Here is a 57671-nt window from a genome sequence, read left to right on the forward strand (position 1 = left end):
TTGTTGGTGTCAAAGGCCGTTTTCACGGCGTGGGCGTCGAAGCGCTCGCCGTTGCTGAAGCTGACGTCCTGGCGCAGGTGGAAGGTGTAGGTGAGGGCGTCATCGCTGACTTCCCAGCTTTTTGCCAGCCACGGGATGATGCGGCCGCTGTCCGGGTCCTGGTCGGTGAGGGACTCGGCGACATTGCGCAGCAGCACACGGTGTTCGAGCCAGTAGACCTGGAAGGGGTCGACGCTGACCAGGGTGGTGTTGTCGCCCCAGAAAGCGATGTTGAGGGTTTTGCTGGTGTCCTCGGTGGCGGGGGAGCAGCCGGCGAGGGCCAGCACCAGGGCGCAGGTGCTAAGCAAGTGGCGGGCACGGGGGAGTGGCGGCATGGGGCGTTCCTTCTGATGTAATTGGGTTGCCGGGGCTGGCCTCTTCGCGGGCAAGCCCGCTCCTACAGGTACTGCGGTGTACCTGATGGATGTGGGAGCGGGCTTGCCCGCGAAGAGGCCAGCCCAAGCAGCAGCGGTCTGCCAGTCAGTCCTGGTAGTCACGCCCCTCACGGTCCAATTGGCGGATCAGCGCATCCCAATGCCGCTGAATCCCTTCGCCAAGCCCGTCGGAAAACCGTTTGGACTGCTCGTGCACCTTGGCAATCGCCGCCGGTGCCGCATGCAGCAACTGGTCATTGCCGCCGGCCTGCGCCGCCACCTGGATGTTGCACGCCCGCTCCAGCCCATGCAGCTCGCGGAACGCATGCTCGACGCTGACCCCGCCGGTCAGCAGGCCGTGGTTGCGCAGGATCAGGATGTTGCTGTCACCCAGGTTGGCAACCAGGCGCTGTTGCTCGTCCAGGTCCAGGGCGACGCCTTCGTAGTCGTGGTAAACCACCCGGCTGTAGTAGGCCAGCGCGTGCTGGGAGATCGGTAGCAGGCCATCCCGCTGGGCCGACACGGCGGCGCCGTCGCGGGTGTGGGTGTGCAGCACCGCTTTGAGGTCGTGCCGCGCGCGGTGGATGGCGCTGTGGATGACGTAACCGGCCTGGTTGATGCCTAGCCCAAGTGGGTCGTCGATGATCGTGCCGTCGACATCCACCTTGACCAGGTTGGAGGCGGTGATTTCATCGAACAGCAAGCCAAAGGCGTTGATCAGGAAGTGCTCGTCTGGCCCGGGCACCCGCGCCGAAAAGTGCGTGTAGATGTGGTCGGTCCAGCGGAACAATGCCGCCAGGCGATAGGCGGCCGCCAGTTTGACCCGCACCTCCCATTCCTCGGCACTGACCCGCTGGCGAACGGTGTTTGTTTGTGGGGATACGACAGACAATGAACTCATGGTGTGCTCCAGAAGAGAAGGTCAGTAGCCACGCTGGATATCGACCAGGTTGCGCAGCGGCGCCTGCTCGCGATAGCGGGCGAAGTTGTCGAGGAAGGCGTCGAGCAGCGCGGGGTAGCCGTCCTCGGAAATCGCCGACGTGTGCGGCGACAGGAATACGCGGGGGTGGTGGTACAGCGGGTGGCCCGCCGGCAACGGTTCCGGGTCGGTGACATCGAGGCTGGCGCGGCCGATCAGCCCGCTGTCCAGTGCTTCGAGCAAGGCCTGCTGGTCCAGTAGGGCGCCGCGGGCGATGTTGATCAGGTGCAGGCCGGGCTTGGCCTGGGCCAGCACCTGGCGGTCGATCAGGCCACGTGTGGCTGGGGTCAGCGGTGCGGCGATGACCAGGTGATCGCTGCCTGCGAACAGGTGCTGCAGGCGCTCGACGCGCTCGACACCGGGCACTTCGGCAATCGGCTGCCCAGGGCGGTTCAGTGCCAGCACGCGCATGCCGAGCGCGGTGGCCTTGCGCGCCAGGCTCTGGCCAATGCTGCCGAAGCCGAAGATGCCCAACGTGCGGCCGCGCAACGGCGCCAAGGGCGTCAGGCGCCAGTCGGCGTCCTTCACCCACAGCCCCGGCAGTTGCTTGGCGGCGGCAAACACCAGGGCCAGGGCAAACTCTGCGACCTGCTCGGCGTTGGCGCCCTTGCCGCTGGTCACCGGCGGCCCTTGGAATACCCAGTCGGGGTAGAAGTCGATGCCCGACGACACCACCTGCACCCAGCGCAGCGACCAGGGCCAGCCTGGCGGCGGGGTATCTACGCGGTTACCGCGAATATTGATCGGGCGCACGATGAACACATCGGCAGGCACATCCACGTGCAACTGGCCGGGGGCGAGGTCGATGACTTCGTGGTCGGGCAGGTGTTCGCGCAGGTAGTGGTTGGCCTGAGGGTCAAGCTGGCTGGCAATGATCGAGTGGCTCATGCTGCCACCTCCGCCAGTGCGCTGCGCCCGACCTGGGCCAGCACCACATCGTCCTGGGGCGTGTGGATGCGGCTGCACAGCACGTCACGGTAGTGCCGCTCCAGCGGGTTGCGGCGGGACAGGCCAGGGTTGCCGGCAGCCTCGATGGCCAGCTCGACCGCCTGGATGGCGTTGCGGCTGACCAGGTGTTTGATCTGCCCGGCATGGCGCGGATCAATGTGCCCGGCGACCGCCGAGTCCAGCAGGCTGCGGTTGGCGAACAGCAGGGTATCGATGCGCCCGACCACGTCCTGGAAGCGCGGCAGGCTCGCCAGCGATGCACCCAGGTTGGAGGGTGCGCGGTTGTTGAGAAACTGCACCAGCCAATCACGCGCAGCCTGGGCGACGCCGTCGTAAAGGGCCGGCAGCAGCACCGACATCCACAGCAGGCCGGTGCCATCGAGTTCGGGCCGCGGCGCGCTGGCAGGGCTGACACTGACGGCGTGGTCCAGCGGGATCAGCACGTCGTCAAAGCGCACCTCGTGGCTGCAGGTGGCGCGCATGCCCAGGTGGTCCCAGTCTTCGACGATGCTGATGCCGGGCGTGTCTTTGTGCACCAGAAAACCACCGACCAGCGGGTCTTTATCGTCGCTGCGCGCCCACACCAGGTACCAGGTCAGGCCGTAGCTGCCGGTGGAGTAGATTTTGCGCCCAGACAGCCGCCAGCCTGCAGCGGTGCGCCGCGCCACGGTGGCCGGCAGGCCGCCACGGGCCGGCGTGCCCAGTTCGGGTTCGACACGAAAGGCGTTGATCAGCGCACCGTTGGCCACCGCGTCACGGGCAACCTGCAAGCGCAACTGCTCGGGCCAGCGGGCTTCGTCCTGCAGGCGAAAGTGCTGCAGGTACTGCATGACCAGGATCAGCGCCGTGGAGGGGTCGCCCTTGCCAACGGCAGCAACCACCTGGCGCGCAGTGGCCAGGTCGGCCCCGCCGCCACCCAAGGCGCGGGGCACGGTCAGGCTGAGCAGGCCATGGCGGTGAAGCAGGCTGAAGTTGTCGGCGGGGAACTGACCGCTGCGGTCATAGCGCTCGGCGTTGGCGGCAAGGGCCTGGGTCAGCTCGGCAAGAGCAGCGGTGGATGGGGGGTGACTCATGGAGTATTCATCCCTGGAACACGGTGGGTTTCTAAGACCGTATTCGTCTGGATGAGCGCTGTAAAAGTCTTTTTAGTTCTATGCTAATTATTTGTTTGTAGAATTTAAAAAAACTCTACTATGCAAATATTTTATTATGTGTGGTCTCCTGCTGTGGGCGCGGCCTGCAGCCTGTTCCCGGCAATCTCACCAAACAGCTCCACCGGCTCCTGCAGGTTGCCCAGGTACCGTGGATGGAACAGCCACAAGTCCACCTGCGGTTTGAAATCCGTCACGTTGACCACATCCAGTGCATCCCGATGGCGGCTGCTCTGCAGCAGCGGCTCGGGCACCAAACCCAGCCCTTGCCCGTTGGCGACCAGGCCCAGTTGCAGGTCGGTGCCAAAGGTTTCCAGGTTGATCGACAGGCTTAGCCCTTGTTCGCTCAAGGCCCGCTGCAGCCCTGCACGAAAACCGCAGCCGTCGGGGTTGAGCACCCAGCCGCGGGTGTAACAATCCTTTAGCTTGTAACTGCGCTTGCTGGCGCTGCCCTTGGCGGCCACCACGCGCAGTGGCATACGCGCGATGGAGCGGCTGGTGATGCCCTCAGGGAAGATTTTGCCAGGCGGGAACAGCGCGGCAGCGGCGTCGAGTTCGCCGTTTTCCATGCGTGCGATCAGGCTGCTGCCCCAACCACTGGTGACTTGGGTGCGCAACACCGGGTAGGTGTCGCGAATCTGCGCCAGGGCGTCCAGCAGCACGACGTCCCCCAGGGTTTGCGGCACGCCCAGGCGCAACGTGCCTGACGGGGCGCCGTCATTGGCGACCAATTCACGCAGTGAGTCGATCTCCCGCAGGATCGCCTTGCACTGCTCATACACGCGCAGGCCCATTGGCGTTGGCTTCAGCGGTTTGGTGTTGCGGTCGAGCAGGGTGGCGCCGAGGTCTTCCTCGAAGTTCTGCACGCGACGGGTGATGGCCGGCTGGGTCAGTTGCAGGGCCTCGGCGGCGAGGTTGGTCGACTGGCAACGGATGACCGCCACGAAGGCGTCCATGTCATCGATTTTCATATTCGGCGCTCACATATTGGGGCTGTGGGACATACCTTGGAAGAATAATCCTCATTGTGCGGATTGTCACAGCGCCCGATGCATCAGTGCCTTGCCGTCAGGCGCTTTCGCGGGCTACCAGTTCACAGGCGAGCAGGTTCAACCGTTGCACTTCACCCTCATGCGCGATGGCGCCCAGGTGTTGCAGGACGCGCAAGGCCGCCACCTCGCCAATCTCCCGCGAGGGCGGCCGCAACGTGGTCAGGCTGGGCAGCAGCATGTCGGCGAAGGGGTAGTCGCCAAAGCCGACGATCGCCACGTCATCCGGTAGCCGCAGCCCCGCACGTTGGCCAGCCAACACGGCGCCGGCAGCCAGGTTGTCATTGGCAAAGATGATCGCCTCGGGGTGTGGCGTGCGGCGGATCAGCGCCTCCATTGCCTGTTTGCCTGCCTCGAACGGCGCGCAATCGGCGGAGGGCACGAATACCCAGGGTTCAAGACCGGCCTCGGCCAAGGCCTCGATGTACCCGTCACGCCGCTCCAACGCGCTCAGGTCGCCGGCCGCGCTGTTCTGTACGAAGGCGATGCGTCGATGCCCTTTTTCCAGCAAGTAGCGGCACGCCTGCACGCCGACTTGGTGATGCAGAAAACCGACCTGCAACGGCGCCCGCTCGGGGCGGTAATCCCAGATCTCGACCACGGGCACGTCAGCTTCGGCCAGCATCTTTTCAGTCGCCGGGCTGTGGAAATGGCTGGTGACCACCAGCGCCGCCGGCGACCAGCCGAGGAACGCACGCACCGCACTCTCTTCCTGTTCTTCGCTGAAGTAGCTGGACGCCAGCAGCAACTGATAGCCATGGCGGCTTAGGGTGTCGCTGAAGGCCTGGATGGTCTGGGCAAAGATCGGCCCCGAGATGTTCGGGATCACCATGCCGACAATACGCCCGCGCGCCGAGGCGAGGCCCCCGGCGACCAGGTTGGGAACGTAGCCCAGCGCCTGCACAGCGGCCTCTATGCGCTCGCGCAGAGGCGGTGAAACCTGTTCAGGCTGGTTGAAGTAACGCGACACGCTGATCGCCGATACGTCTGCCGCGCGCGCCACGTCGGCCAGGGTGGCGCGGCCTGCACCACGGCGCTTTCGGGGGGAATCCTTGGCTTGGCTCACAGGGTCGCCTCATCGGGAAATGGCGCGATGGTAGCGCTAACGCAATGGCGCCTGGCAAATAGCTTTAATGCATATCAATCTGACTTTTAAGTATTTGACGTGCTAAGCAGCGGCCTCTGATACTTGTTCATGTTAGCGCTAACAAGCGCTGCTGTTGGCAAGCGCCTGCCACTCGCACGAGCGAGACCAGACAACCACAGCACCCTCCGTGTCGGCCCGTGAACGTGGGCCTGGTCTGGTCCCATAAGGCAGTGAGCAGCATGCAGACAACTCCGTTTCCTACAACACAACGCCGGCCGCTGGCAGCGGCCATTTTGGTGGCCGCGTTCGGCCAGGGCGCCCAGGCTGCCGAACCTGCCGAGAGCGCGCCGCAAGCGACGGCCCTCGGCGCGGTGACGGTCACGGCCACACGCCGTGAAGCCAGCCTGCAAGAAGTCCCGGTGGCGGTTTCAGTGATCGATGGCGAACAGCTCGAGCGTGACAACCGCAACAACGTGGCCAGCATCGTCCAGCAGGTGCCGACACTCAACTACCGGGCAGGCGCCTCGAACAAGGACACCTCGCTGTTCATCCGGGGGGTAGGCACCATTTCGACCTCCCCAGGCGTCGAGCCCACCGTGGCTACCGTGGTCGATGGCGTGGTGTTCGGGCGGCCGGGCCAATCTACCCTCGACCTGCTCGACCTGGAGCGCATCGAAGTGCTGCGTGGCCCGCAGGGCACGCTGTTCGGCAAGAACGCGTCGGCCGGCGTGCTGAACGTGGTCAGCAAGGCCATCCCCGAGCAAACCCGCGGCTACGTGGATTACTCGCACTTTGGCGGTGGCGATGAAAACCGCCTGCGCTTCGGCATTGGCGGGCGTCTCAGCGAACAGGTCAAGGGCTCGCTGAGCACCTTGTGGGGCGATTACGACGGCAATGTCGAAAACGTTGCCAATGGCCACGACGTCAATGGTTACCAGCGCAAAGGTGCCCGCGGCAAGCTGGAATTCGAACCCAACGAAGACCTGCGCCTGACCTTGATCGCTGACTACATGAAAGGTGAAGACACACTCCCCAGCGGTGTGATCACAAGCGCCAGCACAGCATTTGCCAACCAACTGCGCCCGGTCACGCCTAGCGCGCACAACCGCGATATCAACAGTGACTTCAAGACCCACGTCGAAGACGAGAACCAAGGCTTGTCGGCCCAGCTTGATTGGCAGCTGGGTGACTACACCCTGACCTCGATCAGCGCCTGGCGTGGCTGGGACAACACCCAGTACCAGGACGGCGACCGCCGTGCGTTGCTCCCCGTGACCGCGTCCCATGACAAGGGCACGGTGGACTACGACCAATACAGCCAGGAGTTTCGCCTGACCTCGCCCAAAGGGCAGTTCAACGAGTACGTGCTCGGCGCCTTCTACATGCACGGCACGTCCAACGAAACCTACCAGCGCCTGTCGGTCAACGGCGGCGTGGCCAACACGGGGCGGGCAGATTACTCAACGACCAACGACAGCGTTGCGCTGTTCGGTGAGAACACCTTCAACTTCACCGACGACTTGCGCGCCATCTTCGGCCTGCGCTGGACCCACGACGACCTGGAGTACGACCACCGCCGGGTCTCCAGCTCGGCCACCGCGGTCACCGGCATCCAGCCTTCGACCGCCAGTTCCGGCTCGGTGGACGAGGACGGTTGGAGCGGGCGCACCGGCCTGCAATACGACTTCAACGACAACCTCACCGGCTACGTCACCTATTCGCGTGGCTACAAAGGCCCGGCCTACAACGTGTTCTTCAACATGCAGCCGCGCGACACCGGCGCCCTCAAGCCGGAAACCTCCGACGCTTATGAAGTCGGCCTGAAGAGCACGGCGCTGGACAACCGGCTGACCGCCAACCTGGCGGTGTTCCACACCGACTACGACGACTACCAGGCCAACTTCTTCGACACGGTGGCCAATCAGGTGGTAACGCGCTTGGTCAACGCCGGCAAGGTCAAGACCCAGGGCGTGGAACTGGATGCCAGTTTCCAGGCGACGTCGCAGCTGAAGTTGAGTGCTGCCGTGGCCTACACCAAGGCCCGTGTCGACCACTTCAACTGCCCGGCAGGGGCCGCGGCCAACTGCAACATCGACGGTGGCCACCTGCCGTTTACCCCGGACTGGAAGACCTACGTGCGTGCCGACTACGTGATCCCGCTGGACAACGGCCTGGATGTCGAGCTTTCCAGCGACTACAGCTGGCAGGATTCGGTGCAGTTCAGCCTGGACCAGAACCCGGACACCGTGCAGGGCGCCTACGGCATCTGGAACGCCAGCATTGCCCTGGCCGACTACAACGACGGCTGGCGTGTGGCACTGCTGGGCAAAAACCTGGGTGACAAGTCGTATGCGCAGATGCTGGCCAGCGGTGGCGATTACATCTACCGCTCCGTACCACGCGACGACGGGCGCTACTTCGGCGTGCAGTTGCGCAAGGATTTTTGAGTCACTCGAATCCTGCGCATGACCTGTGTAGGAGCAGCCTTGTGCTGCGAAGAGGCCGGTACGGCATGTACAGAGGCTGTGGCGTTACAGGCCTCTTCGCAGCACAAGGCTGCTCCTACAAAAGCGCAGCGACAACCCCATCAAGGAGATCGACATGAGCCGTCAACTGAGCCTGGGCGCCTTCCTCATGGCCACCGGGCACCACGTGGCCGCCTGGCGCCACCCGGACGTACCGGCCGACCCCATGGACTTCAGCAGCTACCGCCGCGCCGCGCAGATCGCCGAAGCGGCCTGTTTCGACGCGTTGTTCGTTGCCGACAGCGTCGCCGCGCCCACCGACGCCCTGGCCAGCCACAGCGCACGCTCTACCTATTTCGAACCGCTTACCCTGTTGTCGGCGTTAAGTGCCGTTACCGAGCGCATCGGCCTGATCGCCACCGCCACCACCAGCTACAACGAGCCGTACCATGTAGCACGCAAGTTCGCCTCGCTCGATCACCTGTCCGGCGGCCGCGCTGGCTGGAACCTGGTCACCTCGGATGCGGCGGCCGAAGCGGGCAACTTCGGCCGCCAGGTGCATATCCCCCATGCCGAGCGTTACGCCAGAGCCCGGGAATTTCAGCAGGTGGTAGAGGGCCTGTGGGACAGCTGGGCTGACGACGCCTTCGTGCACGACAAGGCCGGTGGTCTGTTCCACCGTCCTGATGGAGTGCGTGCCCTGGATCACGAAGGCGAGCACTTTCGCGTCAAAGGCCCGCTGAACGTCGCCCGCTCGCCCCAGGGGCGGCCGGTGCTGGTTCAGGCGGGCTCCTCGGAAACCGGCCGCGAGCTGGCCGCGCACAGTGCCGAGGTGGTGTTTACCGCGCAACCGAGCCTGGCCCGCGCCCAGGCGTTCTACGCCGACCTCAAGGGCCGGCTGGCCGCTTACGGGCGGGGCGAGGATTCGCTGAAGATCATGCCTGGCGTGTTTGTGGTGGTTGGGCATAGCCAGGCTGAAGCCGAAGAGAAGTACCAGCAGTTTCAGGAACTGGTCGACCCGCGCGTCGGGGTTGGTTTGCTCGGGCGCATGCTCGGCAATTTCGACCTTTCCGGTTACCCGCTCGACGGCCCGCTGCCCGAACTGCCGCCCACCGAAGATGGCCAGCGCAGCCGCCAGCAACTGCTCACCGAACTTGCCGGCAACGAGCAATTGACACTCGCCCAGCTTGGCCGGCGCATCGCCGGCGGGCGAGGGCACTACAGCCTGGTCGGCACCCCGGCCCACATCGCCGATGAACTGCAGGCCTGGTTCGAGGGCCGTGCCGCCGATGGCTTCAATGTGCTGGTGCCGCACCTGCCCCTGGGGCTGGAGGATTTCGCCAACCTGGTCGTGCCCGAGCTGCAGCGCCGCGGGCTGTTCCGCCGCCAGTACCAAGGCCGCACCCTGCGTGAACACCTGGGGCTGCAGCGCCCTGCCAATCCCTTCTTTACCGAACGAGGTCAACCATGAGCTACGCCGCCCACCCCGAGCGCTACGCGCGCATGCCTTATCGCCGTGTCGGCCGCAGCGGCCTGGTGTTGCCGGCCCTGTCCCTGGGCCTGTGGCACAACTTTGGTGATGCGACGCCTATCGATACCCAACGCGCGTTGCTGCGCACCGCATTCGATGCGGGCATCAACCACTTCGACCTGGCCAACAACTACGGCCCGCCCTACGGCAGCGCCGAGACCAACTTCGGCCGGCTGCTGCGTGAAGACCTGCGCAGCTACCGCGACGAACTGATCATCTCGAGCAAGGCGGGCTGGGACATGTGGCCAGGGCCGTACGGGCAGGGCGGCAGTTCGCGCAAGTACCTGATCAGCAGCCTCGACCAGAGCCTGCAGCGCCTGGGCCTGGACTACGTCGACATCTTCTATTCGCACCGTTTCGATGCCGACACGCCGTTGGAAGAAACCGCCATTGCTCTGGCCGACATCGTGCGTCAGGGCAAGGCGCTGTATGTCGGCATTTCATCCTATTCGGCGGGCAAAACGGCCGAGATCGCGGCGCTGCTGACCGAACTGAAGGTGCCGCTGCTGATCCACCAGCCTTCGTACAACCTGTTCAACCGTTGGATCGAGCGTGACCTGCTGGCCACCACTGATGCGCTCGGGGCCGGGGTGATCGTGTTCACGGCGCTGGCCCAAGGCCTGCTCAGCGACAAGTACCTGAACGGCATTCCCGCCGATGCCCGCGTCAACCGCGCCGGCGGTGGCTCGTTGCTGCCCCAGCACCTGTCGCCAGACAACATTGCCCGCGCCCGCGCCCTCAATGAAATCGCCCGGGGTCGAGGCCAGAGCTTGGCGCAACTGGCCCTGGCGTGGACCTTGCGCGACCCGCGCGTGAGTTCGGCACTGATTGGTGCAAGCCGGCCCGAGCAAATCATCGAGAACGTGGCCGCACTCGATAACCTGGCGTTCAGCCCCGAGGAGTTGGCGGCCATCGACCAATACGCCGTGGAAGGCGGAATCAACCTCTGGGAAAAACCCTCGACCGACTGGAAGGAATGACCCATGCGTGTGCTACGCCTTGCCGTCCTGTTACTGCTGAGCTTGGCCGGTGCTGCCCAGGCGGCAGACCCTGCGACGTTGCGCATTGGCTATCAGAAGGGCTCGATCAGCCTGGTCCTGGCCAAGCAGCATCGCCTTCTGGAGCAGCGCTTCACCCACACCCAGGTTGAGTGGATCGAGTTTCCGGCCGGCCCGCAAATGCTAGAAGCCTTGAACATTGGCAGCCTCGACATCGGTTCGACCGGTGATATTCCGCCGATCTTCGCCCAAGCAGCCGGTGCCGACCTGCTGTACATCGGTGCTGAACCGCCCAAGCCGCAGGCTGAGGTGATTCTGGTACCGAAAGACAGCCCGGTGGCCAGCGTTGGCGACCTCAAGGGCAAACGGATTGCCCTGCAGAAAGGCTCGAGTGCGCACAACCTGTTGCTGCGCAGCCTGGCCAAGGCCGGGTTGAGCATCCGCGATGTGCAGCCGGTGTACCTGGCACCTGCCGATGCGCGTGCGGCGTTCGAGCGCGGCAGCGTGGACGCCTGGGCGATCTGGGACCCGTTCTATTCGGCCATCGACCTGGAGGGCAAGGCGCGGCTGTTGGCCGATGGCCAAGGGCTGGGCTTGATCGGGCCTTTCATGCTGGGGGCGCGTGAGTACGTCGAGGCCAACGGGGCGTTTGTCGGTCAGCTACTCGATGTGATCAGCCAGGCCGAGGCGCTCACGCGCAGTGATGAAGCGGGGAGCATCCAGTTGCTTGCACAGTTCATGGGCTTGCCGGAGGCGGTGGTGCGGCGCAGCTTCAGCCATCGGCCGGCGTCGCCGGTGATACCGGTGAGCGATGAGATCGTGGCAGCGCAGCAGCGCACGGCGGAGCTGTTTTTCCAGAACAAGGTGCTGCCCAAGCGGGTGGATATTGCCGGGGCGGTGTGGCGACGGAACTGAGCCAAACACAACGTTCGGCTTTCATTGCCCTGGTAGGAGCAGCCTTGTGCTGCGAAGAGGCCGGTGTTGCCACACTATTTCTATGAGCCTTACCGGCCTCTTCGCAGCACAAGGCTGCTCCTACAGGGGGAATTCGGCGGTATTTGGGGTCAACCTTGGGCAAACGCCAACAACTTCTCGCCATCCAGCCGATATTTAACCCACTCAGCCTGCGCTTCGGCCCCCAGCGACTGGTAGAACCCGATCGCGGGTTCGTTCCAGTCCAGCACACTCCATTCCAGGCGCCCACAGCCGTTCTCCACGGCCTCGCGGGCAATGTGCCGCAGCAATGTGCGCCCGGCACCATCGCCGCGCTGCTCGGGCGTGACGTACAAGTCTTCCAGATAAATCCCGTTACGCCCCAGCCACGTCGAATAACTGTAGAAATACACGGCAAAACCGATCGCCTGGCCATCCCGCTCGCAGATCAGGCTGTGCACTGTACTGCCCTCGTCGAACAGGCTGCGCTCGATATCGGCAACCGAGGCGATCACCTCGTGGCGCGCACGTTCGTAGTCGGCAAGCTCGGTGATGAAGGCAAGAATCTGCGCGGCGTCGGTACGCACCGCGGGGCGGATAGTGAGGCTCATGGGGCGGGCTTCCTTGAACGGGATGAGATCAGTACAGTATTTGTATCTATTTAATTTAGCAAAACTGTACCGGTCGCAAGGCAGGGCGACTCCGTTAGTGTGACAGCACCAATAATGATTGTGGAATGCCTGCCATGCTTGCCTCTGCCGACCTGCTTACAGCGTTCGTGCTGTTTGCCTTCGTATCCTCCATCACCCCGGGGCCGAACAACACCATGCTGCTGGCCTCGGGTGTGAACTTCGGCGTGCGTCGCTCGATCCCGCACGCCATGGGCATCAGCCTTGGCTTCATGGTCATGGTGCTGGCCGTCGGTTTGGGCCTGGGCGAGGTGTTCAAGGCCTGGCCGCCGTTGTACACCGTGCTGCGTTACACCGGCGCGGCCTACTTGCTGTACCTGGCATGGAAAATCGCGACCTCGGGGCCAATCGGCACGGATTCGGCCAAGGCCCGCAAGCCGCTGGGGTTCTGGGGCGCCGCCGCGTTCCAGTGGGTCAACCCCAAGGCCTGGGTGATGGCGGTGGGGGCCATCACTACCTATACACCGGCCCAGGGCTACGTGATGAACGTGGTCGTCATCGCCGCGCTGTTTGCCCTGGTCAACCTGCCCAGCGTCGGGGTCTGGGTCATGTTTGGCAGCGCTTTGCGCAACCTGTTGCAGAACCCGCGCTGGCTGATGCTGTTCAATGTCCTGATGGCCTTGCTGCTGGTGATTTCACTCTACCCGCTGCTGTTTGTAGAATCGGCGTTTTCATAGACCGATGAGTACAGCAAGCCGATGCAGTTGATCCCCTGGTCACACCTATGCCCCGAAGGCTTCACCTTGCGCGGGTGGCGCACACCCGCCAGTGGCAAGCCTTTGCTGCATTTTCTGCACGGCAACGGCTTCTGCTGCCTGGCGTACCAGCCGTTGCTGATACGCCTGGGCGAGCATTTCGACCTGTGGCTGTGCGATGTGCAAGGCCACGGCGACAGCGACCATGGCGGCGTGTTTCGCGGGTGGAACCGCACCGCTGAATTGGCGGTGGAGGCGTTCGAAAGCGGGCGTGGCGAGTATGGCGAGGTGCCGCGCTTTGCCCTCGGGCACAGCTTTGGTGGCGTGCTCACGGGGCTGATCCTGGCCAGCGCACCCACGCTGTTCGAGCGCGCCGTATTGCTTGACCCGGTGCTGTTCAGCCGCCGTATGATCGGTGTGATGGGCGCGGCTGCGCTGGTCGGCCTGCATCAGCGCCATGCCTTGGCGCGCAAGGCGGCCAACCGCCGCAGCCATTGGCCTGATCGTGAGGCGGCACTGGCCTCGCTGCAGGGGCGCGGCATTTTCAAAGGCTGGACCGATGCAGCAATGCTGGCCTATGTGGAGCATGCCATTGGCGATTGTGGCGAGGCGGTAGTGCTCAAGTGCCGGCCCAGTCGCGAGGTGGAAATTTTCAGTTCGTTCCCCAAGCGCATGTGGGCAAACCTGGCCGCGATCCACACACCGACGCGGGTGCTGTATGGCGAACAGACCTATCCCTTCGTGCCGCATTCGGTCAAACGCCTGGCGGCGCTGAACCCCAACGTGAGCGCGCGGCAGGTCGCCGGTGGGCACTGCTTCATGCAGGAGGACCCGGCCATGGCCGCCGAGCAGGTGTTGGCCTTCCTGCACCCGTGACGTTGTCGTTCCATAGGTGAGACGATGCATGCCATTTAAGCTGCCTACCGGCTTATTGGCATCATTGGTAAGGTGATCCCAGCCAAGAGAGGAGACTTCTCATGAAAAAGATTCTGGGTATTCACCGCAGCCCCCACGCCCACTGGGTAGGCGATGGCTTCCCGGTGCGCAGCCTGTTCACCTACGACGACCTGGCCCGCCAGATCAGCCCGTTCTTGCTGCTGGACTACGCCGGCCCGCACGACTTCACCCCTACACGTGACCGACGCGGGGTCGGACAGCACCCGCACCGTGGTTTCGAAACGGTGACCATCGTCTATCAAGGCGAGCTCGAACACCGCGATTCCACGGGGGCCGGTGGCTTGATCGGCCCCGGCGACGTGCAATGGATGACGGCGGCCAATGGCATTGTCCATGAAGAATTCCATTCGCCGGCATTCGCCCGCACGGGTGGCACACTCGAAATGGTCCAGCTTTGGGTCAACCTGCCCGCACGTGACAAGCGCGCCGCGGCGGGTTACCAGACGTTGCTTGCCACGGATATCCCGGTGGTAGCGCTGGATGACCAGCGTGGCAGCCTGCGGGTGATCGCGGGTGAATTCCAAGGCCACCAAGGCCCTGCGCGGACCTTCACCGCGATGGATGTCTGGGATTTGCGCCTGAATGCTCAAGCGACCTTGCAACTGCCCGTAGCCGCAGGGCGCAACGCCGCCTTGGTGGTGCTGCGCGGGACTGTGCGGGTCAACGGTGAACGGGAAGCCGGGCCAGCCAGCCTGGTACTGCTTGAGCGTGGTGGTGAGGACATTGTGCTCGAGGCGCTGGAAGGCGCCAGTGTGCTGCTGCTCAGCGGTGAGCCGATCGATGAGCCGATCGTTGGCTATGGCCCATTCGTGATGAACAGCCAGGCAGAAATCGCTGAGTCGTTCGACGACTTCCATGCCGGCCGGTTCGGGCAGATGCAGGCCGAGGGCAGCTGAGACCGCTCGTCGTCAACTCTGTGCAGCCGATCGAACAGTCCTGGCTGGCCTGCGATCTTCCACTAAGGTGCTAGATGATCCCGCGCACCATCATTGCTCCGGCGCATGGACGGCCGCCTGAGCATGCGCAATATCAATTGGCACCATGCCTGGCAAAGGCGTACCTAAACAACAGGCCATCCAGTACAGAGAGGGTCGTACAATGTCGTTGATAGGCGTTTCAATGCTAGAGATGCGGCAGATGATCGAGCAAGCCTGCCTGCCTGATCGCTGCGAGGTCAGTTGCGCGGATGGCGCCCACCTGACCATCCGCCTGGGCCAGGGGCAGCGCCTCGAAGCGGGCGTTACACTGACAGGCGTTGCGCTGCAGGACCTCAACAGTTGCCGCGACGTGGTGAACCTGGTTTCGCAGCTGCATGCGCTGCGTGACAAGCCGACCACGCCAATAAGGGCGATTGCCTGAGCCTGCACCTTGTGTCCCGGTCAGCCGAGGCTGGCCGGGCGCACATATTCCGGCATCAGGCCGTTGAACCAGAACAGGATCATCGACACCAGGATGGTTACCAGCACCAACAGCCCAACCCCCCACACACAGGCGGCGAACAGCATGGCCTGCTCCTTGCGTAACCGCAGAAACGTCTGCAGCCCGCCAAACAGCAGCACGCTGGCATAAGCCGAAGCAGCCAATAGCGCAGTCAGGGCCAGCCAGCGAATCGGCAGCAACCCAACCACCCCCGCGAAAAACCACGGCGTGGCGCAGTAAGCGGCAAAGCCGATGCATTGCTGCAGGCTGGGTTGCGCATCGAAGCCGCGTGACATCCAGCGAATCATCACGCCCATGATCATGACCCCGACCACTGTGGCTGCGTACAGCAGGCCTGCCAACTGCGCCGCGCTGCCAATGCTCAGGCGCACGCGTTCTTCGGCGGCCAGGCTCCAGCCGAACGTGGTGGTGCCGACAAACAGGCAAATGGCAGGGATCAGCGCCAGGGCTAGCAGCCGAGGCAGGTATTGCTGCGGATGGTCCTCTTCGGCGCGGCGTATCTCCATCCAGGCATCGGACGGGCGGGTGAAGAGCTTGAGCAGTGGACTGTTCATGACGGTCTCCAGAAGGCGTGGGCTCTTTTCTATGGAGACGCGCCGTTGCGGGCAGGTTCAGCGCATTTGATCGCCGTTGATCACCTTATTGCAGCTCCAGCAAGAGGTTCAGCCCGCCATCGCCACATTTGCCCTGGTCACGCACCACCCCGCGGTAGGTGCGGCCATCCCAGACGAACGCCACGCTGTGGGCGCGATCGACCTTGTCGGGCAGCGGCGGGCAGATGTGCAAGCGCAGGGCAGGGCGGCCCTGCAGGTTGAGGGCGGCGAGTTGGCATTGGCATTCCACGCTCTGGGCGACCGGGCCGAACAACGTATCGCGTACGTAATCCAGCTGCACAAAGGTATTGGGTGCGCGGCCGGGCATTTTCATGGGCATGGGCTCCTTGTGAACGCTGACGCGGCTCCTCTTTAGAAGCCTTTCAGGCCCGGATGTTCAAGTTTTTACCTGATCAGCCCGCTTTGCGCAGGGTCAGGTTGATCCGCCGCTCGCCCATGCGCGGATGCACGCCGGGTTTGATGGGCAGCACACCATGAAAGCGCAAGCGATCCTCACCGCCCCACACCAGCACATCGCCATGGCTCAACGGCACACGCTGGGTCTTGTCCGAGCGCTGCAGCCCGCCCAGCAGGAACACTGCCGGCAAGCCCAGTGAAATCGACACGATCGGCTGGCTGAAGTCCTGCTCGTTACGGTCCTGGTGCAAGCTCAAACGGGTGCCTGGCAAGTAGTGGTTGACTAGGCAAGCGTCGGGCACGAAGTCGTCGAAACCGGCGACGGCCGCAGCGCGGTTTGCCAAGCCGAGCAGCACTGGCGGTAGCGCAGGCCAGGGTTGGCCACTCTGCGGGTCGGTCAGGGTGTAGCGGTAGCCGTGCTCGTCACTGACCCAGCCCAGTGCCCCGCAATTGGTCAGTGCGACAGCCATGTGCAGGCCACCAGGCGTGTGCATGTGCCGGAACGGCGCGGCGCGCAGCACCGGGCGCAAAGCGTCTAGCAAGGCCTCGAGCTCGGCCAGGGCGAAGCCGGGCAGCAGCACGGTGTGGCTGGCCAGGCGTTGCGGTTGGGGGCCGAACAGGTCGAGGTCGGACTGGATCATGGAAGCAGCACCAGGCTTACGGTGTTCCATTCTACCCCGGCTCATGCGCTCCCCGTGTAGGAGCAGCCTTGTGCTGCGAAGAGGCCGGTGATAGCAGCGCAAATTTACTGTGTTTTCACCGGCCTCTTCGCAGCACAAGGCTGCTCCTACAAAGGGCGGTGAGGTAGCAGGGAAACAATAAAAAAGGAACCGCGGCACCAGGGAGAGTGAGCACCGCGGTTCAAGGGGGGAGCAGGTTATTTTTGGGTCACAGTGGCCATGTTCGCGCTGCCCAGCTGGCTGATGGTGGCGGTTTGCGCCATGCCGCTCTGGTCGACGAACGCCTTGTTGCCCTGGCCACCCTGGGTCACGTAGGCGACGTTGATGCTGTCGGTCTGCTTGATGGTGGCCTCGTTGCCACTGCCGTAGAGCTGGTTGGTGTAGCTCTGGTTGCTATAGCCGGACTGGTCCAGGTTGATGACGTTGCCGGTGCCCTCGCTGCTGCCGAAGGCATAGTTGTCGGTACCGCGCTGGTCGGCGACCAGGATGTTGTCGGTGCCGTTCTGCTCGAAGAACAGTTCGTTGTTGCTGTCGGCCTGCTTGGTCTGCATCGCGTTGTTGTTGCCGGTCTGGTTCAGCGTGGCCAGGTGGTTGTCGCCGTTCTGCGTCAGGTTGACGCCGTTGCCGTTACCGTACTGGTTGATCACGGCCGTCTGGTTGACGCCGAACTGGCCGCCCATCTTGTCGCCTTTCCAGTTGCTGGCGGTGATCTTGTTGCCGTTGCCTTGGGTGGTCACGGTCAAGTTCAGGTTTTCGCCGTTCTGGTAGGTGTAGTGCAGGTTGTTGTTACCGGTCTGCGAAATGGTGGTGGTCGAGTTGTTGCTCTCGAACTGGTCCGACCAACTGGCGTTGGCCTTGCCTTTTTGCGTGAGGGTGGCCTTGTTAGCGTCGCCGAAGCTTTGGTCGATGTAGCCTTCGTTGAGCTGGCCGGTCTGGGTGACGTTGGCCTGGCTGCCGACTTGCGTGTCTTGCCAGACCTCCACCGAGTTGCCGGTACCGGTCTGGCTGAGGCCGATGGTGCCACCCTCGCCGTCGCGCTGGTCGCCGTAAGCCCAGTTTTCCTTGCCGTCCTGGTAGATCTGGATGTTGCCGTCGTTATGCGTCAGGTGCTCGGCGGCGGCGTAGTTGTCGGCGCCTGCCTGGATGATCATGCTCTGGTTATTGCTGCCGCCGAAGGTCTGCTCGACGAAGGCTTCGTTGCGCTGGCCGGACTGCTGGGTGGTGGCCTGGCTGCCCAGCTGGCTGTCCTGCCATACGGTCGAGCGGTTTTCAGTGCCTTGCTGGGTCTGCAGCGACTGGTTGTTCTCGCCCAGCGACTGGCTGGCGAAGGCATCGTTATAGCTGCCGCCGGCCTGCTGGGTAATCTGGCTGCCATTTTCGAACAACTGCTCGGCGTAGCCTGCGTTGTACGAGCCGGTGGCGCTTTGTTGGATATCGCTGGTGCTGTTGGCCTGCACCGCCAGGTGATTGTGGCCCTTGCCGGTCTGCGACTGGGTGGCCGAGGCGAACGGCGCGAGGGTCTGGGTCACTTCGGCAATGTTTTCCTTGCCGTCTTGAGTTTGGGTCGAGGTGCTGTCGGCAGCCACGACCTGGCCTGCAAGGGCGAGGACGATAGCGGCACTGAGGGGAGCGAGCTTGAACATGGTGGTGCCTCCAGGTCTATCGGTATTGGGTGATCTGAACATGCTGGCCATTGCCGGCTTGGGTCACGGAGCTGTTGAGGCCCGTGCCGGACTGCACGATGTTGGCGCTGTTGTTGTTGCCGATCTGGTCGATGGCAGCGCTGTTGCTGCTGCCGCTCTGGCGGATCGACGCGCTGTTGCCATATCCCTGCTGGCTGATGCTGGCCATCAGGTCACTACCTTCTTGCAGGATGTACGCCTCTTGCGCGCCCCCGGCCTGGACGATGCGGCCCAGCAGGGCCTGGCCGTTCTGGTCGAGGGCGGCGCGGTTGCCCGTGCCTTGCTGCTCGATCACCGCTGCCTGGCCGGCGCCGACCGGTAACAGGCGGATGATCACCGGGTCGCCGAGGTCATTGCCGGCCGCAAGATCGGCGTTGTCCATCAGGTCCTCGGCCCAGCTGGCCTGGCCCGCCAGGGCCAGGCAGAGCAACAGTGGATACAGGCATTTCATGGCGTTCTCCCGCCTTCTACTGCACGACGACGTTGACGGTGCGTGTGGTCCCTGGGCTGGTGGTGATGGTCGCCGTCGGCGCGGCGGTCGGGATCACCGTGGTGCTGTTGCTGACCGCCAGGCGCCAGCGCCCGGTGACCGGTACGGTAGTGGTGCCCAGGGTTTGCACGCCGGTGGTAGTGGTGACACGTACGGTCACAACGTTGCCGGTGGTCACCGACGAGGTGCCGCTGATGTCCCAGTTGTACCGGTTGTTGGAGCGTGCCGTGACCGTGGCTGCGGTGACCGCAAAGGTCTCGGCGGCTGGGCGTGGCGACACGTTGACCGTGACGGTGCCGGCGTTGGACAGCGCCCCCAGCGAGTCACGCACCTGGTAGGTGAAGGTGGTGGTAAAGGCCGCCGTCACCGTGGCCGGTGGGGTGTAGGTCACCGTCGTGCCATCGGTGCTGACGGTGCCTCGGCCGGCAGCGGGTTGTGTGACGGCGGCAACGGTCAACGGCAGGTTGCCTTCCGGGTCGGTGTCGTTGGCCAGCACGTTGATGGTCAGCGGCACGCCCAGGGTGGCGACCGTTTCCGGGTTGGCCGTCGGCGCTTGGTTGGGGGCAACGTTGATGGTCACCGTGGCCGGTTCCGACTTCAGGCCTTTGGCATCCACCGCCCGGTAGTTGAAGGTGGCCACCAGCGGTTGCGTGGCACCGGCGGGTGGGGTGTAGGTGACCGAGGTGGTGCCGTTGAGCACGACGCCGCCAAGGCCGGTACCGGGTTGGGTCAGGTCGCTGATGGCCAGCGGTACGTTGCCGTCCGGGTCGCTGTCGTTCAGCAGCAGGTTGAGGGTCAGCGGGATGCCGACACTGGTGCTGCCGACATCCGCCTGGGCCAGCGGCGGTTGGTTGGCGGCCTCGACCGGCGCATTGCCGACCACGATCACCGGTTCCACATCGCTGCCGCCATGGGCCGACTTGACGGTGACAGTGGCCGGCGGCTGTGCCAGGTCATTCACGGTCAGGCTTTGCAACGTGCCCGATTTGGACATCCGGCCATAGCCTTGGGCGAGCATGTCGGGGATGGCCACTTCGTCGCTGGAGCGGGCCTCGATGAACAGGCGCTTGTTGGCCCAGTCGTAGCGTGCGGTGCTGACCTTGACCACGTCAGTCAGCTTGCTCGACAGTGCGGTCGGCTGGGTGCCGGCAGTGCTGTTGCTGGCAGTCACCACCACCACGGCGGGCGGCACGGCCTGGCCGAACTGCTGGCTGAAGAACAGCCCGTTGTTGTCTGTCAGCAGGTTGAACTGGCAAGGCGAAGGCGGCGTGCCGATCAGTGCCAGGCCATTGCGCATGCACAGACTAGCGTCATGCGGGGCCCTGGCGAACACCTCCACACGGGTGCCGGAGCCGTTGCGCGAGTAGGTGGCGCGCTCCAGGGTCACTGGCGTTTGCGCACGCTGGTCGAGCACCTTGCCAGACACCGTGAACAGCGACGTTTCGATGCGCCCGGGCGGGCCGTCGATACGGATGAAGTTGGTGTTGAACGGGCTGCCGACCACGGTCTCGGGCCTGTTCGGGTCACCAATGAAGGTGTCGGTGGCGCCGGTGTCTGGGTTGACCTCCAGGTACGGCCCGCCAGCGCCTCTTAGCCATGGGCCCAGCGCGCCGTTGAGCGCACCGGTGAAGTTACCAGGGGCACCGATGCCGATGTCACGGGTGATGTTGATCGCGCGCCGGCCAGGGGTGGTGACGTTGACCGTCTCGACACCGTAGGGGTGGGTAATGGTGTAGACACCGGCCCGGGGCACCGAGACGCGGATGCGGATGCGGGCAAAGCTCTGCTGGTCGCCATCCACCGGGTTTTCAGCGGCAAAGGCGGCCTCAAGGCCGGCGACATAAGCGTCCAGTTCATAACCGCTGTTGCCCACTGCCGGGATGGTGGCTTCGGCCAGGAACCAGAACATCTCGGGTGGCCAGTTGTCGGGGAACACCAGGGGCAAGGCGTCGTCGTAGATGCCCGGCTCCGGCAACAAGGTACACATGTAGGACGGTGCACCCGGCGCGCCGGCAACCCGCGAACTGGTGGCGCGTGACTGGCACAGCTCAAGCGACAGGTCGTTGCCGTCCTTGTACCACATCGGGTAGCCGCCGGTGGCGAAGGTGTAGGGCCCGGGGTCGACATCGGACAGCGCGGCGAAGGCAGCGCTGGTGACAGTGAGGGAGAAACCGGCGGCGAACAGCGCACGGCGTGGCCAAGTGTTCATGCTGCCTCCTTGAGGGCTGAGCCTTTGTCTGTTCATGGCACCAGCACCACGTCTTCGCTGTCGCTACCGCCATTGGCGCTGGTGACTTGCACTTTGGCCGGTGGGATGGGCGAAAGGGATGTGCTCAATGTCTTCACCGCGCCGTTACCACTGAGGTTGCCCAGCAACGTGCCGTTGCCAGTGTGGGCGGTGAGGGCGGGCGGGCTGGTTTCGTCACTGGTGCTGGCGACCAGCGTCAGTTGCCCGGTGGACAGGTGGTATTCAGCCTGGGTGATGGTCACCAAGTCGGTCAGTGGCAGGTTGGCCGTGGTCAGGCTGCTGGTCGGGATGGCCACGCTGTTGTCGGCGGTCAGTACCAGCGTGGTGGGCACATTCGGGTTGAGTACCGACTGGGCGTACCAGGCACCGGTGCCGTTGGCTTCGGTCAGGTTCAGGTTTGGTGTCTGGCTGGTCAGGGTGACGGCGGCCGGTGGCGGCGGGGCCATGACGAAGACATCTTGCTGGGCGTGCAGGTCGCCATTCTCGGTGCGCCGCGAGTAGGTGGTGCGCTGCGGCATCAGCGGCGTGGGCAGGGCAACATCGGAAAGCTTGCCCGAGATCGAGAACAGCTCGGTCCGCAGGTCGATGCCCCCCGGGCCTTCGATGCGCACAAAGTTGGTGTTGAACGGGCTGCCGGTCACACGCTCATCCAGGTTCGGGTCGCCGATGAAGCGCTCGCTGCCTTCGGTGTAGGGGCCATTGACGCTGCGCAGGAACGGCCCGACATCGCCTTTGAGTGCGCCGCTGAAGTCGCCAGCGCCAGCGATGCCAATGTCGCGGGTCATGTTGATCGCCCGGCGCCCACCGGCCGGTACGTCAAAGACTTCGACCCCGTAAGGATGGGTGACCACGTAGGTGCCTGCAGTCGGCACATCGACGCGAATACGCACCCGGGCGAAGCTGACCTGGTCGCCTTCGACGGGCTCTTCGGCGGCAAATGCTGCCTCGATGGCCGTGCCGTAGCTCAGGTCGATGCCCCGTGCAGCGTCGACGATGGCGGCGTCGGCGGTGAACCAGAAGGCTTCGTCAGGGAAGTTGGTGGGGAAGGCGATGGGTTGGGTGTCGTCGAACACGCCGGGGGTGGGTAGCAGTGTGCACATGTACGCCGGCGCGCCGGGAGCACCGGCGACCCTTGAACTCACCGCTTTGGTCAAGCACAGGTCGAGGGTGCGACCATGACTGTCCTGGTACCAGCCTGCAAAGTTGCCATTGGCAAGGTTGTAGGGGCCGGGGTCGACAGCGTTCAATGCAGCCTGTGCCGGGATCTGGAGCATGCCGGCGAAAATCGCCACTGCCAGCGGGTGGGGTATCGGTCGGAGCATGAGTCAATTCCTCCTGCAAACGGGCCCATGGACTTGGGGCGTCTGGGAGGAGATCGGCAATAGGCGTGCCAAACCGAAATAAATGACTCGCAGGCCTTGTACAACGGGGGATACGGCCGTTTCGTGGGTTTCTTTTACGGTGCTTGCCAATGGGCCCGGTACCCCCAGCATTGGGGAATTGGGTCGGTGGTTGCGACCCACTCGCTTGCCTGTGCGGCCCGCTTCTATGTCGGTGTTTTTGGTGATTTGGAAGTGCGTGGTTTCCGTGGTTTTTTCTCGGGGCGCTTGCCGGGTTTTAGCTGCCAACGGTCGGCATTGGCGAGTAGGCGTTCCTGGATGTCGGGCGGGTAGTCACTCAATGTGGTGGGTGGAGGCACTGGTTTGCCGGGCAAACCTGCCTCGCGAATCACCTTCGGCCAGCGCGGTCGCCAGCACAGCAGCAGGCTGACCCAGTGCGCGGTGCCGATGATGACGAAAGCGGGCCAGACCATGAGCAGGGCGAGTTTGAACAGCCAGCTGCTTTTGCGGAAGAAACGGCCGAGGCCTTCGAATTGGGCGCTGAATGCCTGGATGGGCGAGGGTAATTGGGTACTCAAACGGGGGCGGGGGACAGCGTGTGGGCCTTCTTCCATGTAGCGGCGGATGAACTCCCATTCGTCACGGAGCTCGCTGCCGCCTTGGCCTTGCTTGCCGAGTAGGGCCATTTCCATGTGGGGCAGGCCGGTACGGCTGGGGTGCCAGACCAGGCCTAGTCTCATGCCTACGCTGAGTGAGTCGTCCTCAGGGTAGATGCCTGTACTTCCGGTTGTTTTCCAAGGGAACGTTACGATGCCGCCGCAATAACTTGGCCGATGGAGGTGGACTTGCTGGGTTTTTCGATTGAAGCGAATAAGCAAATGGCGACTGGTCAAAATTTCCAGTCTGGTTAGACGAACGCCATACTTCGAGTATAAGTAAATTATGGTCACAGAAGCGGATGACATTATAAGGGTGGTGAGTATCGTAATTGGGGAGCGGGTTTCATGGTCGGTTATGTCTAACCATATGAAACCAATGGTGATGATTATTGAGATAAGGGCGGCCGGAGCAATCCCGCCGAGAGTTGCGAGCGTAATGAGGCCGCGCTTTTCTTCAGATCCTCCACAGCGCATTTCTAGAAATATTTCGTTAAAAGCAAAAACTGGGCCTCTTGCTTGAGGCCTTTCGCTGACGGTTTGGAAGTGTAACTCTTCCTCTAAGTCACTCTGATAGAAGTCTTTATTGGCGTGGATCTCTGCCGGAGTCATCTCTAGTTCGAGCGATTTGCGTGCCGATTCTGATTGGGTTGCCATCCGCCAGAATCCCCATTCGATCAAATACATTATGAGGCCTCGCTGAATGCAGAGTATAAAGCTTTCAGTTCTTCTTGTTCGTCATATCGATTTGCGCTTTTTCCCATGCGAAAACTACTGCGCTTGCACCACTTTTCCAAACTGTCATCTTCAAATATATAGATCAATATCGTTAGGACTAAGCCTATCCAAAAGGTGCCTAGAACTAAACGGGCGAGTATTAGGCGGGCAGCTTGCGTTCCGAGGTGGTTGGCAAGCGTTCCTGCGGATCTGGCTAGCATCCTTGAGACCTTAGTTTTGGCGTTAAGGGATAAATGGTCAAAGAGTGGTTTTGCTATTGCAATTGCCGTTCCCAATTCCGCCAGTGAAAGTGTGACAGTCGCCGCTGCTCGTACAAAGTAAGTAGCAGCCAAGAGTCTGGACTTTTTTCTGATCTGTCCCCTAGGTCCATCCAGACTGCTCTTAAAATGCTCAACCGCATCTACAAAATCCCACCACGCCAGCATCCCCCCGCCGATACTGGCCAAACTACCCCCCCAAAGCTTCAACCTCCCCAAGCTCGCCGCCGCCCCTCTCCCAGTCACACTATTCGCGCCATACCGCGTCACCACCTGGTCCACATAACTGGCGCCAATCTCGAAGCCCGCCGCAGCCGTAGTCATGGCCGCTGCAAAGAGTTCGGTCTTCACCCGTCCATCACTGTCTGGCAGTTCGCGTGCCTTGAAGGCCATCAGCATGCCTTCGAGCAAACACACCAAGCCTGCAGCACGCACCTTGTAGAAGTCGCTGTTGTTGGCCTGCATCAGGCCTTCGGCCCAGGCCTGGTCCAGATAGCGTGCAACCTGGGCACCACTGCGCTGTGGGTTCAAGGGCTGCCCGCTGCGAGCCGCTTCGCCCAGGCGTATGTCGACGGCCGTTTCATGTACCGAGGCGAACAATGTCAGGCGCAGGCCATGGTGCAGCGCGCGGTCCACACTGCTGGGTGCCCCGGTACGCAGCACTTGGCGCCCCAGCGCGACGTACCAGGCATACAAGCCGATGCTGGCGGTACTGTTTCTGCTTTGTAGCTCCTCGTACAGCGTGTTGATGCGCCCGAAGGCATTCGCCGCGATGTGCGCCTGCCGGGCGAGCGACTCACGCAACGTGAAAGAGGTCTCTGAGGCCGGCTCGGCCTTGGCCGCTTCCAGAAGCGCGGCAAGCGCTTCGCGGATGTCATCCTGGTTGTAGCTGATGCCGCGCATTGCCAGATTGCTCCGATGCGCCACATCGCTGCGCCACCAGTGGTCCAGTACCGTCGCGCCCCACTCGCTGAGCTCCATGCCGATTACGCACTGGCCGGTTTGCTCGGCAAAGGCCAAGCCATTGATCAGGTCGGCATTGTCGTAACGGTCCAGGGCCTGCAGCAGGCGTTCGCTGAGGAGCCATCGGGTATGGTCCTTGGCGCGGTCTTCTGCAGCTTGCTGGGCTTGTTGCATCGCTTGCTCGAAGCCTGCGAGCTGATCGTGCATGGCTTGGCGGTCGACCAGTTGGCCGTACTTCTGGTCGAACTTGTTGCTGAATTCGCCAGCATCCTGGCGGGCCTGAACCTTGGCCCGGACTTCGCGTTCGTACTGCGCCAGATGAGGTTTCATCCGTGCGTCATGTGCATCGGCCTGCTGGCGAGCGTGGTCGGTAAACCCATAGAAGTCCACAGGCGTCACCGGCTGCTTGCGCACGGCCTCGGCCATGACCTCACGCTTGACGATGCGCTCGGCCATCATCTGCGGGTAGAGCTTCTCGATTTCCAGAAACGACTGCGCAACAAGCAGTTTGCGCTCATTGTCCACGCCGGGTTCCACAACGCGCTGTAGCCAGTGGGTCTTCACCTCGTCGACGGCTGCATTGCGCCAGGCATTGAGCTCTTGGGTAATGCCGAGGGCATCCTCGATCACGATAGCGGCGCCGCGCGGCTTGGTTTGATTCATGGGCGGTGCCAGGGCTTGCCGTGAAGCGTGCGGGGACACGATCTGAGCGTTGTTGAACGGCTGCAGGTCGAGCAGGGCCTGCAGGTCTGCGTCGTCCTGGGCCTTGAAGTCGGCTACCCAGTTCAGTTGGTCGTGCTTGAGCACGTGGGGCTGTGGCGGCGCGTCAGAGGGTTGAATGAACCCTGCGATATCGATCGCGGGCAGGCTGCTGCGGTACTCGTCTTCGAGCAGGCGGTAGTTGTCGAGCATGCGCGGCGTGAGCGGGGAGGGGCTGAACAACGGGCGCAGTTCCTGGATGTCGTCCAAGTCGTAGAGCGTGATGGTCCAGCCGAAGGCGCGGATGATGTCCTCCAGGTTGCCTGCGCTAGGGGCAGGCTCCCATGGGGCGTCGGCGCTGATGTACAACAGTGAGCCATTCGGCGCCACGCGGTACTGGCTGTGCCATTCGTGCGCCGGTGCGCTGTGGCGTTTGATCAGCAGGTAAAGAAAGCCTTCGCGCAGCGGGCGGATGGCGTAGCTGGAGTGGGTCAGCGCAGCCACCTCCTGAAAGGGGCTGAGGTAGCCCGGCAACTTGGGCAAGCGGGCGCGTTGTGCCGGGTTTCCGCCAACGGCGGCATAGCGCAAGGGCAGCAGTTCGAAGCGGCGGGTGCAGTCGGCGACGGGGCTGTTGCGTAGCGCGGGGCGGTAGCCGGTTGTGATACGTCTGCACAGGTCGAGCGTGTCGGTGAGCGAATCCATGGGCGTGTGTTTTAGTCCTTTATGCGCAGGCGTCGCTGCACGTTGTCTATAAGGGCGGTGTGCTGTTCGCGGGTGGCGATGATTGCCTCCTGCCAGGCTGGTGAGGTGTTGAGCTGATCACCGTCGCGAGCCATCATCAGTACATAGGTGATGAGGTCCTCCTCACGGGCCAGGCCTTGCTCGCGTGCCTGGTCGAGGTAATGCTGGATCAGGCCGACGCGCGTGCCGTGGCAGTCACCCGTCAAGGCTGGGCAGTGCTGAGTGTCCTTCAGTACCTCGGCAAGCTGGTAGCTCAGCGGGTCGCCGGCCAATGCTGCCCAGCAATCTTCGTCCAGCGTGATCGGCGTGACGTGCGCAGCGTGAGGTTGATCGCCGCCCGCTATTTGCAACCACAGCGTTTTGTGTGGATGTGCAACAGGTGCCCACCAGTGATAGATGGGCGCCAACCATTCGCTCACCCCAGGCAAGTGACGGTGGCTATCGAGCGCTTGCAGTGCAGCAGCGGTGTGGTAACGCAGAAGGTACGAATGGCCATCTGCGCCTGTGACGATGTTGGCCTGGCTCAAATGCAGCGCGAGTTCGGCAGGTGGCAATGCGCTGATTATCCAGCCACATACCGCGCCCTCTGCACCTTGTTCGAGCTGCCATTTAAAGTCGTACTGGGCTGAAACATCGGAGCCGGGACGCGAGCCGAACAGCCAGGGGCCCACTGCCCGCAAATTGCTGAATTGGGCTTGCTGTAACAGTGGCCAGCAGCGCTGCGAGTAATACGCGAGCAGGTCTTCCCGAGCCTTGGGTGAAAGATCGGCCATTTCCACAACCGCGCTCAGGCGGTACCGGTCGGATACTCGCAGGGCCTTGACCAGTGCTCTAACGAATGGGCTGGGCATCAGTGTGCTCCCGCCATACGGATCATGGTGTGGCCGTTTGTGATCGCTTTCAGCAAACAACTGAGGCAAATGGGCTCGCCGGGCTCAGGAATGCCAGCGGTCGAGGTTGTGCGTTGGCTGCCCTTTGCCTGCTGGTGGATCGGCCCTTTAAAGGCCACTGCCACACCGTCCAGCGTCACACCGGCCCCATCGATTCGCAGCAGCCCGCCTGGGCTCCGGATCGTCAGGCTCTCGCTGACCTGTATGTCATAAACCTTGGTGGTGTGCCGGATGGCTTCGCCGGTCTGCAACAGGTGATGACCGCCCACCACCTGTTCGAGGTGGCCACCAATGTCTACCGTGTGGTTGGCTTTGGTAATGTCCTGGCGCTGGTTGCCAACCGTCTCGATGCGGTCCTGGCCGGTGACGATTGTGTGCGTCCGGCCAATCTTCAAGCTGTTGTCATTGCCGATGTCGTGAATCCGGTCTTGGCCGATGCTGACGGACTCGTCCCGGCCGACGTCTTCCCGGCGGTCCTGGCCAACCGAAACCGTTTCGTCACGTTCGACCCGTTCGGCGCGATCGTTGCCGACCTGCGTCGTTTCGTTATGCTTTACAACGTTGTTCTGGTCCCTTTCTGCATGGATGAACACCTCCTGGCGACCCAGTTCGTCCTCGAAACGCAGTTCGTTGAAGCCATCGCCCTTGTGGGTCTGGCTCTTGATGGTCATGCGCGTCTTGTGCTCGGGCAGGTCGTACGGGGGCAGCTGATTGCCGCAGTAGGTGCGGCCGGTGATCATCGGCTGGTCCGGGTCGGCGTTGACGTACTGGATGATCACGTCCTGGCCAATACGCGGGATGGCCATCGAGCCCCAGCTGCCACCGGCCCAGCCTTGCGACACCCGCACCCAGCAGGAGCTGAATTCATTGTTTTCGCTCTCCCTGTCCCAAGGGAAGCTGACCTTGACCCGGCCCCATTGGTCGCAATAAATCTCCTCGCCAATTGGACCGACGACGGTGGCCATGTGCGGGCCGTCGATGCGTGGCTTGGCCAACGGCGCCGGGCGCCATTCGGCTTTGCCTAGCACCAGCACGGCGTCTTGCGTGTAGCGCGTGCCTTGCCTGGCGCTGGCGGCTTCTTCCTGCAGGCTGGTGAACTGGGTACCTTCGTGGTGCACGTTGACCACACGCCAGTGATCGTTCAAGTCTGGCCGTGGGTGCCCGATCAGGGTGAAGCTCAGCCCCGGCTGCAGGCGCATGTCATCGCCTTGCACTTCGGCAATGCGGGCATCATGGCGCAGCGCGGTGATCCGGGTGGCGGTGAAGGGCACGCCGACCGCATCACGCTTGTAGCGGCCGGGGTAGTCGAAGCGCTCGTACGCGGTGGATTGGTGCGTCAGGCCACTCGCGTCTGCGCGGTGTTCCTGGCGGTATTCGGGGTTGGTGAACGTATAGTCGCGTTGCACCTGTCGTGCAGTGCGCACCTGCTCGCTATAGCGTAGGCGGCGTAGACAAGGCTTTGCCTGAGCGCCCCCACTATTGGCGTGGTACAGCACTAAGTTGGGGTCGATGTCATCGTCATCACCGGTCTTGTTGCCACCCTGGCTGATCTGACCCAGCGAAAGCAACCGATCAGTAATGACCAGCATGTGGTGTTTGGGTGTGTGCTCGAAGCGGTAGATAAAGCCTTCTTCGGCCGCCAGGCGGGCGATGAAGTCCAGGTCGGTTTCACCGGCCTGCACGCAGAACTCCCGTACCGCATGGTCACCGCAGCTGTGCAGCTCAAAATGAAGGATGCCTTGGCGCTTGAGCATGAGCTCAAGAATCTGCGGGGCGGTTTTGTTCTGGAAGATGCGCCAGTTCGAGCGCAGCCCGGCACGCGCCAGCGTGGGTTCGACCAAGGCGCGGTAACGCGTACGGTGAATGCTTGTCTCACCTTGGCTGAAGGTGCTGACCAGGCCGTGTACGTAGCGCAGTGGCTGGTCTCCCCGCCAGAGGGTGAACAGCACCGGTTTGTCGAGCAGCTGGCCAAAATCGACATCGTCTTGGAAACTGACCAGCTCCAGGTTTAACTGGAAGGGTGTGCTGATCGCTTCGTCGAGCTCGAACGAAACCACTTCAAACTCAACCTGGCCAACCAGCGGCTGGAAGGTGAAGCGCAAATCGGATTGGCTAGGCATGTGGATTCCCCCAAAAGTGCCTGAGTACGGTCATGACGAGCACTTGCTCGCTACTGCTGCAAGATGACGTTGAGCGACTCGAGAACTTCGGCGGGGATGACGGAGAGTACCTGCGGGCTCCAGGGTATTGCCGACAGCTTGCGCAGTGGGGGGGCTTTCAGGTGGTGGACGGCTATGCGACGGCTGCTCCCCACGCGCGTCTTCAAGCAGGATTGGCTGGTTGGTGGGCACTGTTTTACCAGTGCCATCGGGCTCACTGAACATTCCTGGTCCTCGTGTTTGGGCAGGCAGCGTATGCACTGGGCATGGGCCGACCGTGTGGCCAGACGCAAGCATTTAGCTGATGCCTGAACACTAACGAGGAATCAATTCATGGGTGAGTACTGAGCGTCCTATAAACGTGTAGGAAAGTTCGATTTCTATTCTGTTAAGAAACAATTGGTTGCAGGTAAACAAGGCGAACGGTGTGTTCAAGCATCTCGATTCGGCTCTTGCTCGGCGCAAAGCTGGCCTTGCAAGGGTAGTGAGCTGATCGAATGAACTGGGGAACAATGCCTTGCAGGGCTGTGATTTGGCGCCTGCAAGGCCAGGCGGCCGTAGAACAGCAAGGCAGTGGCCCAGGTGGTGAACCAGACGAACAGCCCTGCCCAGAAGGTGTGGGACATGTAGTGCCAGCCTTGCAGCACGCGGGTGGTGCCGTAGACGAACCCCAGCAACAGGATCGCCACCAGCAGCTTGCGCGCATGCATCCAGCGGTGGCGTAGCGCCACGAAGTACAGGGCCAGCAAGGTGAATCCACTGGACGCATGACCGCCTGGCCAGCATCGGCCATCGCCGGCCTTGTCCAGCCAGGTGAAGTGCTCGAACCACTCGACCCGCGCCTGCTGGCCGCCGTACAGCGTCGTTTCCACCGGGCAGTACACGCTGGTATGGCTTTTCAGGTAATGGATGACGGTGGTGCACAGCGCGAAGGCGACCACTACGAACAACAAGTCGCGACGGTGGTGGGTGGTGAAGCGCAATACCGGCGCGATTCGGGCGGTTTCCAGCCACCGCGTAAGGCCCCATTGCGGGTGATTGGCCAGGCGCGGCCAGGCGAACGACAGCAGCGAGCCGATTACGGCCAGTTCACCGGTCCAGTTCGGTAATACCCGTGGCCACTTGTGGGTGACCTTTTCGAACCATTGATTGTGCAACAGCGGAAATTGACCGGTGGCCGGGTCGATCAGCAGGTTGCTGATCCAGCGGTCGAGTTCGGTCAGGTCGAAGGCGACGAAGACGATGCCCGCCAGCAGCAGCGGTAGCAGCAGGTTGTTGCGGTAGAAGGCGGCGCGTGAAGGTACAGGCATGGTCAGATTTCCCGGGCATCAGCGAGTTTGCGCCACTGGCTGGCATCCATCTGGCCCAGCACCCGGGCCTTACCATCGTCGCCCTGGGTGATGAACAGCGCGCTGGCATAGCGGTTGGAATCCGCGTCAGTGTCGACGTTGAGCTGGCGTTCCACCTGCTCCAGGCAGCCACTGTGGCTGACCAGCACCAGGTTGCGGCCGGGTTGCTTATGGGCGAAGGCATTGCTGGCGAAGGTGTGGTCACACTGGTTGAGCCAGTCCTGGGTGGTGATGGCTTTGCCGAACATGAACTGCGCGGTCTGCCGAGTGCGCACTTCCGGGCTGGCCCACACATCGGCGCTGCGCAGGCCAAGGCGTTGCAGGCCTTGGCCGACGTCGGCGGCTACCCGGCTGCCCGCCAAGGTAATACCGGTGGGGTCGTCCAGGCAGGCACCGCGTGAGCGGTCGCAGCGTTCGGCGTGACGAATTACCACAATGACTGAGCCCTTGGACCAGGCGCTGTGCAAGCCACTGCTGTGCAACGTATGCGGGTTGCCAAGGTCTGCAAGGGCAGGGCGTGCGGCAGCCCATGCAGCGAGAGCCACCAGCGCAACCGATACACACATCGCCACCAGCAGCGCTTTGGCGCGGGGCAATCGGTAGTGCCGGGCGAGCTTAAGGGCCGGCGGGGTGTCGATGACGCCATGCAGCATGCTGTCACTCCAGTGAGCGCGAACAACGGACCGGAACCGGTGGCTCGGATCCTTTGAGAGTGCGCGCACTTTAGGTAGCAGGATGTCGCCAGAGGGTGAGGCTGATGTGAAAAATACCTTATCCGCGATGTTGGGCATTATTGCTGAAGGCCAACAATGTCAAGAATGAAACCGGTTTCAAAACATTTCTGAACGCGCTAGATTATTCGGCTGTCTTCTACACGCGCCCGCTTGCGCGAGTACCCCATTGAAAAATCAGATGGCGCAAACCAAGGCCGCCCCTACCGCTGATGAGGATTTGAAATGCCTAAGCATGCCCCAGACAATCCGCGCCGGGAATTCCTGCGCTAGACCTTGACCTTGATACCGGTCGCCACCGTGGCCAGCACCGGGCTGGGCCTGGGTGCCAGCCAACTGTTGGCCGAACCTGTGCGTGAGCCTAAGGTGCCTGTCGCTGCGCCGGCGGGCGATTATCAGCCAACCTTTTTCACCGCCGAAGAATGGGCCTTCGTGCAAGCCGCCGTGGCCCGCATCATCCCTGCGGACGAACTGGGCCCCGGTGCGCTCGAAGCCGGTGCCGCCGAGTTCATCGACCGCCAGATGAATACCCCCTATGCCACTGGCGCCCAGTGGTACATGCAGGGGCCGTTCAACGCCGACGCCCCACCAGAATTGGGCTACCAGCTGCAACTCAGCCCGCAACAAATCTACCGACTGGGCATCGCTGCCGTGGACGGCTGGTGCAAAGCCAACTCGGGCCAAGTGTTTGCTGTGCAAGATAGCGCTACCCGAGACCGCATTCTCGCCAAGGTCGAAGCCGGTGAGCTGGTGTTCGACGCGCTGCCGGCCAAGCTGTTTTTCAGCTTGCTGGTACAGAACACCCGCGAGGGATTCTTCTGCGACCCGATTCACGGTGGCAACAAAGGCATGGTGGGCTGGACCCAGATCGGCTTCCCCGGTGCACGGGCAGACTTCATGGACTGGGTCGAGCGCAACGAGCCTTACCCGTTCCCGGCAGTGTCGATCCGCGGCGAGAGGGCCTGAAGCATGGCGAATGTGTTGAAGAAAGTAGACGCCGTGATCGTGGGCTTCGGCTGGGCCGGCGCGATCATGGCCAAGGAATTGACCGAGGCGGGGCTGCAGGTGGTCGCCCTGGAGCGCGGGCCAATGCAGGACACCTACCCTGAGGGCAGCTACCCGCAGGTGATCGATGAGCTGACCTACAGCGTGCGCAAGAAGCTGTTCGTCGATGTGTCGAAAGAGACCGTCACTATCCGTCACAGCGTCAACGACGTTGCGCTGCCCAACCGTCAGTTGGGCGCCTTCTTGCCAGGCAAGGGCGTGGGCGGTGCGGGCTTGCATTGGTCCGGCGTGCATTTTCGGGTAGACCCGATCGAGCTGCGCATGCGCAGCCATTACGAAGAACGCTACGGCAAGGCGTTCATCCCTGAAGGCATGACCATCCAGGACTTCGGCGTCACCTACCAAGAGCTTGAGCCGTACTTCGATTTTGCCGAGAAGGTGTTCGGCACCTCGGGCCAGGCCTGGACCGTCAACGGCGCGGTGGTCGGTGAAGGGAAGGGCGGCAACCCCTATGCGCCTGATCGCTCCAACCCGTTCCCGCTGCCCGCACAAAAAAATGTGGTGTCGGCAAAACTGTTCGAGAAGGCCGCCACCAGCCTCGGCTACAAGCCGTACAACCTGCCTTCGGCCAACACGTCGGGCCCTTACACCAACCCGTACGGCGCGCAGATGGGGCCGTGCAACTTCTGCGGCTTCTGCAGCGGCTACGTGTGCTACATGTACTCCAAAGCCTCGCCCAACGTGAACATCCTGCCCGCGCTGCGCCAGGTGCCGAACTTCGAGCTGCGCGCCAATGCCCATGTGCTGCGCGTGAACCTGGATGACAGCAAGCGCAAAGCCACGGGCGTGACCTACATCGACGCCCAAGGCCGGGAGGTGGAGCAACCGGCGGATCTGGTGATTCTCGCAGCCTTCCAGTTCAACAACGTGCGCCTGATGCTGCTGTCCGGCATCGGCAAGCCTTATGACCCGGTCAAGAACGAAGGCGTTGTCGGGCGCAACTTCGCGTACCAGAACATGGGCACGGTCAAGGCGTTCTTCGACAAGGACACCTACACCAACAACTTCATCGGTGCTGGCGGTAACGGCATTGCGATCGATGATTTCAACGCTGACAACTTCGATCACGGCCCGCACGGTTTTGTCGGTGGTTCACCCATGTGGGTCAACCAGGCGGGCAGCCGCCCAATCGCCGGTATCGCCAACCCGCCCGGCACCCCCACCTGGGGCAGCGCCTGGAAGAAGGCCACAGCCGACTACTACACCCACCAGGTTTCGATGGACGCGCATGGCGCGCACCAGTCGTACCGTGCCAACTACCTGGACCTGGACCCGACCTACCGGGACGCCTTTGGCCAACCGTTGCTGCGCATGACCTTCGACTGGCAGGAAAACGACATCAAGATGAACCAGTTCATGGTCGACAAGCTCAGCAAGATCGCCCAGGCGATGAACCCGAAGTCCATTGCTGTGTTGGGCAAAAAGGTCAAGGAACACTTCAACACTGCCAGCTACCAGACCACCCACCTCAACGGTGGCGCAATCATGGGCACTGACCCCAAGACCAGTGCGCTTAACCGCTATCTGCAGAGCTGGGACGTCCATAACGTTTTCGTCCCAGGGGCGTCGGCATTCCCGCAGGGGTTGGGTTACAACCCGACCGGTTTGGTCGCGGCATTGACGTACTGGTCTGCACGGGCGATCCGTGAGCAGTACCTGAAAAACCCTGGCCCACTGGTTCAGGCTTGAGGAGCGATGAGCATGAAGACACTGTTGATCGCCACCATCCTGTGCGGTGCAAGCCTTTCAGCCCAGGCTGACAGCGCGCTGGTCAAGCAAGGCGAGTACCTGGCGCGCGCGGGCGACTGCGTGGCCTGCCACACGGCCAAGGGCGGCAAGCCATTCGCCGGCGGGCTGCCCATGGAAACCCCCATCGGCACGGTGTACTCGACCAATATCACCCCTGATGCCAGCGGCATCGGCAACTACAGCTTCGAAGACTTCGACCAGGCCGTGCGCCATGGCGTCGGCAAGGACGGCAGCACGCTGTACCCGGCCATGCCGTATCCCTCGTATGCACGCGTCAGCGATGACGACATGCGCGCGTTGTATGCCTACTTCATGCAGGGCGTCGAGCCGGTGGCGCAGCCGAACAAGGCGACGGACATCCCCTGGCCGTTGAGCATGCGCTGGCCGTTGGCGATCTGGCGGGGGTTGTTCGCGCCGCAGGTGAAGGCCTGGCAGGCCTCGGCTGCCACCGACCCGGTCGTCAACCGCGGTGCTTATCTGGTCGAAGGGCTGGGGCACTGTGGCGCATGCCATACCCCGCGCGCCCTGACCATGCAGGAAAAGGCACTGAGCCCGCAGGATGGCGAGCAGTTTCTGGCAGGCAGCGCCCCGCTTGAAGGCTGGATTGCCAAGAGCCTGCGCGGTGATCACAAGGATGGCCTGGGCTGCTGGAGCGAAGCGCAGCTGGTGCAGTTTCTCAAGACCGGCCGAAGCGACCGCAGTGCGGTGTTCGGTGGCATGAGCGATGTGGTCGAGCACAGCATGCAGTACATGAGCGAGGCTGACCTGACGGCCATTGCCCGGTACCTGAAAACGCTGCCGCCCAGCAACCCCGATGACCAGCCGCATGCGTATGACAAGCAGGTCGCCGAGGCGCTGTGGAACGGCGATGACAGCAAGCGCGGGGCGTCGGTATACATCGACAACTGCGCGGCGTGCCACCGCACCGATGGCCATGGCTATAGCCGCGTGTTCCCGGCACTGGCTGGTAACCCGGTGGTGCAGACTGCTGATGCCACCTCGCTTATCCATGTGGTGCTGGCCGGTGGCACGGTGCCTGCGACGCACACCGCCCCATCGAACTTCACCATGCCGGCGTTTGGCTGGCGCCTGAGCGATCAGGAGGTCGCTGATGTGGTGAGCTTCATTCGTACCAGCTGGGGCAACCAGGGCGGGGCGGTGAAGGCGGGCGATGTCGCCAAGCTGCGCACGGATGACCTGAAACACACCTCTGGGGATGACCTTGGGCAGGTGACGACCCACTAGTACTGCGCAAAATTCAGAGCTTGCACGCCCCCTGTAGGAGCAGCCTTGTGCTGCGAAGAGGCCGGTCCAGACCACAGAAATTCGTGGCGGGTACCGGCCTCTTCGCAGCACAAGGCTGCTCCTACCTTCGCGGCAGCTGGGGTGAGGCGGGCGATGTCGTGGAACACACCTCTGGGGACGACCTTGGGCAGGTAACGACCCACTAGTACTGCGCAAAATTCAGAGCTTGCACGCCCCCTGTAAGAGCAGCCTTGTGCTGCGAAGAGGCCGGTACAGACCACAGAAATTCGTGGCGGGTACTGGCCTCTTCGCAGCACAAGGCTGCTCCTACCTTCGCGCCAGCTGGGGTGAAGCGGGCGATGTCGTGAAACACACCTCTGGGGATGTCCTTGGGCAGGTAACGAGCCACTTTTACTGCGCAAAATTCAGAGCTTGCACGCCCCCCTGTAGGAGCAGCCTTGTGCTGCGAAGAGGCCGGTCCAGACCACAGAAATTCGTGGCGGGTACTGGCCTCTTCGCAGCACAAGGCTGCTCCTACCGGGAATGTGTAAACTTGCCGACGAACGGTAGGTGACGAAACGCGCCGGTTTTGGTGTATTGAAACCGGTTTCATAGCCTGTCACCGACAATAATCACAAGGGACACCCATGACCGATATGCCTGCCAATGCCCGCGAGCGGGTGACCATCAGCGAAGTGGCCCGTGTGGCCGGTGTGTCCAAGGCCACTGTCTCGCGCTACATCGGTGGCGATCGCCAGTTGCTGGCCGAGGCGACCGCCAAGCGCCTGGAAGAAGTCATCGAGCGCCTCGGCTATCGCCCCAACCAAATGGCCCGGGGCCTCAAACGCGGCCAGACCCGGCTGATCGGCATGCTGGTGGCAGACATCCTCAACCCCTACTCGGTGGCGGTGATGCACGGCGTCGAAACCGCCTGCCGCCAACACGGCTACAGCCTGGTGGTGTGCAACACCAACCGCGACGACGATCAAGAGCGCCATCACCTGGTGGCCCTGCAGTCCTACAACGTCGAGGGCCTGATCGTGAACACCCTCGGCCATCATCCCGGCGAACTGCTGAACCTGCAGCGCGACATGCCCATGGTGCTGGTGGACCGCCAACTGCCTGAACTCAATGTCGACCTGGTCGGCCTGGACAATGCCGACGCCGTCGAGCAAGCCCTGGATCACCTGCAGGCGCAAGGCTACCGCGACATTCTGGCGGTAACCGAACCGCTCGATGGCACCAGCTCGCGCCAAGAGCGGGTACAGGCATTTGGCGCTTCCATCAACCGGCGCCCGGGCATGCGTCAACAGGTGCTGGAAGTCAGCCCCGACCTTCACGCCGGCCTGGCTTCATTTCTTTCGGCCAGCGGTCATGGCCCTCAAGCAATCTTCACCTTCAACGGTGTGGCGACGCTGGCCGTCACCCGAACCCTGCACGACGCCGGCTGCGGCTTGTTCGACGACGTCGGCCTGATCGCCCTCGACGAACTGGACTGGTACCCCTTGGTCGGCAGCGGCATCACGGCATTGGCCCAACCCACCGAGCGCATCGGCGTGGCGGCATTCGAGTGCCTGCTGGGCCGCCTGCGCGGCGAACGCGGGGCGCCACGGCGCATCGACTTCAAGGCCGACCTGATCATCCGAGGTTCAACCCACTCACGCGACTGAACGAAAGGCACGTTGCGGCTTGACGTGCATAAAAATGAAACCGGTTTCATAAGGACAATAACAATGCGCTCGAACCCCGTTTCCATCAGCCTCTCCAGCTACGGTGCCAGCTTGGTACGGCAGCGCGGACAGGCGCATTTTCTGGACATGCTGGCCGCTGCCGGCGTAACCCGTGTCGAATTTCGTGAAGAGCTGTTCGAAAGCGCGCCGGACACCGCCGCGCTGGCCGCCGCCGTCACCGCGTTGCGGCTCGAATGCCTGTATTCCACGCCCCTTGAACTGTGGACGGCGCAGGGTCTGCCAGACCCACGCCTGACGCAGAAACTGGCGCTGGCCCGCGCGATGGGCGCGGTGGCCCTGAAGGTATCGCTGGGGCGTTTCGATGACACCTGCGATGTGGCGGCCTTACGCTCGCTGTTGCCTGACGATGGCCCCCAGCTGTTGGTCGAGAACGACCAGACCGAGCAAGGCGGGCGCATCGCGCCGCTGCTCACGTTCTTCCAGCGCGCCGATGACCTTGGGCTGGCGCTGGGCATGACGTTCGACATCGGTAACTGGCAATGGCAGGGCGAGCCTGTGCAGCAAGCGGCTCGCCAACTGGGGCATTGGGTGCGCTATGTGCACTGCAAGGCGGTCGAGCGCCAGCCCGCTGGGCGACTGGTTGCCGTGCCGCCGCAGGCTGACGATCTGCAAGCGTGGGATGCCTTGCTGGCCGCGTTCACGCCCGGCGTGGTGCGTGCCGTGGAATACCCGCTGGCCGCCGACGACTTGCTCACACTGACCCGTGCCCAGGTAGTGGCGCTGTCTGCGCTGGGCCTGGCCGAGGAGGTCAGCCATGCATGAGCATGACGTGCTGTGCTTCGGCGAAACCATGGCCATGTTCGTCGCCGAGCAGGTGGGGGACCTGGCGCATGTCGGGCAGTTCGGCAAACGCATCGCCGGTGCCGACAGCAACGTTGCCATCGGCCTGTCGCGGCTGGGCTTCAAGGTCCGCTGGCTGAGCCGGGTGGGCGACGACTCCCTGGGGCGCTTTGTCCTCGACAGCTTGCGGCGGGAAGGCCTGGACTGCAGCGACGTTGAAGTCGACCCGCAACACCCCACCGGTTTTCAGCTCAAAGCCCGCTGCGATGATGGCAGTGACCCGGCAGTGGAATACTTTCGCAGCCATTCAGCGGCGCGCCGTTTGTCCCCGGCATTGATCCGCCCACATTGGCTGCAGGCCCGCCACCTGCATGCCACCGGCATCCCGCTGGCGCTTTCAGCCGAGTGCAGGGCCTTGTCGCATGCATTGGTGGATGGCATGCGCGCTGCCGGGCGCAGCATTTCCTTTGACCCTAACCTGCGCCCATCGCTGTGGCCGGACCGCACGCACATGATCCACGAGATCAACGCCCTGGCAGTCAAGGCTGACTGGGTACTGCCGGGACTTGAAGAAGGCCGCCTGCTGACCGGCCAGCACGCACCGGCGGACATCGCCGCGTTCTACCTCGACAAAGGGGTGGAACTGGTGGTGATCAAGCTGGGGGACGAAGGCGCGTACTTTCGCACCGCCAAAGGCGATGGCCAGGTAGCCCCGGTGCCGGTGGCCAAGGTGGTGGACACCGTCGGTGCGGGTGACGCCTTTGCTGTCGGTGTGCTCAGTGCGCTACTCGAAGGCCGTGAACTGCCCGAGGCGGTGGCGCGTGGCAACTGGTGTGGCAGCCGCGCCGTGCAGTCGCGCGGCGACATGGAAGGTTTGCCGCTGCGTCACGAACTCGAAACCCATGACCTGCGCATAAGCGCCTGAACGCCTGGCCCCTACCTGTTGCGACAAAAACAAAAAGCTCAGGAGTACACATGATGCAAACGACAAGTCTCGCGCGTCGCCGTTGGTGGTACATCATCCCAATCGTGTTCATCACCTACAGCCTGGCCTACCTGGACCGTGCCAACTATGGGTTCGCGGCAGCGTCCGGCATGGCCGACGACCTTAAAATCACCCCGGTGCTGTCGTCGTTGCTGGGGGCGCTGTTTTTCCTTGGTTACTTTTTCTTCCAGGTACCTGGGGCCATCTACGCCGAAAAACGCAGCGTCAAGAAGCTGATCTTCGTCAGCCTGATCCTCTGGGGCGGCCTGGCCACGCTGACCGGCATGATCAGCAATGTGTACATGCTGATCGGCATCCGCTTCCTGCTTGGCGTGGTCGAAGCCGCGGTGATGCCGGCGATGCTGGTGTACCTCTGCCATTGGTTCACCCGCGCCGAACGGTCCCGGGCCAACACCTTCCTGATGCTCGGCAACCCGGTGACCATCCTGTGGATGTCGGTGGTGTCGGGCTACCTCATCAAGCACTACGACTGGCGCTGGATGTTCATCATCGAAGGCCTGCCTGCGGTGATCTGGGCGTTCTTCTGGTGGCGCCTGGTGGACGACCGGCCGGCTCAGGTCAAGTGGCTTAGCGAGCAGGAAAAGACCGATCTGGAAAACGCCCTGGCAGCAGAACAGCAGGGCATCAAACCGGTGAAGAACTACCGCGAAGCGTTCCGCTCGCCTCAGGTGATCATCCTGTCGATGCAGTACTTCTGCTGGAGCATCGGCGTGTACGGCTTCGTGCTCTGGCTGCCGTCGATTCTGAAACAGGCGGCCAACGTCGACATCGTCCAGGCCGGCTGGTTGTCGTCGGTGCCCTATCTGGCGGCGGTGCTGGCCATGGTCGGGGTGTCCTGGGCGTCGGACCGCTTGCAGAAGCGCAAGCGCTTCGTCTGGCCGCCCCTGTTGATTGCGGCGCTGGCGTTCTATGGCTCCTATGCCTTGGGCAGTGAGCATTTCTGGTTGTCCTACGCATTGCTGGTGGTCGCCGGCGCCTGCATGTACGCGCCCTATGGGCCGTTTTTCGCCATCGTGCCGGAGATCCTGCCCAGCAACGTCGCCGGTGGCGCCATGGCCTTGATCAACAGCATGGGCGCGCTGGGTTCGTTCGGCGGCTCGTGGCTGGTTGGTTACCTCAATGGCGCCACCGGCGGGCCGGGTGCCTCGTACCTGTTCATGTGCGGTGCACTGCTGACGGCAGTCGCGCTCACGGCGGCGCTTAAAACCTCACACACCGCTGGCCGGGCCAAGCGCGGCGGCTCTCATCTGGCCACGAGCCACTAGGAAATCCTGCTATGAAGAAGCGAATCGTCCTTTACAAGCGCCTGTCCGACACGTTGATGGCGCGCCTGCAGCAACAGGTTGACGTGACGTGGGTGGACACGGCCGGGCCCGATGGCCTTGCCCGCCTGCGCGATGCGTTGCCGGGCGCTCAAGGGCTGTTGGGTGCCAGCCTGCGCTTGGACAGCAGCCTGCTGGACCTGGCCCCGCAACTGGAGGTGGTCGCCAGCGTGTCGGTAGGCGTGGACAACTACGACATCGCCGACCTGACCCGGCGTGGCGTGATGCTCACCAACACGCCCGATGTCCTGACCGAAACCACTGCCGACACCGGCTTTGCCTTGATCCTGGCCAGTGCGCGTCGGGTCGTGGAGCTGGCGGGCTGGGTGCGTGACGGCCAGTGGCAAGCCAACCTTGGGCCTGCGCACTTTGGCACGGATGTGCACGGCAAGACCTTGGGCATCATTGGCATGGGGCGGATTGGCGAAGCGTTGGCCCGGCGCGGCGCGGCCGGTTTTGGCATGCGGGTGCTTTACCACAGCCCACGCGCCAAGCCTGCGGTGGAGGCCCGTTACGACGCCCGCCATTGCAGCCTTGACGACCTTTTGCAGCAGGCTGATTTCGTCTGCCTGACCGTGCCGCTGAGTGCCGCCACCGAGGGCTTGATCGGCGCGCGTGAGCTTGCCCTGATGAAGCCTGAGGCAATGCTGGTGAACATTGCGCGTGGGCGTGTGGTGGACGAAGCCGCGCTGATCGAGGCCTTGCGGGAGAAACGCATCCGCGGCGCGGGCCTGGATGTGTTCGTCCAGGAGCCGTTGCCCAGTGATTCGCCGCTGCTGCAACTGGACAACGTGGTGGCGACCCCGCACATCGGTTCGGCCACCCACGATACCCGTGAGGCCATGGCGCGCTGTGCGGTAGACAACCTGCTCAGCGCGCTGGCCGGTGAGCGCCCGGCAAACCTGGTGAACCCAACAGCCGGGCGTTGATGCACCGAAGCGCAGCGGTTACCGGCAGTTGCCCGCCTTGCGGTAGCCGGCCGCTTGCGCCTCGCCCTCAGAGCCGAACATCACCTGGTTCTTCGAAGCCACCTGGGTGTAGCCCGGGCAGCCATTGGCCAGGTGATAGACATGGCTGTTGCGGTTGCCGAGCACCGCGCCTGTTGCTGCAGTGCTGGCCAGGCTGGGCTTGGCCGCTTCGCTGACCGGTTTGGCCGGCATGGCTTGCACCACGCCACTGCCAGCAGGCTTGTAGTCGGCTGTCCATTTGCGTTCGCCCGTCACGAACGGGTTGGCGTGCCCCATGATGGCGGCGATGCGCCGGTCACGTTCTTTTTCCCAGGCCGAGACGGGGTGCTGTTTGTCCCAGGCCATCAGCAGTTGCTGCTGTTGACGCGACATGCTCAGCTTGTAGCGGTCGAACATGTAGAAGGTGGTACGGGCAACCAGGCCCTTCACTTCGTCACGCGGCTCGGCGGCGCGCTGCACGAAATCGACCTTGGTCGAGCACTGGCCGTATTGCCCGGCGTTGCCAGCGACCATGCCGTAGTTGAAGTTGCTGCGGTCACCGTTGACTTCGCCCACGGCCGGGTAGAGGTTGAACAGGTCGGCTTCCATCGCGCGGAAGACCGGGTCGTCATCGACACAATGCTCGCGGCCGCCGTTTTTCCAGCATTGGCGCTGATTGCCGAAGGTGTAGGCCGGCACGATGTGTTCCCACTCGGTACGCTCGGCGCGGTTTTGCTGTTTGCGGGTTTCATAACCGCAGGAGGCAGCATCGATGCGCCCACCTGACTTGCCCACCCAGGTCCATTTGCAGCCGCAATACAGGTCGCCCATGGCGCTGCTTGCCTGGTCCAGGTAGACCTTTTGTTTGGCGACGACCTTGGCTTCGGTGAAGGTGGAAGGCGGGTTGGCGAAGGCGGGGAGGTTGACGGCGAGCAGGAGCGATACGGCATAAAGCAGTTTTTTCATGGGGGGGCAGGAGGTCTCAGTTAAGGAACTGCATTCTAATCGAAATCTAACCTGTTGATTTGGATTGAATCCCCCTCCGGTCAAGCGCGGTCCTGGTAGGAGCAGCCTTGTGCTGCGAAGAGGCCGGTACAGACCACAGTATTTCGTCTCTGGTACTGACCTCTTCGCAGCACAAGGCTGCTCCTACAATGCGATGACGTCAGCTGGCTGCCAGTTCGTTGGCAGGCCGCTGGGTTTCTGCGCCCGCATGCATCGGCGCCGGTCCAGTAATCACCGCATCACTGGCAAACAAGCTGCGCATCAGGCTGTACCCGGTCAGTAGCATGTAGAACGCAATCGGCAGGCCGACCACGATGCTGGCCATCTGAATCGCCAGCAAGCCGCCGGCAATCACCAGGCTGGCCGCGATGGCGCCCTCCAGCACACACCACAGCACGCGTATCCAGTTGGGCGGGTCAATGCTGCCCAGCGAGTTGAGCATGCACAGCACCTGGGTCCCGGCATCGGCCGCAGTGACGAAATGCACGGCCAGCAGCAGGCAGATGATCACGCTGAGGATTGCACCCAGCGTCGGGCCATCGAGGCGGTCGAGCAGGGTGAACATGGCCGTGGTGGTTTCCTTGCGCGTGGCTTCCAGAATCGGGCCACCCTGGAATGCGCCGGCCGCTGCCTGCTCGGCGACCGGCAGTGCTTGGTAGGCGTGGCGCACTTGCTGCTCATCCTTCAGCGCGGCACCGCCGAACACGGCCATCCACAAGATAGTCACCAAGGTCGGCACCAGCAACGCGCCGAACACCAGTTCGCGGATGGTCCGGCCACGGGAAATCCGGGCAATGAACAGGCCAACGAACGGTCCCCAGGTCATCCACCACGGCCAATAGAAAGCGGTCCAGCTCTTCTGCCAACTGCTGTCGGCCTGGGCGTCGGTCCAGAAACTCATGCCGATGATGTTCTGCGCGTAGTCGCCCGCCGACTCGAACAGCAGGTTCATGATGTAATGGGTTGGGCCCAGGGCCAGCACCACCAGCATCAGCCCCAGGGAAATCCACATGTTCAGTGTCGACAGGCGCTTCATGCCACGCGATACACCGGCCACCAGCGAGATCGAGGCGATCACGGTGACTACGGCGATGATGCTCAGCTTGAACGACAGGGTGACTGGCGTGCCGAACACCTGATGCATGCCCATGTTGATCTGCTCGACGCCCAACCCCAGCGATTGCGACACCCCGAATGCAGTGACCGCGCCACCAATGATGTCAACCGTGTGGCCAATCGGCCCGTAGATGCGGTTGCCGATGATCGGGTAGAGGATCGAGCGCAGCGCCAGCGGCAGCCCTTCACGGTAGGCGAAGTAGGCCAGGCCCAGGCCGATCACGGTGAAGATCGCCCAAGGGTGCAGGCCCCAGTGCAACAGGGTAATGCGCATGGCCATGGACGCGGCCTGGTCGGTGAGCCCCGGTGTGAACGGGTTGCTGGCGTAGTGCAGCACCGGTTCGGCAACCGACCAGAAGATCAGCCCAACGCCCATGCCCGCACTGAACAGCATGGCGATCCAGGCGGCAAAACTGAACTCGGGTTTTTCGTCGGGGCGCCCGAGCTTGAGGGTGCCATAGCGGCTGAAGGCGATGTACACCAGTAAGCCGAGGATGGCGCTGACCAGCGCCAGGTAAAACCACTTGAGGTGGTCGAGAATGGCGTCCGACGCGCCTTTGAATACACCCGCGGCTTGGTCGCCGTGTGAGGCGCAGAGCACCACGAACGCCACCACGATTGAGATCGACCCTACCGTTACAATAGGGTTCAGGCCTTTGAAAAGGCCTTGTTTTGCACGCATCGTCCATATCCTTTTTATTTTCGCAAGACGGCAAAAAAGGACGCCCCAGTAACAGGGCGTCCTTGTCGAATGTCAGAGGTCGATCACCAGGTCCGACGTCGGGCGGCTGCAGCACAGCAGCCGCAGGCCTTTGTCGATTTCACGCTGGCGAATGCCGCCGTTGTGCTTCATCTCGACGCTGCCCTGCAATACCGCGGTCTTGCAGGTACCGCATACACCTTGGCTGCACGAGGAGGGGACTACGGCACCGGCTTTTTTGGCAGCGGCCAGTACGGTCTGGTCGGCGCTCATGGTGAATGCCTTGCCAGAGCGGGCAAGGCGCACGGTGAAGCTGTCCAGGGCCTGGCCGGGGGCCGCTGGGCCGGCTGCCGGCTCGGCTTCGGCGTTGATGTCGAAGCTTTCCTGGTGGTAGCGGGCCAAGTCGAAACCAGCACCCGCCAACAAGGCCTTGGTCGCCTCCATGTAGCCTTTTGGCCCGCAGGTGAATACCGCCCGCTCCTTGAAGTCGGGGATCTGGCGCTGCAGTGCGTCCAGCGACAGGCGCCCGATCGGGCCGTCCCAGTCGGGCTCGTCGCCAGCGCCTTCGCAGAAGAACAGCGTCCGCAGCCCTGGCATGGAGCGTCCGAGGCGCGCCAGTTCATCGCGGAAGATGATGTCTTTAGGCGTACGCGCACTGTGCACGAAGACGATGTCCAGGTCGGCGTGCAGGTCGGCGGCGGCGCGGGTCATCGCCATCAGCGGGGTGACGCCGGAGCCGGCCGACAGGTACAGCAATTTGCGCGCAGGGCCCGCCACTGGGGTAAAGACGCCCGCGGGGCCAGAGGCGGCCAGGGCGTGGCCAGGGCGCAGGTTATCGTGCAACCAGTTGGACACCGTGCCGCCCGGCACCCGCTTGACCGTGATGGAAAAGGTGAACGGCCGGGTCGGTGTCGAGGACAGGGTGTAGCAGCGCGACACGCTGGCCCCCCCGATCACGGGCGACACGGTGAGGAACTGGCCCGGTTCGTAGGCAAGCGCCGGGTAGTCTGGGCTGTGGAAGGTGAAGGTTTTCACGTCGTGGGTCTCGTCCACGACGCTCAGGCATTCGATGCGTTTGCTTTCACCGCTGGCCCACTGGGCACCATGGGTGGCCCAGTGGTCGGTGTCGGTGAAGCGCTGGTCGGCCCCCAGGCCGGCAATGTTCTGGGCAATGTTCTCGAGCACGGTCATCTCCTTCACACCCCATGTGCCGCGAGGCGCGAGGTGTACCAGCGGGCGAACTGGTCGACGTACGGCTCGGTGTAGGTGGAGTAGGGGCCTGGGACGAAGGCGGGGTCTTGGGTGCCACTGTGGGTGATGGCGACCAGGGCTGCGTCCTGTTGGGTAGTGGCGACCCAGACCTCGGTCAGGCGCTGCAGGTCGTAGTCGACCCCTTCGACGGCATCGCGGTGCACCAGCCATTTGGTGCGCACCAGGGTGCGGTCCGGCGAGAGCGGGATGATCCAGCTGATCATGGCGTGGTCGCTCATCACGTGCGCCCAGGCGTTGTTGCCCCACAGGTGGGTGTCGCCCAGGTCGCGACGGGTCAGGTTGCCCAACAGTTTGCGGCAGGCAACCTGGGTATCGAGTGTCTGCGATTCACCCGCACCGGCGATGATCATGCGCTGGGTGCGAAACTGCGTGGGGGCGTCATCCTGCAAATGCTCCACAGTCTCGTAGAGCAGGCCCGAATTGGCCCAGTCAGCTTCGATGCCGGCCTTGCGAATTTGATAGGCATCGTAGGACGCGCGAGCCTCGTCGCTCATCTCTTCCAGGCTGACGCCAAGGTCTTCGGACTGGTAGGACACGATCAGTTCCGGGTGGGTGCCGGCGCAGTGGTAGCACTCCCGGTTGTTCTCCATCACCAGCTTCCAGTTGCCGTTCTCGATATAGTCGAGTTCGTAGGCGATGCGGGTATTGGTCAGGTCGAACGGTGCGAAGCGCGGTCCCATCACCGCTTCGAGGTCCTTGATGTCTTCAGGCGGGTTGTCGCCCAGGCACACCAGCACATGGGCCCCGACAACCTTGCAGTGCACCGGGATCAGGCTGCGGCACTTGGGGTCGAAGCCCTTGCCCATGTGGCTGGCATGCTTGAGGCTGCCGTCCAGGTCGTAGGTCCACTGGTGGTAGGGGCATACCAGCATGCCGACAGTGGATTTGCCTGCTTCTTTCAGGCGCGCGCCGCGGTGGCGGCATACATTGCGGTAGGCGCGGATCTGTTCATCATCGTCGCGCAGGATCAGCACCGACGATTTGCCGATATCGACGGTAAAGACATCACCGGGTTCATCGACATCGGCGGTAACGGCGACCTGTATCCAATGCTGGTTGAAGAAGATTTCCATGTCGGTTTCGAAAACATCCTGGCGGCTGTACAACGCGCCATTCATGCCAAAACCAGGTTGGCGGGATGCAATCAGTTCGCGATGGGTTTTGCTCGATGAAGGGCGCATTGTTGTCCTCAGGCACTTTTATTTTTAATCGACCAAGACGTCTGGCGCGGATTATTGAAGTGGCCCTGAAAAGGCGTCAATGCGCTTAATTTTCTGTCTGGTATTACTTGAGGTTATGCGAGCGGGAGGCTGTGGGGCGGGGGTTTTAAGCGATATTACGGATGGGACAATTAATAGAAGTTTGCTGCGTTAATTAATGCAAGTTGTTCTGTTTCATAGCGGGATCGGAGGCGCACAGCGCCCCCGAATAACCGGTTTTAATGCCCACCCTTCATACGCCGGGCAACGAGGTAAATGCCCAAGCCGACCAACGCGGTTGCAGCGCCGATATAACCCGTACTTGTCCAGCCCATGCCTGCGGTGATGGCCATGCCACCCAACCACGGCCCAAGCGCATTGGCCAGGTTGAACGCGGCGTGGTTCGAGGCTGCTGCAAGGCTGGGGGCTTCATGGGCAATGTCCATCAGGCGGATTTGCAAGGGGGCTGCCAGTGCAATCATGGTGCCCACCAGGCCGACGCCCAGCAGCAGGGTCCACAACGAATGCGCTGCGAAGGTGAAGAACAGCAGCACTGCAATTGACCAGATCAGCACCAGCCCGACGGCGCGGAACTGCAAGCGATCGAACAACTTGCCACCGGCGATGTTGCCGACGATGCCGCCGACCCCAAAGGCCGCCAGGCCGAAGGGGATCCACTGCGGCGATACCTGGGTCACGTGCAGCATGGTGGGCGCCAGGTAGCTGAACACACAGAACATGCCGGCAAAGCCGATCGATGCAATGGCCAGCGCCATCCACACCTGGGGCAGGGCGAACGCTTTAAGTTCTTTGCGCGGGTCGCTGCGCACTTCATCGTGCGGTTGCGGCACAAAGCGCCAGACCAGGGCGATGGTGCAGAGGGCGATCGCCCCGACCAACACAAAGGCAGAGCGCCAGCCGAAGTACTGGCCCAGTAAGGTGGCAACCGGGTTGCCCAGCAACATGGCCAGCGTCAGGCCCATCATCACCCGAGCCACGGCGCCTGCCCGTTGGTTGTTGGCGACCATGCTCGATGCCACCACCGCAGCGATGCCGAAGTAGGCGCCATGTGGCAGGCCGCTGATGAAGCGGAAAGCGACCAGGCCGCCGAACGAGGGGGCGAACGCCGTGGCCAGGTTGCCAAGGGCATACAGCGCCATCAACAGCAGCAACATGTGCTTGCGCAGTAGCTTGGCCCCCAAAATCGCCAGGGTCGGGGCACCGACCATCACGCCCAGCGCGTAGGCACTGATGGCGTGGCCCACCTGGGGCTCGCTCAGCTGCAGGTTGCTGGCGATGTCCGGCATCAACCCCATAATGGCGAATTCGCCGGTACCGATGGCAAAGCTGCCTAGCGCCATGGCGGCTTCCATCTTGGCGACAGTGCTTTTCGGCAGGGCTAGCGGTGGTGCTTCATGGACAGACATTTGAATCCCTTTTGAAACATGCTGAAACGTTCAACGCGGGATCATAGACAATCTCTGGCCAAAACGTCGAGGCCGCAGCCTCGCCCACAGGCGCAACCCTTCGGTGTAGGAGCAGCCTTGTGCTGCGAAGAGGCCGGTGACAACACCCTCAATCTTCGCTGCTTGCACCGGCCTCTTCGCAGCACAAGGCTGCTCCTACCTGGCCGCGCGACAGAAGCGCCCGAGCGCATCACACGCTGCCATCAGCGACGCATCGTCCAGCGCGTAGGCAATGCGCAGGTAAGGCCCGAGCCCGAAAGCACTGCCATGCACCACGGCGACATCGGCTTCGTCGAGCAGGGCCAGCGCGACATCCTCGTCAGTGGCCAGGTAACGACCACCCGGGGAGGACTTGCCGATCAGCCCGGCGCAATTGGCAAAGGCATAGAATGCCCCGGCCGGTTGCTCGCAGTGCAGCCCTGGGATCCCATCAATCGCCTTCACCATCAGGTCACGGCGGCGCTGAAACACGTCCCGGCTTTGATGGATGAACGCTTTCGGGCCTACCAGCGCAGCAACCGCCGCCTGCTGAGAGACCGAACACGCACCCGAGGTCTGTTGCCCCTGCAGCTTTTCCATGGCCGCCAGCAGCCAGCGCGGGCCCGTTGCGAAACCGATGCGCCAGCCCGTCATGGCATAGGCCTTCGATACGCCGTTCATGGTCAGCGTGCGTTCGGCGAGCCGAGGTTCCACCTGGGCCAGGGTATGGAAGCGCTGATCGTCGAAAATCAGGTGCTCGTAAATGTCATCCGCCAGCACCAATACCTGTGGGTTTGCCAGCAGCACCGCAGCCAAGGCCTGCAGCTCGGCAACGCTGTAGACCGCGCCGGTCGGGTTGGACGGCGAGTTGAGGATCAGCCAGCGGGTGCGCGGCGTGATCGCGGCACCAAGCGCTTCAGGCGTCAGCTTGAAACCGCTGCTGGCCTCACACGTGACGATCACGCTGCGGGCGCCACACAGTTGGACCATCTCCGGGTAGCTGACCCAGTAGGGCGCTGGCACGATGACCTCGTCGCCGGCATTGAGGGTCGCTGCCAAGGCGTTGTAGATCACCTGTTTGCCGCCGCTGGCGACCAATGTGTCCTGCCACTCGACCTGCAAGCCATTCTCGTTGCGGAACTTGGCCGCCACCGCTTCGCGCAGGGCGCGGCTGCCAGCCACTTGTGTGTAGCGCGTATGGCCTTGGTCGATCGCCTGCTTGGCGGCGTCGCGGATGTGCGCCGGTGTGTCGAAGTCTGGCTCGCCCGCGCACAGCGAAATGATCGTGGCCCCCGCCGCGCGGCGTTGGGCAACGCGGTCCATGATGCCGTAGGTGGCCGAGGGGCGGGCGCTGGCCAGGTTAAGGTTCAGGCGCTGGATGCCGCCGTCGGTGTCCTGCTCGCTCATCGGTGGTGCTCCGTATTGATCGCATCAAATTGGCTGTCATGCATCACGTCGGCCACCGAGCGGCCAGCCCGCACGGCATCCACCATGCCGGCCTGGCGACGGGCGATGCGCTCGGCCAGCTCCAACACCTTGGCGATGTGGGCTTGGGCGACGAAGACGGTGCCGCAGTTGTCGGCAATCACGTAGTCGTTTTCATCCACTGCTACACCTGCCACCTGGACGGTGCAGGCCGCGTCGACCTGGACCACGCGATTGCGTGCGCTGACCATGGTCACGCCACGGCCATACACCGGATAACCGATGTCGGCGCTGCCGTCGATGTCGCGGCTGCAACCGTCGATGATGCTGCCGCGCACGTGCCGGGCCACGGCGGCATTGGCCAGAATGTCGCCCCAGCAAGAGATCCCGTCGATGCCGCCGGCGATCACCAGTACGCGGTCATCACTGGCGATCGCTTCGATCACCGGGCTGATCAAGTGCACGGTCGGTGCACGGTCGGTCTTGGCGGCCAGTTGCACAGTGCTGGCGCGGCCGACCACCTTGGGGCAGTGCCATAACGGGCGCAGACCGAACGTGGCGCCGGGCAGGCCGAGGAAGTCGAGGGCGTCGGACACGGTGTTGGTGTCCAGCGCCGCCAGGCGTTGTAGCACGCTGTCTTGGCTCATGGGTGAACCTCTTTGGTGAAGGAGGCATGAGTGTCCGACAGGCTGTTTGATAGGTATATTCCTTATCAAGGATGTTAAACATATGCCCAACCTATGGAACCGCCATGATCAATTTCCGCCTTATCCGCCACCTTTGGCTGTTCCTGGCTGTTGCTGAGGAAAAGAACTTTGGGCGGGCCGCCAAACGCCTGGGCATGACCCAGCCGCCGCTCACCGAGCAAATCCAAATTCTTGAGCAGGCATTGAAGGTCAAGCTGTTCGACCGTTCCCGGCGCGGTGCGGCGTTGACCCCGGTGGGCGCCGCCATCCTGCCGGCGGTGCGCAAGTTCGCCGACCAACTCGAACGCCTGGAACTGGCCGTGGAAGAAGCCGTGGCGGGCCATCAGGGCATGGTCACCATCGGTGCCATCTCGTCGGCCATGTTCGACGTGCTGCCGGAGGTAATCGAGCGCTTCAAGCAGGACCACCCTCAGGTCACGGTGTCGGTACGCGAAATCGACAGCGTCGAGGCGGTGCCTTCGCTGGAGGCGGGCGATATCGACCTGGCGTTCGCGAGGCTGGATGGCGACCTGGGCAAGGGCATCGAATGGCGCCCGCTCACCGAGGAGCAATTGATGGTGGCACTGCCGGTTGATCACCCACTGGCAAACCATAGCGAGATCGCGCTGGCGAGCCTGGCCAGCGAGCCGCTGGTGATGTTCGCGCGCAAGGTCAGCCCCTTGTACTTCGATAACCTGATTGCCACCTGCCGCGCCAACGGGTTTTCGCCTCGAGTGCTGCACGAAGTGCGTTCGGTGGCGTCTCAGATAGCCTTCGTCAGCTGCGGGCAGGGTATCGCCCTGGTACCGGCGGCCATGAAAAAGCTGGCCCCGGCGAATGTGGTCATGCGCCCGCTGGCGCAGCAGGTGAGTGTGGTGACCACCACCTACGCCTGGAATGCCGAGCGCGCCAACCCACTGGTGCAGGCATTGGTAAACCAGCTGAGCAAATGCATTTCATAGGTTTGGCCTATGAAATTGATCGCTGATGAGGAATTTACAGAGTGTTGGTGGGCGTCGAGAGTGTGCCTCTCAACTACAAGAGGAGTTTACGGCGTGCCCGAATCCCAATCGTTCCGCCAGTTCGTCCTGCCTTTGAACGTGGAGGGCGTCGACCTTGAACTGTCCACTGTCCACCGAGAGGGCCGTGGGGCGCCGATCCTGTTTCTGCACGGGTTCGGCTCGACCAAGGAAGACTATGCAGGGCTGACACGCCAGCCGGCGTTTGCCGGCCGCCCATTCGTGGCCTACGACGCACCGGGGTGCGGGCAGAGCCACTGCAGCGACCTTTCACGTGTTTCGATTCCGCTGCTGCTGGCGACCGCGTTGCAGGTGCTGGAGCACTTCGGTATTCAGCGTTTTCACCTGGTGGGCCACTCGATGGGCGGCCTGACGGCGTTGCTGCTGGCGCATCAATGCCCCGAGCGGGTGATCAGCTTCATCGACATCGAAGGCAATATCGCCCCGGAAGACTGCTTCCTCAGCCGTCAGATTGATGACTACCCGGCCAATGACCCGCAGGTGTTCTTCGACGCGTTCATCGAGCGCACCCGGCACAGCAGTGACCCGGCCAGTGCCTTGTACGCTGCCAGCCTGCCTTACAAAGTGCGGGCAGAGGCCGTGCGGGGGATCTTCAGCTCGATGGTAGAGCTGTCTGACCACGGCGACCTGATGAGCAAATTCCTCGGCCTGCCGTGCCCACGCATGTTCATGTATGGCGAGCAGAACAGTCACCTGTCTTACCTGGCGGACATCCAGGCGCAGGGTGTAGAGCTGGCCAGCATCCCCGCGTGCGGGCACTTCCCGATGTATTCCAACCCTATCGAAATGTGGCGCCGAATCGCCGGCTTCCACGCGCGTCACGCCGGCTAAGGCTGTCAGCACCCCCCGGCTTCGCGGGGGGGCCATTTCCACCCTAAAGAATCGATGTGCGGCCGCGGCGCTGCGCAGGGGCACGCGTGTGCCCGTTTCAAGCCGCGAATAAAAACAAAGAGGTATTGACCATGCTTGAAGCCATCAATGGTTTTCTATCCGGCAAGGTGCTGATTGTGCTGATCGTAGGGTTGGGCAGCTATTTCACCTGGCGCTCACGTTTTTTGCAGTTTCGCTATTTTTTCCACATGTTTGCGGTGTTCAAGGACAGCCTGCGCAAGAGCGGCGGCCAGCTCAGCTCGTTTCAGGCACTGATGCTGAGCCTGGCCGGGCGCGTAGGTGCTGGTAACATTGCCGGTGTCGGCCTGGCAGTGACCCTGGGTGGGCCAGGTGCGGTGTTCTGGATGTGGGTGACCGCGCTGGTGGGCATGGCCAGCAGTTTCTTCGAATGTTCGCTCGGCCAGTTGTACAAGCGCTGCGACGACCATGGGCAGTATCGCGGCGGCCCTTCGTACTACATTCACCATGGCCTGCATCGACCGTGGCTGGCCAAGCTGATGGCGGTTCTGCTGCTGGTGACCTTCGGCTTTGCATTCAACGGGCTGCAATCGCACGCCGTTACCCATTCGTTGCAGAACGCCTTCGGCTTTTCGACGGGCCATAGCGGTATCGTGATCGCTGTCCTGCTTGGGTTGGTATTCATCGGCGGCATCAAGCGCATCGCCGCCGTGTCAGACCTGCTGGTGCCGGTCAAGACGCTGGCCTATATCGGGGTAACGCTCTATGTGATCGTGCTGCAGTTCGAGCACGTGCCCGACATGCTGGCCACCATCTTCAAAAGTGCCTTCGGCCTGGAGCCGGCGTTTGCGGGCCTGGTGGGCAGTGCAATCGTCATGGGCGTGAAGCGCGGCGTGTTCGCCAACGAGGCTGGGCTGGGCAGTGCACCTAACGTCGCGGCGGTGGCCAAGGTCGAACACCCTGCCGCCCAGGGCGTGGTACAGGCGTTCAGTGTGTTTTTCGACACGTTCGTCATCTGTACCTGCACGGCGTTGCTGATTTTGCTGTCGGGCTTCTACACGCCTGGTTTCGAAGGGGATGGCCTGGTGCTGACCCAGGATGCGCTGGCGGCGGTGGTGGGCGACTGGGGGCGGGTATTTATCAGCGTTGCGCTGGCGTTGTTCGTGTTTACCTCGATTCTTTACAACTACTACCTGGGCGAAAATAATTTGCGTTACCTGGCGGGTAACCGACGGTGGCCGATCCTGGTGTATCGTGGCGTGGTGCTGTTGCTGATTCTGTGGGGTTCGGTGCAGAACCTGGGCACGGTGTTCGCGTTTGCCGACATCACCATGACCTTGCTGGCCCTGGTCAACCTGGTAGCACTGGCGTTGTTGGGCAAGGTGGTGCTGCGCCTGATTGACGATTATGACCAGCAGCGCAAGGCCGGGGTGCAGATACCGGTATTTGATGCTAGCCAGTTCCGCGATCTAGACCTGGACCCACGCGCCTGGCCGGAGGGCGATCAGGTTGCGGCTGAGGGGGAGGGGCGTAGCGAGATGCGCATGCCGCACGTTCTTTAGCGTCTGTGAGATCGAGCGCCGCCCGCGCGGCGCTTCGCAGCACAAGGCTGCTCCCACATCTGTTTCGGGCCAGTGAGGCCTGTGATGTTTGCGCGCGACCGCCTCAGGAATAATTGGCCCAAAAAATGTAGGAGCAGCCTTGTGCTGCGAAGCGCCGCGCGGGCGGCGCTCGATGTCTGCAGCCCCACTAGCCCTACTTAAACCCGGTAACCGCATGCGGTACATACGGTGCTTCCAACCGCGCAACCTCTTCATCAGACAACTGCAGCCCCAATGCCGCAATGGCATCGTCAAGATGCCCAGGCTTCGATGCGCCAATAATCGGCGCCGTCACGGCGCGGTGCCTGAGCACCCAGGCCAAGGCAACCTGAGCCATGGGTAAGCCACGCTCACTGGCAATCTGCTCGACCACATCGATCACTCGGCCATCCTCGACTTCTGTCCCTGCATAAAACGACTTGCCAGAAACATCGCTGAGCGTGCGCGCGGTTTCCTGGCCCTTGGGCCGGGTCAGCCGTCCACGGGCCAGCGGGCTCCAGGGCATCAGCCCGACGCCCTGGTCCTGGCACAAGGGGATCATTTCCCGCTCTTCCTCCCGGTACAGCAGGTTGAGGTAGTTCTGCATCGACACGAACCGGCTCCAGCCATTGGCCGCTGCGACGTGCTGGGCTTTGGCGAACTGCCAGGCATACATTGAAGACGCACCGATATAGCGTGCCTTGCCGGCCTTGACCACGTCGTGCAGGGCTTCCATGGTTTCTTCGATCGGCGTGTGATAATCCCAGCGGTGAACCTGGTAGAGGTCGACGTAATCCACGCCCAGGCGGGTCAGGCTGGCGTCGATGCTGCTGAGGATCGCCTTGCGTGACAGGCCTTGCTCGTTCGGCTTGCTTGCGCCTTGCCACATGTTCGCCGGGTAGAAGACCTTGGTCGCGATGACGGTGTCTTCACGGCGGGTGAATTCCTTCAGCAACTGGCCCAGGATCACTTCCGATGTACCCGCCGAGTAGCTATTGGCTGTGTCGAAGAAGTTGATGCCTTGCTCTACCGCGTGGCGAATGATCGGGCGGCTCTGTTGCACATCCAGGGTCCAGGGATGTGTACCGGCATCCGGGTCACCGAACGTCATGCACCCCAGGCACAGTCGGGAGATGTCCAGGCCGGTGTTGCCGAGTTTGACGTACTGCATCTGTGAATCCTCTTGGTCAGCATTGCCCAGCGTGTGCAGCCGAGCGATGGAACAAGGTTAGCGGCGCGACGCGAGCGTGCAAATTCCCAGGATGTGCAGGTGATATCTGCAAAAATTCACAAGCGCAGCAGGGGTTTGACCTGCTCGAGCAGAAAATCCGTTACGGCTTTGATGCGGGGGGTGTTGCGCACGTCCTCGTGCACGGCCAGCCAAATTTCGATGCTCATCGACCTGTCGTCCTCGCAGGCTTGCTTGAGCCCGTACTCCTCGGCCATGAAGGCGGGCAGGCAGGCTACCCCCACGCCACCGGCCGCAGCCTGGGCCTGGATGCGCAGGTCGTTGCTGTGCAGGGCGAAAGGGCGACCTGCGGCCTGCTCCAGCAGCCAGCGCTGCTGTGGGGATTTCGCCTGAGAGTCGTCGTAGCCGATGTACAGGTGCGGTTCGCGTCGGCGCACGTAGGGCGCCGATGCGTACAGCCTGTATTCGAGATGCCCGAGCAGGCTGGCCACCAGGGTTGGCTCGGTGGGCCTGGCCAAGGTGATTGCCACGTCCGCCTCGCGGCGGGCCAGCGACGCGCGCGACTTGCTGCCGACCAAGGTGAGTTGCAAGGCAGGGTAACGTTTGTACAGTTCGCCCAGCCTACGCGCCACCATGCTGCCCAACAGCGCGGGCGGGGCGGCAATCACGACTTCGCCTTCAACGGCCTGTTGGTCGGCACTGGCAAAGTGCTCCAGCGCAAACGAGGATGCCAACATCTGCTCGGCAAACTCGCCAACGCGCACGCCCTGCTCGGTCAGGGCGTAAGCCCGTGGGCGGCGGTCCACCAGCTTCAACTGCAGCGAGGCTTCCAGCGAACTGATCCGCCGCGCCACGGTGGCATGGTCAACCCCCAGGCGCTTGGCAGCGGCCGACAGCGAGCCGGCGCTGATAAATGCAGAAAAATGACGCAGGTCTTCCCAATCGAACATGACAGGCCTCTGGTGTGAGGCCCGATGATACGCGGTTTCAGGCGGCTCCCGTCAGCCGGGCGGCGCGTGCCGGTCGTTTCGCAGGCGGGCATGCTGACAGCAGCGCATGGCTCATCTGTATCACCCAGGCCTCGATTTTCGCGTCATCCACCGGCATTGGCCGACGGCGCATACCTTCGGCGGTATCTATCAGGGCCAGAATCGCCTCGGCTGCGCTGGCGATATCCCCCACCGTGTAACGCCCCTGTTGCTGACCGTGTTCGATGATCTGGCACAAAGGCGCTCGCGAACGGTTGAGCGCCTGCTCCAGCCACCCACGTTGGCCAGGCTCGACATGGCGTGATTCGTGGCGCAGCAACAACGCCTCAAAGGGGTGCGATGCCTGGCGCGCGAGTTGAAACCGCAGGTAGCCGCGCAGGTCGCGAGTGTAGGGCCCTCGGCGCCAGGCGTCGAGGCGCTGGGCGAGAATGTCCAGCAATACATCGAGCAGCAGGTCCTGTTTGCTCGCAACGTGGTGGTAAAGGCTGCCCGGCTGCAGGCCAGCGCGGGCCGCGAGCTGGCGCATGCTCATGGCGCCATAGCCGACTTCTGCCATCAAGCCCTGTGCCACAGTGAGCAGAGGGCTGGGGCACTGTTGCACGTGACGGGCGTCGGGCATGGCTATTCACCCTTGCCTGCGGCGTGCACAAGGGCACGGGCGCGCAGGATCACCGGCGCATCCACCATCTGCCCATCCAGGGTGAACACGCCAGCACCGCCTTCGGCCGCAGCCAACACGCGGTGCGCCCATTCCAACTCATCGGGCGAAGGCTGCAGGGCACGATGAATCACGCTGACCTGGCTGGGGTGAATGCACAAGGCCCCGCCAAAGCCCATGTCGCGAGCGAACTGTACGTGCCGCTGCAGGCCAGCGACGTCCTGAATGGCCGGGTGCACGCCATCGAGCGGCGGCGCAAGGCCGGCAGCGCGGCTGTGCAGCAAGACGGCATAGCGCGCATGCCCGAGCACCTGTTCGGCGGCTTCGCTGGTTGTGCGCAGGTTCAGGTTCAGGTCCAGGCCGAGGTCGAGGCTGCCAAAGGACAAGCGTTCGACGCCCTCACAGGTCGCCAGCAAGGGCAGGGCGACCAGCCCACGTGCGCTCTCGATAATTGGCCAGACCGGCTTGCCGGTAGCACGCGCACGCTGCACTTGCTCGACCGTTTCGGCCTTGGGCAGCAGGATGCCACTGACACCGGCGTGACGCTGGCACAGCGCAAGGTCAGCCGCGTGCGCCCAATGCTGCGGGGCGTTGACCCGCACCAGCACGCAGGCCTCGGGCTGCTCGGCCAGAAATGCCTGCAGGTTGTCCCGCGCCTGCGCCTTCGCCGCTTCTTCAACGGCGT

General features: G+C 63.0%; 49 protein-coding genes and 1 pseudogene (2 of these 50 running past the window's edge). 19 read left to right on the top strand and 31 right to left on the bottom strand.

Features of this window, described 5'->3' with window-relative positions; translation table 11 throughout:
- From QOS90_RS13315 to QOS90_RS13340, 6 genes are all read right to left on the bottom strand, one after another.
- Window positions 1-374, bottom strand: the start of a protein-coding gene (locus QOS90_RS13315) for an ABC transporter substrate-binding protein (RefSeq protein WP_085272922.1). 1252 nt of this gene lie to the left of the window's left edge; 374 of the gene's 1626 nt are visible here — the first part of the coding sequence; its start codon is at window positions 372-374; its stop codon lies off the left edge, out of view.
- Window positions 375-519: 145 nt separating this feature from the next.
- A complete protein-coding gene (locus QOS90_RS13320) occupies window positions 520-1314 on the bottom strand; it encodes a class II aldolase/adducin family protein (protein WP_027593380.1) in 795 nt (264 codons plus the stop codon).
- Window positions 1315-1335: 21 nt separating this feature from the next.
- Complete coding sequence (locus tag QOS90_RS13325; protein WP_085272921.1) at window positions 1336-2280, bottom strand: D-isomer specific 2-hydroxyacid dehydrogenase family protein; 945 nt, start codon at window positions 2278-2280, stop codon at window positions 1336-1338.
- Window positions 2277-3413: an acyl-CoA dehydrogenase family protein gene (locus QOS90_RS13330; RefSeq protein WP_085272920.1), complete on the bottom strand. Its 1137-nt coding sequence runs from the start codon at window positions 3411-3413 to the stop codon at window positions 2277-2279. Before QOS90_RS13330 ends, QOS90_RS13325 begins: the two co-directional genes overlap by 4 nt.
- A 134-nt stretch (window positions 3414-3547) precedes the next feature.
- Window positions 3548-4462: a LysR family transcriptional regulator gene (locus QOS90_RS13335; protein ID WP_027593377.1), complete on the bottom strand. Its 915-nt coding sequence runs from the start codon at window positions 4460-4462 to the stop codon at window positions 3548-3550.
- A gap of 97 nt (window positions 4463-4559) precedes the next feature.
- The gene (locus QOS90_RS13340) at window positions 4560-5606 is read right to left on the bottom strand and encodes a LacI family DNA-binding transcriptional regulator (RefSeq protein ID WP_027593376.1); all 1047 of its coding nucleotides are present in this window, start codon (window positions 5604-5606) and stop codon (window positions 4560-4562) included.
- Window positions 5607-5866: 260 nt separating this feature from the next.
- Between QOS90_RS13340 and QOS90_RS13345 the strand changes: the two genes are divergently transcribed.
- From QOS90_RS13345 to QOS90_RS13360, 4 genes are all read left to right on the top strand, one after another.
- Complete coding sequence (locus QOS90_RS13345) at window positions 5867-8074, top strand: TonB-dependent receptor (RefSeq protein ID WP_085272919.1); 2208 nt, start codon at window positions 5867-5869, stop codon at window positions 8072-8074.
- Between the two features lie 154 nt (window positions 8075-8228).
- Window positions 8229-9563: an LLM class flavin-dependent oxidoreductase gene (locus tag QOS90_RS13350; protein ID WP_085272918.1), complete on the top strand. Its 1335-nt coding sequence runs from the start codon at window positions 8229-8231 to the stop codon at window positions 9561-9563.
- Window positions 9560-10603 carry an L-glyceraldehyde 3-phosphate reductase gene (gene mgrA, locus QOS90_RS13355; protein WP_085272917.1) on the top strand — a complete coding sequence of 348 codons (1044 nt, stop codon included), beginning with the start codon at window positions 9560-9562 and terminating at the stop codon, window positions 10601-10603. Before QOS90_RS13350 ends, mgrA begins: the two co-directional genes overlap by 4 nt.
- A 3-nt stretch (window positions 10604-10606) precedes the next feature.
- A complete protein-coding gene (locus tag QOS90_RS13360; protein ID WP_085272916.1) occupies window positions 10607-11536 on the top strand; it encodes an aliphatic sulfonate ABC transporter substrate-binding protein in 930 nt (309 codons plus the stop codon).
- A 149-nt stretch (window positions 11537-11685) separates the two neighbouring features.
- On the opposite strand, the gene QOS90_RS13365 is transcribed toward QOS90_RS13360, so the two are convergent.
- Window positions 11686-12165 (bottom strand): GNAT family N-acetyltransferase, encoded by a 480-nt coding sequence (locus tag QOS90_RS13365; RefSeq protein WP_027593371.1) that lies wholly within the window; start codon window positions 12163-12165, stop codon window positions 11686-11688.
- A gap of 125 nt (window positions 12166-12290) precedes the next feature.
- Between QOS90_RS13365 and QOS90_RS13370 the strand changes: the two genes are divergently transcribed.
- The 4 genes from QOS90_RS13370 to QOS90_RS13385 all read left to right on the top strand — a co-directional run bounded on the left by QOS90_RS13370 (window position 12291) and on the right by QOS90_RS13385 (window position 15254).
- Window positions 12291-12920 (top strand): LysE family translocator, encoded by a 630-nt coding sequence (locus QOS90_RS13370; protein WP_172960357.1) that lies wholly within the window; start codon window positions 12291-12293, stop codon window positions 12918-12920.
- Window positions 12921-12941: 21 nt separating this feature from the next.
- Window positions 12942-13814 (top strand): alpha/beta fold hydrolase, encoded by an 873-nt coding sequence (locus tag QOS90_RS13375; protein WP_085272915.1) that lies wholly within the window; start codon window positions 12942-12944, stop codon window positions 13812-13814.
- A 101-nt stretch (window positions 13815-13915) separates the two neighbouring features.
- Window positions 13916-14791 carry a pirin family protein gene (locus tag QOS90_RS13380; RefSeq protein ID WP_027593368.1) on the top strand — a complete coding sequence of 292 codons (876 nt, stop codon included), beginning with the start codon at window positions 13916-13918 and terminating at the stop codon, window positions 14789-14791.
- Between the two features lie 202 nt (window positions 14792-14993).
- Window positions 14994-15254, top strand: coding sequence for a DUF1652 domain-containing protein (locus QOS90_RS13385; protein WP_027593367.1), 261 nt, complete (start codon window positions 14994-14996; stop codon window positions 15252-15254).
- Window positions 15255-15274: 20 nt separating this feature from the next.
- On the opposite strand, the gene QOS90_RS13390 is transcribed toward QOS90_RS13385, so the two are convergent.
- From QOS90_RS13390 to pmrG, 13 genes are all read right to left on the bottom strand, one after another.
- Entirely contained in the window at window positions 15275-15889 is a 615-nt protein-coding gene (locus tag QOS90_RS13390) for a Yip1 family protein (RefSeq protein ID WP_027593366.1), read from the bottom strand.
- A gap of 85 nt (window positions 15890-15974) precedes the next feature.
- Window positions 15975-16262, bottom strand: a complete 288-nt coding sequence (locus QOS90_RS13395) for a hypothetical protein (RefSeq protein WP_027593365.1) — start codon at window positions 16260-16262, stop codon at window positions 15975-15977.
- 79 nt (window positions 16263-16341) lie between these two features.
- Complete coding sequence (alkB, locus tag QOS90_RS13400) at window positions 16342-16986, bottom strand: DNA oxidative demethylase AlkB (RefSeq protein WP_027593364.1); 645 nt, start codon at window positions 16984-16986, stop codon at window positions 16342-16344.
- Between the two features lie 236 nt (window positions 16987-17222).
- Entirely contained in the window at window positions 17223-18668 is a 1446-nt protein-coding gene (locus QOS90_RS13405) for a curlin (protein ID WP_085272914.1), read from the bottom strand.
- 16 nt (window positions 18669-18684) lie between these two features.
- Complete coding sequence (locus tag QOS90_RS13410) at window positions 18685-19158, bottom strand: curlin (protein ID WP_027593362.1); 474 nt, start codon at window positions 19156-19158, stop codon at window positions 18685-18687.
- Window positions 19159-19174: 16 nt separating this feature from the next.
- Window positions 19175-21406 (bottom strand): Ig-like domain-containing protein, encoded by a 2232-nt coding sequence (locus QOS90_RS13415; RefSeq protein WP_085272913.1) that lies wholly within the window; start codon window positions 21404-21406, stop codon window positions 19175-19177.
- Between the two features lie 32 nt (window positions 21407-21438).
- The gene (locus QOS90_RS13420; protein WP_027593360.1) at window positions 21439-22767 is read right to left on the bottom strand and encodes a hypothetical protein; all 1329 of its coding nucleotides are present in this window, start codon (window positions 22765-22767) and stop codon (window positions 21439-21441) included.
- A gap of 224 nt (window positions 22768-22991) precedes the next feature.
- Window positions 22992-24128: a DUF6708 domain-containing protein gene (locus QOS90_RS13425; protein WP_085272912.1), complete on the bottom strand. Its 1137-nt coding sequence runs from the start codon at window positions 24126-24128 to the stop codon at window positions 22992-22994.
- Window positions 24128-26800 carry a T6SS effector BTH_I2691 family protein gene (locus tag QOS90_RS13430; RefSeq protein ID WP_085272911.1) on the bottom strand — a complete coding sequence of 891 codons (2673 nt, stop codon included), beginning with the start codon at window positions 26798-26800 and terminating at the stop codon, window positions 24128-24130. The genes QOS90_RS13425 and QOS90_RS13430 overlap by 1 nt, the downstream gene beginning before the upstream one ends.
- A gap of 11 nt (window positions 26801-26811) precedes the next feature.
- Window positions 26812-27690: a DUF4123 domain-containing protein gene (locus QOS90_RS13435; protein ID WP_085272910.1), complete on the bottom strand. Its 879-nt coding sequence runs from the start codon at window positions 27688-27690 to the stop codon at window positions 26812-26814.
- Window positions 27690-29849, bottom strand: coding sequence for a type VI secretion system Vgr family protein (locus tag QOS90_RS13440; protein WP_085272909.1), 2160 nt, complete (start codon window positions 29847-29849; stop codon window positions 27690-27692). Before QOS90_RS13440 ends, QOS90_RS13435 begins: the two co-directional genes overlap by 1 nt.
- Window positions 29850-30319: 470 nt before the next feature.
- Window positions 30320-31198: a phosphatase PAP2 family protein gene (locus QOS90_RS13445; RefSeq protein WP_081717468.1), complete on the bottom strand. Its 879-nt coding sequence runs from the start codon at window positions 31196-31198 to the stop codon at window positions 30320-30322.
- 2 nt (window positions 31199-31200) lie between these two features.
- On the bottom strand, window positions 31201-31890 hold the full coding sequence (pmrG, locus tag QOS90_RS13450; protein WP_085272908.1) for a lipopolysaccharide core heptose(II)-phosphate phosphatase PmrG: 690 nt from the start codon (window positions 31888-31890) through the stop codon (window positions 31201-31203).
- Between the two features lie 354 nt (window positions 31891-32244).
- Between pmrG and QOS90_RS13455 the strand changes: the two genes are divergently transcribed.
- The 8 genes and pseudogenes from QOS90_RS13455 (at window position 32245) to QOS90_RS13490 (ending at window position 41815) form a co-directional block, all read left to right on the top strand.
- On the top strand, window positions 32245-32934 hold the full coding sequence (locus QOS90_RS13455; RefSeq protein WP_256577378.1) for a gluconate 2-dehydrogenase subunit 3 family protein: 690 nt from the start codon (window positions 32245-32247) through the stop codon (window positions 32932-32934).
- Window positions 32935-32937: 3 nt separating this feature from the next.
- Window positions 32938-34722 carry a GMC family oxidoreductase gene (locus tag QOS90_RS13460; protein WP_027593353.1) on the top strand — a complete coding sequence of 595 codons (1785 nt, stop codon included), beginning with the start codon at window positions 32938-32940 and terminating at the stop codon, window positions 34720-34722.
- Between the two features lie 12 nt (window positions 34723-34734).
- Window positions 34735-36027, top strand: coding sequence for a cytochrome c (locus QOS90_RS13465; protein WP_085272907.1), 1293 nt, complete (start codon window positions 34735-34737; stop codon window positions 36025-36027).
- Between the two features lie 647 nt (window positions 36028-36674).
- On the top strand, window positions 36675-37697 hold the full coding sequence (locus QOS90_RS13470) for a LacI family DNA-binding transcriptional regulator (protein ID WP_085272906.1): 1023 nt from the start codon (window positions 36675-36677) through the stop codon (window positions 37695-37697).
- 63 nt (window positions 37698-37760) lie between these two features.
- Complete coding sequence (locus QOS90_RS13475; RefSeq protein WP_027593350.1) at window positions 37761-38540, top strand: IolE/MocC family protein; 780 nt, start codon at window positions 37761-37763, stop codon at window positions 38538-38540.
- Window positions 38533-39483 carry a sugar kinase gene (locus QOS90_RS13480; RefSeq protein WP_027593349.1) on the top strand — a complete coding sequence of 317 codons (951 nt, stop codon included), beginning with the start codon at window positions 38533-38535 and terminating at the stop codon, window positions 39481-39483. Before QOS90_RS13475 ends, QOS90_RS13480 begins: the two co-directional genes overlap by 8 nt.
- A 53-nt stretch (window positions 39484-39536) precedes the next feature.
- Window positions 39537-40803: pseudogene (locus tag QOS90_RS13485) on the top strand (MFS transporter); the annotation flags it as partial.
- A 37-nt stretch (window positions 40804-40840) separates the two neighbouring features.
- Complete coding sequence (locus QOS90_RS13490) at window positions 40841-41815, top strand: 2-hydroxyacid dehydrogenase (RefSeq protein WP_085272905.1); 975 nt, start codon at window positions 40841-40843, stop codon at window positions 41813-41815.
- Window positions 41816-41833: 18 nt separating this feature from the next.
- On the opposite strand, the gene QOS90_RS13495 is transcribed toward QOS90_RS13490, so the two are convergent.
- The 7 genes from QOS90_RS13495 to QOS90_RS13525 all read right to left on the bottom strand — a co-directional run bounded on the left by QOS90_RS13495 (window position 41834) and on the right by QOS90_RS13525 (window position 50642).
- Window positions 41834-42799 (bottom strand): endonuclease, encoded by a 966-nt coding sequence (locus QOS90_RS13495; protein WP_027593346.1) that lies wholly within the window; start codon window positions 42797-42799, stop codon window positions 41834-41836.
- 199 nt (window positions 42800-42998) lie between these two features.
- A complete protein-coding gene (locus QOS90_RS13500) occupies window positions 42999-44636 on the bottom strand; it encodes a BCCT family transporter (protein WP_081717467.1) in 1638 nt (545 codons plus the stop codon).
- A 72-nt stretch (window positions 44637-44708) separates the two neighbouring features.
- Window positions 44709-45845, bottom strand: coding sequence for an FAD-binding oxidoreductase (locus QOS90_RS13505; protein ID WP_085272904.1), 1137 nt, complete (start codon window positions 45843-45845; stop codon window positions 44709-44711).
- Window positions 45846-45850: 5 nt separating this feature from the next.
- Window positions 45851-47044: an aromatic ring-hydroxylating oxygenase subunit alpha gene (locus tag QOS90_RS13510; protein WP_371097328.1), complete on the bottom strand. Its 1194-nt coding sequence runs from the start codon at window positions 47042-47044 to the stop codon at window positions 45851-45853.
- Between the two features lie 320 nt (window positions 47045-47364).
- Window positions 47365-48552 carry an MFS transporter gene (locus QOS90_RS13515; protein ID WP_371918125.1) on the bottom strand — a complete coding sequence of 396 codons (1188 nt, stop codon included), beginning with the start codon at window positions 48550-48552 and terminating at the stop codon, window positions 47365-47367.
- Between the two features lie 195 nt (window positions 48553-48747).
- Window positions 48748-49977 (bottom strand): pyridoxal phosphate-dependent aminotransferase, encoded by a 1230-nt coding sequence (locus tag QOS90_RS13520; protein ID WP_085272903.1) that lies wholly within the window; start codon window positions 49975-49977, stop codon window positions 48748-48750.
- A complete protein-coding gene (locus QOS90_RS13525) occupies window positions 49974-50642 on the bottom strand; it encodes an RraA family protein (RefSeq protein ID WP_085272902.1) in 669 nt (222 codons plus the stop codon). Before QOS90_RS13525 ends, QOS90_RS13520 begins: the two co-directional genes overlap by 4 nt.
- A gap of 104 nt (window positions 50643-50746) precedes the next feature.
- Between QOS90_RS13525 and QOS90_RS13530 the strand changes: the two genes are divergently transcribed.
- The 3 genes from QOS90_RS13530 (at window position 50747) to QOS90_RS13540 (ending at window position 54132) form a co-directional block, all read left to right on the top strand.
- Window positions 50747-51643, top strand: coding sequence for a LysR family transcriptional regulator (locus QOS90_RS13530; RefSeq protein WP_085272901.1), 897 nt, complete (start codon window positions 50747-50749; stop codon window positions 51641-51643).
- Window positions 51644-51736: 93 nt separating this feature from the next.
- Complete coding sequence (locus QOS90_RS13535) at window positions 51737-52552, top strand: alpha/beta fold hydrolase (protein ID WP_027593340.1); 816 nt, start codon at window positions 51737-51739, stop codon at window positions 52550-52552.
- Between the two features lie 131 nt (window positions 52553-52683).
- Complete coding sequence (locus QOS90_RS13540) at window positions 52684-54132, top strand: alanine/glycine:cation symporter family protein (protein ID WP_085272899.1); 1449 nt, start codon at window positions 52684-52686, stop codon at window positions 54130-54132.
- 193 nt (window positions 54133-54325) lie between these two features.
- Here the strand turns inward: QOS90_RS13540 and QOS90_RS13545 are convergent, their stop codons facing one another.
- The 4 genes from QOS90_RS13545 to QOS90_RS13560 form a co-directional block, all read right to left on the bottom strand.
- Window positions 54326-55321: an aldo/keto reductase gene (locus tag QOS90_RS13545; RefSeq protein ID WP_085272898.1), complete on the bottom strand. Its 996-nt coding sequence runs from the start codon at window positions 55319-55321 to the stop codon at window positions 54326-54328.
- A 116-nt stretch (window positions 55322-55437) separates the two neighbouring features.
- On the bottom strand, window positions 55438-56289 hold the full coding sequence (locus tag QOS90_RS13550; RefSeq protein ID WP_085272897.1) for a LysR family transcriptional regulator: 852 nt from the start codon (window positions 56287-56289) through the stop codon (window positions 55438-55440).
- A 37-nt stretch (window positions 56290-56326) separates the two neighbouring features.
- A complete protein-coding gene (locus QOS90_RS13555) occupies window positions 56327-56947 on the bottom strand; it encodes a TetR/AcrR family transcriptional regulator (RefSeq protein ID WP_027593337.1) in 621 nt (206 codons plus the stop codon).
- Window positions 56948-56949: 2 nt separating this feature from the next.
- Window positions 56950-57671, bottom strand: partial view of an HpcH/HpaI aldolase/citrate lyase family protein gene (locus QOS90_RS13560; protein WP_085272896.1) — the 3' portion only. Its footprint extends 109 nt past the window's final position; the window shows 722 of its 831 coding nt (coding positions 110-831); the start codon falls outside the window, past its right edge; it ends in the stop codon at window positions 56950-56952.

Source organism: Pseudomonas sp. LAIL14HWK12:I10, assembly GCF_900184205.1.
Taxonomy (GTDB): Bacteria; Pseudomonadota; Gammaproteobacteria; order Pseudomonadales; family Pseudomonadaceae; genus Aquipseudomonas; species Aquipseudomonas kermanshahensis.

Coding starts and splice junctions, on each gene's coding strand:
- QOS90_RS13490 (WP_085272905.1), top strand. CDS start 40,841: ATGAAGAAGCGAATCGTCCTTTACAAGCGCCTGTCCGACACGTTGATG.
- QOS90_RS13375 (WP_085272915.1), top strand. CDS start 12,942: ATGCAGTTGATCCCCTGGTCACACCTATGCCCCGAAGGCTTCACCTTG.
- QOS90_RS13325 (WP_085272921.1), bottom strand. CDS start 2,280: ATGAGCCACTCGATCATTGCCAGCCAGCTTGACCCTCAGGCCAACCAC.
- QOS90_RS13385 (WP_027593367.1), top strand. CDS start 14,994: ATGTCGTTGATAGGCGTTTCAATGCTAGAGATGCGGCAGATGATCGAG.
- QOS90_RS13480 (WP_027593349.1), top strand. CDS start 38,533: ATGCATGAGCATGACGTGCTGTGCTTCGGCGAAACCATGGCCATGTTC.
- QOS90_RS13465 (WP_085272907.1), top strand. CDS start 34,735: ATGAAGACACTGTTGATCGCCACCATCCTGTGCGGTGCAAGCCTTTCA.
- QOS90_RS13415 (WP_085272913.1), bottom strand. CDS start 21,406: ATGAACACTTGGCCACGCCGTGCGCTGTTCGCCGCCGGTTTCTCCCTC.
- QOS90_RS13360 (WP_085272916.1), top strand. CDS start 10,607: ATGCGTGTGCTACGCCTTGCCGTCCTGTTACTGCTGAGCTTGGCCGGT.
- QOS90_RS13435 (WP_085272910.1), bottom strand. CDS start 27,690: ATGCCCAGCCCATTCGTTAGAGCACTGGTCAAGGCCCTGCGAGTATCC.
- QOS90_RS13365 (WP_027593371.1), bottom strand. CDS start 12,165: ATGAGCCTCACTATCCGCCCCGCGGTGCGTACCGACGCCGCGCAGATT.
- QOS90_RS13395 (WP_027593365.1), bottom strand. CDS start 16,262: ATGAAAATGCCCGGCCGCGCACCCAATACCTTTGTGCAGCTGGATTAC.
- QOS90_RS13330 (WP_085272920.1), bottom strand. CDS start 3,413: ATGAGTCACCCCCCATCCACCGCTGCTCTTGCCGAGCTGACCCAGGCC.
- QOS90_RS13370 (WP_172960357.1), top strand. CDS start 12,291: ATGCCTGCCATGCTTGCCTCTGCCGACCTGCTTACAGCGTTCGTGCTG.
- QOS90_RS13525 (WP_085272902.1), bottom strand. CDS start 50,642: ATGAGCCAAGACAGCGTGCTACAACGCCTGGCGGCGCTGGACACCAAC.
- QOS90_RS13520 (WP_085272903.1), bottom strand. CDS start 49,977: ATGAGCGAGCAGGACACCGACGGCGGCATCCAGCGCCTGAACCTTAAC.
- pmrG (WP_085272908.1), bottom strand. CDS start 31,890: ATGCTGCATGGCGTCATCGACACCCCGCCGGCCCTTAAGCTCGCCCGG.
- QOS90_RS13445 (WP_081717468.1), bottom strand. CDS start 31,198: ATGCCTGTACCTTCACGCGCCGCCTTCTACCGCAACAACCTGCTGCTA.
- QOS90_RS13380 (WP_027593368.1), top strand. CDS start 13,916: ATGAAAAAGATTCTGGGTATTCACCGCAGCCCCCACGCCCACTGGGTA.
- QOS90_RS13345 (WP_085272919.1), top strand. CDS start 5,867: ATGCAGACAACTCCGTTTCCTACAACACAACGCCGGCCGCTGGCAGCG.
- QOS90_RS13420 (WP_027593360.1), bottom strand. CDS start 22,767: ATGCTCCGACCGATACCCCACCCGCTGGCAGTGGCGATTTTCGCCGGC.
- QOS90_RS13505 (WP_085272904.1), bottom strand. CDS start 45,845: ATGACCGTGCTCGAGAACATTGCCCAGAACATTGCCGGCCTGGGGGCC.
- QOS90_RS13555 (WP_027593337.1), bottom strand. CDS start 56,947: ATGCCCGACGCCCGTCACGTGCAACAGTGCCCCAGCCCTCTGCTCACT.
- QOS90_RS13335 (WP_027593377.1), bottom strand. CDS start 4,462: ATGAAAATCGATGACATGGACGCCTTCGTGGCGGTCATCCGTTGCCAG.
- QOS90_RS13495 (WP_027593346.1), bottom strand. CDS start 42,799: ATGAAAAAACTGCTTTATGCCGTATCGCTCCTGCTCGCCGTCAACCTC.
- QOS90_RS13320 (WP_027593380.1), bottom strand. CDS start 1,314: ATGAGTTCATTGTCTGTCGTATCCCCACAAACAAACACCGTTCGCCAG.
- QOS90_RS13430 (WP_085272911.1), bottom strand. CDS start 26,800: ATGGATTCGCTCACCGACACGCTCGACCTGTGCAGACGTATCACAACC.
- QOS90_RS13470 (WP_085272906.1), top strand. CDS start 36,675: ATGACCGATATGCCTGCCAATGCCCGCGAGCGGGTGACCATCAGCGAA.
- QOS90_RS13410 (WP_027593362.1), bottom strand. CDS start 19,158: ATGAAATGCCTGTATCCACTGTTGCTCTGCCTGGCCCTGGCGGGCCAG.
- QOS90_RS13390 (WP_027593366.1), bottom strand. CDS start 15,889: ATGAACAGTCCACTGCTCAAGCTCTTCACCCGCCCGTCCGATGCCTGG.
- QOS90_RS13530 (WP_085272901.1), top strand. CDS start 50,747: ATGATCAATTTCCGCCTTATCCGCCACCTTTGGCTGTTCCTGGCTGTT.
- QOS90_RS13350 (WP_085272918.1), top strand. CDS start 8,229: ATGAGCCGTCAACTGAGCCTGGGCGCCTTCCTCATGGCCACCGGGCAC.
- QOS90_RS13545 (WP_085272898.1), bottom strand. CDS start 55,321: ATGCAGTACGTCAAACTCGGCAACACCGGCCTGGACATCTCCCGACTG.
- QOS90_RS13460 (WP_027593353.1), top strand. CDS start 32,938: ATGGCGAATGTGTTGAAGAAAGTAGACGCCGTGATCGTGGGCTTCGGC.
- QOS90_RS13405 (WP_085272914.1), bottom strand. CDS start 18,668: ATGTTCAAGCTCGCTCCCCTCAGTGCCGCTATCGTCCTCGCCCTTGCA.
- alkB (WP_027593364.1), bottom strand. CDS start 16,986: ATGATCCAGTCCGACCTCGACCTGTTCGGCCCCCAACCGCAACGCCTG.
- QOS90_RS13510 (WP_371097328.1), bottom strand. CDS start 47,044: ATGAATGGCGCGTTGTACAGCCGCCAGGATGTTTTCGAAACCGACATG.
- QOS90_RS13425 (WP_085272912.1), bottom strand. CDS start 24,128: ATGTATTTGATCGAATGGGGATTCTGGCGGATGGCAACCCAATCAGAA.
- QOS90_RS13500 (WP_081717467.1), bottom strand. CDS start 44,636: ATGCGTGCAAAACAAGGCCTTTTCAAAGGCCTGAACCCTATTGTAACG.
- QOS90_RS13440 (WP_085272909.1), bottom strand. CDS start 29,849: ATGCCTAGCCAATCCGATTTGCGCTTCACCTTCCAGCCGCTGGTTGGC.
- QOS90_RS13515 (WP_371918125.1), bottom strand. CDS start 48,552: ATGTCTGTCCATGAAGCACCACCGCTAGCCCTGCCGAAAAGCACTGTC.
- mgrA (WP_085272917.1), top strand. CDS start 9,560: ATGAGCTACGCCGCCCACCCCGAGCGCTACGCGCGCATGCCTTATCGC.
- QOS90_RS13550 (WP_085272897.1), bottom strand. CDS start 56,289: ATGTTCGATTGGGAAGACCTGCGTCATTTTTCTGCATTTATCAGCGCC.
- QOS90_RS13475 (WP_027593350.1), top strand. CDS start 37,761: ATGCGCTCGAACCCCGTTTCCATCAGCCTCTCCAGCTACGGTGCCAGC.
- QOS90_RS13540 (WP_085272899.1), top strand. CDS start 52,684: ATGCTTGAAGCCATCAATGGTTTTCTATCCGGCAAGGTGCTGATTGTG.